Annotated in this window: 43 protein-coding genes and 4 pseudogenes (1 of these 47 only partly in view); 23 read left to right on the forward strand and 24 right to left on the reverse strand. The window is 60.1% G+C overall.

Going from position 1 to position 51587, the window contains the following annotated elements:
- The 11 genes from GN234_RS29700 to GN234_RS29750 form a co-directional block, all read right to left on the reverse strand.
- Positions 1-1501 carry the 5' portion of a TonB-dependent receptor plug domain-containing protein gene (locus tag GN234_RS29700; RefSeq protein ID WP_176689499.1) on the reverse strand. 983 nt of this gene lie to the left of the window's left edge, so the window shows 1501 of its 2484 coding nt (coding positions 1-1501); its start codon is at positions 1499-1501; its stop codon lies beyond the left edge, outside the window.
- 36 nt (positions 1502-1537) lie between these two features.
- Complete coding sequence (locus tag GN234_RS29705; RefSeq protein WP_116832793.1) at positions 1538-2035, reverse strand: RidA family protein; 498 nt, start codon at positions 2033-2035, stop codon at positions 1538-1540.
- Between the two features lie 24 nt (positions 2036-2059).
- The gene (locus GN234_RS29710; RefSeq protein ID WP_176689500.1) at positions 2060-3634 is read right to left on the reverse strand and encodes a flavin monoamine oxidase family protein; all 1575 of its coding nucleotides are present in this window, start codon (positions 3632-3634) and stop codon (positions 2060-2062) included.
- Positions 3635-3668: 34 nt separating this feature from the next.
- Positions 3669-5798: a TonB-dependent receptor gene (locus GN234_RS29715; protein ID WP_109753355.1), complete on the reverse strand. Its 2130-nt coding sequence runs from the start codon at positions 5796-5798 to the stop codon at positions 3669-3671.
- Positions 5799-6256: 458 nt separating this feature from the next.
- Entirely contained in the window at positions 6257-7216 is a 960-nt protein-coding gene (locus GN234_RS29720; protein WP_176689501.1) for a D-isomer specific 2-hydroxyacid dehydrogenase family protein, read from the reverse strand.
- The gene (locus GN234_RS29725) at positions 7213-8400 is read right to left on the reverse strand and encodes an acyl-CoA dehydrogenase family protein (protein WP_176689502.1); all 1188 of its coding nucleotides are present in this window, start codon (positions 8398-8400) and stop codon (positions 7213-7215) included. The genes GN234_RS29720 and GN234_RS29725 overlap by 4 nt, the downstream gene beginning before the upstream one ends.
- 58 nt (positions 8401-8458) lie before the next feature.
- Positions 8459-9451 carry an ABC transporter substrate-binding protein gene (locus GN234_RS29730; protein WP_176689503.1) on the reverse strand — a complete coding sequence of 331 codons (993 nt, stop codon included), beginning with the start codon at positions 9449-9451 and terminating at the stop codon, positions 8459-8461.
- Positions 9448-10800 carry an LLM class flavin-dependent oxidoreductase gene (locus GN234_RS29735; protein ID WP_176689504.1) on the reverse strand — a complete coding sequence of 451 codons (1353 nt, stop codon included), beginning with the start codon at positions 10798-10800 and terminating at the stop codon, positions 9448-9450. Before GN234_RS29735 ends, GN234_RS29730 begins: the two co-directional genes overlap by 4 nt.
- A 12-nt stretch (positions 10801-10812) precedes the next feature.
- A complete protein-coding gene (locus tag GN234_RS29740) occupies positions 10813-11766 on the reverse strand; it encodes an ABC transporter substrate-binding protein (RefSeq protein ID WP_109753349.1) in 954 nt (317 codons plus the stop codon).
- A 99-nt stretch (positions 11767-11865) separates the two neighbouring features.
- Positions 11866-13449, reverse strand: coding sequence for a rhodanese-related sulfurtransferase (locus tag GN234_RS29745; protein WP_176689505.1), 1584 nt, complete (start codon positions 13447-13449; stop codon positions 11866-11868).
- Positions 13446-14054 carry a cysteine dioxygenase family protein gene (locus GN234_RS29750; protein ID WP_116832785.1) on the reverse strand — a complete coding sequence of 203 codons (609 nt, stop codon included), beginning with the start codon at positions 14052-14054 and terminating at the stop codon, positions 13446-13448. The genes GN234_RS29745 and GN234_RS29750 overlap by 4 nt, the downstream gene beginning before the upstream one ends.
- Positions 14055-14295: 241 nt before the next feature.
- Here GN234_RS29750 and GN234_RS29755 point away from each other — a divergent pair, with 241 nt between their 5' ends.
- A complete protein-coding gene (locus GN234_RS29755; protein WP_162893845.1) occupies positions 14296-15201 on the forward strand; it encodes a LysR family transcriptional regulator in 906 nt (301 codons plus the stop codon).
- A gap of 126 nt (positions 15202-15327) precedes the next feature.
- A pseudogene (locus GN234_RS29760) lies at positions 15328-16124 on the forward strand (class II aldolase/adducin family protein).
- Positions 16125-16359: 235 nt separating this feature from the next.
- Here GN234_RS29760 and GN234_RS29765 read toward each other — a convergent pair.
- Positions 16360-17449 (reverse strand): annotated as a pseudogene (locus tag GN234_RS29765) (LLM class flavin-dependent oxidoreductase).
- Between the two features lie 385 nt (positions 17450-17834).
- On the opposite strand from GN234_RS29765, the gene GN234_RS29770 reads away from it, so the two are divergent.
- The 6 genes from GN234_RS29770 (at position 17835) to GN234_RS29795 (ending at position 22670) form a co-directional block, all read left to right on the forward strand.
- On the forward strand, positions 17835-18719 hold the full coding sequence (locus GN234_RS29770) for an ABC transporter permease (protein WP_176689506.1): 885 nt from the start codon (positions 17835-17837) through the stop codon (positions 18717-18719).
- Position 18720: 1 nt separating this feature from the next.
- Positions 18721-19533, forward strand: a complete 813-nt coding sequence (locus GN234_RS29775) for an ABC transporter ATP-binding protein (protein WP_176689507.1) — start codon at positions 18721-18723, stop codon at positions 19531-19533.
- 22 nt (positions 19534-19555) lie between these two features.
- Positions 19556-20581, forward strand: a complete 1026-nt coding sequence (locus GN234_RS29780; RefSeq protein ID WP_176689653.1) for an ABC transporter substrate-binding protein — start codon at positions 19556-19558, stop codon at positions 20579-20581.
- Positions 20582-20629: 48 nt separating this feature from the next.
- Positions 20630-21442, forward strand: a complete 813-nt coding sequence (locus GN234_RS29785; RefSeq protein WP_176689508.1) for an energy transducer TonB — start codon at positions 20630-20632, stop codon at positions 21440-21442.
- 99 nt (positions 21443-21541) lie between these two features.
- A complete protein-coding gene (locus tag GN234_RS29790; protein WP_176689509.1) occupies positions 21542-22267 on the forward strand; it encodes a MotA/TolQ/ExbB proton channel family protein in 726 nt (241 codons plus the stop codon).
- 1 nt (position 22268) lies between these two features.
- Positions 22269-22670, forward strand: coding sequence for an ExbD/TolR family protein (locus GN234_RS29795; RefSeq protein ID WP_046061820.1), 402 nt, complete (start codon positions 22269-22271; stop codon positions 22668-22670).
- Positions 22671-22952: 282 nt separating this feature from the next.
- Here the strand turns inward: GN234_RS29795 and GN234_RS29800 are convergent, their stop codons facing one another.
- The 6 genes from GN234_RS29800 to GN234_RS29825 form a co-directional block, all read right to left on the reverse strand.
- The gene (locus GN234_RS29800; protein ID WP_176689510.1) at positions 22953-23972 is read right to left on the reverse strand and encodes a Gfo/Idh/MocA family protein; all 1020 of its coding nucleotides are present in this window, start codon (positions 23970-23972) and stop codon (positions 22953-22955) included.
- Between the two features lie 6 nt (positions 23973-23978).
- A complete protein-coding gene (locus GN234_RS29805) occupies positions 23979-24908 on the reverse strand; it encodes a shikimate dehydrogenase family protein (RefSeq protein WP_233459500.1) in 930 nt (309 codons plus the stop codon).
- Between the two features lie 73 nt (positions 24909-24981).
- Complete coding sequence (locus tag GN234_RS29810) at positions 24982-26415, reverse strand: MFS transporter (protein WP_176689511.1); 1434 nt, start codon at positions 26413-26415, stop codon at positions 24982-24984.
- A 412-nt stretch (positions 26416-26827) separates the two neighbouring features.
- On the reverse strand, positions 26828-28408 hold the full coding sequence (locus GN234_RS29815) for an aldehyde dehydrogenase (NADP(+)) (RefSeq protein WP_176689512.1): 1581 nt from the start codon (positions 28406-28408) through the stop codon (positions 26828-26830).
- 60 nt (positions 28409-28468) lie between these two features.
- Positions 28469-30016 (reverse strand): UxaA family hydrolase, encoded by a 1548-nt coding sequence (locus tag GN234_RS29820; protein ID WP_176689513.1) that lies wholly within the window; start codon positions 30014-30016, stop codon positions 28469-28471.
- Between the two features lie 123 nt (positions 30017-30139).
- On the reverse strand, positions 30140-31126 hold the full coding sequence (locus GN234_RS29825; RefSeq protein WP_176689514.1) for a LysR family transcriptional regulator: 987 nt from the start codon (positions 31124-31126) through the stop codon (positions 30140-30142).
- A 120-nt stretch (positions 31127-31246) separates the two neighbouring features.
- On the opposite strand from GN234_RS29825, the gene GN234_RS29830 reads away from it, so the two are divergent.
- The 7 genes from GN234_RS29830 (at position 31247) to GN234_RS29860 (ending at position 38396) form a co-directional block, all read left to right on the forward strand.
- Positions 31247-32425: a fumarylacetoacetate hydrolase family protein gene (locus tag GN234_RS29830; RefSeq protein WP_176689515.1), complete on the forward strand. Its 1179-nt coding sequence runs from the start codon at positions 31247-31249 to the stop codon at positions 32423-32425.
- Positions 32426-32703: 278 nt separating this feature from the next.
- Positions 32704-33510: an IclR family transcriptional regulator gene (locus GN234_RS29835; protein WP_109753329.1), complete on the forward strand. Its 807-nt coding sequence runs from the start codon at positions 32704-32706 to the stop codon at positions 33508-33510.
- The gene (locus GN234_RS29840; protein ID WP_176689516.1) at positions 33507-34307 is read left to right on the forward strand and encodes a 2-keto-4-pentenoate hydratase; all 801 of its coding nucleotides are present in this window, start codon (positions 33507-33509) and stop codon (positions 34305-34307) included. The genes GN234_RS29835 and GN234_RS29840 overlap by 4 nt, the downstream gene beginning before the upstream one ends.
- A 3-nt stretch (positions 34308-34310) precedes the next feature.
- Positions 34311-35204, forward strand: coding sequence for a fumarylacetoacetate hydrolase family protein (locus GN234_RS29845; protein WP_109753327.1), 894 nt, complete (start codon positions 34311-34313; stop codon positions 35202-35204).
- 21 nt (positions 35205-35225) lie between these two features.
- Positions 35226-35921, forward strand: a complete 696-nt coding sequence (locus GN234_RS29850; protein ID WP_176689517.1) for a DUF4286 family protein — start codon at positions 35226-35228, stop codon at positions 35919-35921.
- 286 nt (positions 35922-36207) lie between these two features.
- Positions 36208-37488 carry an OprD family porin gene (locus tag GN234_RS29855; RefSeq protein WP_176689518.1) on the forward strand — a complete coding sequence of 427 codons (1281 nt, stop codon included), beginning with the start codon at positions 36208-36210 and terminating at the stop codon, positions 37486-37488.
- A 278-nt stretch (positions 37489-37766) separates the two neighbouring features.
- Positions 37767-38396, forward strand: coding sequence for a LysE family translocator (locus GN234_RS29860; RefSeq protein WP_176689519.1), 630 nt, complete (start codon positions 37767-37769; stop codon positions 38394-38396).
- A gap of 65 nt (positions 38397-38461) precedes the next feature.
- On the opposite strand, the gene GN234_RS29865 is transcribed toward GN234_RS29860, so the two are convergent.
- A complete protein-coding gene (locus GN234_RS29865; RefSeq protein WP_176689520.1) occupies positions 38462-38653 on the reverse strand; it encodes a hypothetical protein in 192 nt (63 codons plus the stop codon).
- Positions 38654-38686: 33 nt separating this feature from the next.
- A complete protein-coding gene (locus GN234_RS29870; protein ID WP_116832778.1) occupies positions 38687-39463 on the reverse strand; it encodes an IclR family transcriptional regulator in 777 nt (258 codons plus the stop codon).
- Positions 39464-39629: 166 nt separating this feature from the next.
- Here GN234_RS29870 and GN234_RS29875 point away from each other — a divergent pair, with 166 nt between their 5' ends.
- The 4 genes from GN234_RS29875 to GN234_RS29890 are packed head-to-tail and all read left to right on the forward strand — an operon-like array spanning position 39630 to position 43134.
- Complete coding sequence (locus tag GN234_RS29875) at positions 39630-40388, forward strand: ABC transporter substrate-binding protein (RefSeq protein WP_176689521.1); 759 nt, start codon at positions 39630-39632, stop codon at positions 40386-40388.
- A 60-nt stretch (positions 40389-40448) separates the two neighbouring features.
- Positions 40449-41105 carry an amino acid ABC transporter permease gene (locus GN234_RS29880; RefSeq protein WP_176689522.1) on the forward strand — a complete coding sequence of 219 codons (657 nt, stop codon included), beginning with the start codon at positions 40449-40451 and terminating at the stop codon, positions 41103-41105.
- A complete protein-coding gene (locus GN234_RS29885; protein WP_116832775.1) occupies positions 41102-41848 on the forward strand; it encodes an amino acid ABC transporter ATP-binding protein in 747 nt (248 codons plus the stop codon). Before GN234_RS29880 ends, GN234_RS29885 begins: the two co-directional genes overlap by 4 nt.
- Entirely contained in the window at positions 41845-43134 is a 1290-nt protein-coding gene (locus GN234_RS29890) for an NAD(P)/FAD-dependent oxidoreductase (protein WP_176689523.1), read from the forward strand. Before GN234_RS29885 ends, GN234_RS29890 begins: the two co-directional genes overlap by 4 nt.
- Here GN234_RS29890 and GN234_RS29895 read toward each other — a convergent pair.
- The 4 genes from GN234_RS29895 to gcvA all read right to left on the reverse strand — a co-directional run bounded on the left by GN234_RS29895 (position 43100) and on the right by gcvA (position 46371).
- Positions 43100-43531 (reverse strand): ester cyclase, encoded by a 432-nt coding sequence (locus tag GN234_RS29895; RefSeq protein WP_176689524.1) that lies wholly within the window; start codon positions 43529-43531, stop codon positions 43100-43102. The genes GN234_RS29890 and GN234_RS29895 overlap by 35 nt on opposite strands.
- Positions 43532-43763: 232 nt before the next feature.
- Positions 43764-44525 (reverse strand): SDR family oxidoreductase, encoded by a 762-nt coding sequence (locus GN234_RS29900; RefSeq protein ID WP_176689525.1) that lies wholly within the window; start codon positions 44523-44525, stop codon positions 43764-43766.
- A gap of 37 nt (positions 44526-44562) precedes the next feature.
- On the reverse strand, positions 44563-45390 hold the full coding sequence (locus tag GN234_RS29905) for a DMT family transporter (RefSeq protein WP_116832772.1): 828 nt from the start codon (positions 45388-45390) through the stop codon (positions 44563-44565).
- Between the two features lie 75 nt (positions 45391-45465).
- Positions 45466-46371, reverse strand: a complete 906-nt coding sequence (gene gcvA, locus GN234_RS29910) for a transcriptional regulator GcvA (RefSeq protein ID WP_109753390.1) — start codon at positions 46369-46371, stop codon at positions 45466-45468.
- 276 nt (positions 46372-46647) lie between these two features.
- On the opposite strand from gcvA, the gene GN234_RS29915 reads away from it, so the two are divergent.
- The 4 genes and pseudogenes from GN234_RS29915 to GN234_RS30500 form a co-directional block, all read left to right on the forward strand.
- Complete coding sequence (locus GN234_RS29915; protein ID WP_176689526.1) at positions 46648-47019, forward strand: GGDEF domain-containing protein; 372 nt, start codon at positions 46648-46650, stop codon at positions 47017-47019.
- On the forward strand, positions 47009-48106 hold the full coding sequence (locus tag GN234_RS29920; RefSeq protein ID WP_176689527.1) for an ABC transporter substrate-binding protein: 1098 nt from the start codon (positions 47009-47011) through the stop codon (positions 48104-48106). The genes GN234_RS29915 and GN234_RS29920 overlap by 11 nt, the downstream gene beginning before the upstream one ends.
- 1403 nt (positions 48107-49509) lie before the next feature.
- Positions 49510-50403 (forward strand): annotated as a pseudogene (locus GN234_RS30495) (sensor histidine kinase); the annotation flags it as partial.
- Positions 50404-50709: 306 nt separating this feature from the next.
- Positions 50710-50997 (forward strand): annotated as a pseudogene (locus GN234_RS30500) (response regulator transcription factor); the annotation flags it as partial.
- Between the last annotated feature and the right edge of the window lie 590 nt (positions 50998-51587).

Raw genomic sequence — 51587 nt, forward strand, 5'->3', positions numbered from 1 at the left:
CGTAGCGTGCGGCAACGCCGAGGTACCACTGCTCGACGGGGTAAAAGCCCAGGTCGATGTAGCTGGCAACGCTGTTGCGGCTGACTTTCTGCGCGTCTTCGGGGGTAATGCCGTTGGTGACCTGGGCTCCGGGATCGGGGCGTTCGCCGGCCCGTGGATGGCCGACCGGGAACACATAGCCGCCATCGATGTAGGAGGCCTCGGAGCCGGCGCGGGTTTCGTAGCTTTCACGTCGGTGCTCGAAACCGAAGGCCACGTCCAGGGGTTTTGCCAGGCCGATTTCGTAGCTGTTTTTCAGGTCGAGGTTGCTGGTCAACTGATCGGCGATGTAGATGCCGGAGGTGAACTTGTTCGGCGTGTTTTCCCCCAGTGACGGGTTCTGGTTGTTGTAGGTGCGTTGCTTGGCGTAGTTGCGCCCGTACGTGCTGCTCAGGTCCCATGCCCAGCCGCCGAAGTCCTCGCCCTTGGCGCCGAACGCTGACTGGAAGTCGGTTTCGTTGACCAGCCAATAAGGGCTGTAGCCGTCAGGGTAGCCGTTGGGTCCGGTGGTAATGGTGTTACGGCCATTGGGCAGGCGGAAATTCTGCCCGTCGTTGTTCTCCCGGGTGGCCAATGTGGAGAACGAGTAGAGCGTGACGGCGTCGTTCAGCGGCAGGTCGAGGTTGTAGCCGACATCGGCCAGTTGGCTGCGCGGCAGCCCGTAGCCTTTGTACGTGTGATGGCTGGCATCGGCCTCACGCGGGTCGGGCGAGCCGTCGGCCTGCGGGTAGTAATGGGAGGTGTAGCCGTTGCTGCCGGCCTTGTTGTCACGCTCTTGATAGCGGGTGTCGAACGAGACATTCAGCACCCCGGCTTCACCGATCTGGAAACCATAATTGAGCGCCTCCTGGGCAGTCCCGCGTTTACCGTCGTAGCCCTGGCCCAGGGTGGTGTCGGAGCTGCCTCCCGTGGTCTGCTTGAGGATGATATTGATCACCCCGGAAATGGCGTCCGAGCCGTACTGCGCCGCCGCGCCGTCGCGCAACACCTCGATGTGATCGATGGACGCCACCGGGATCAGGTCGAGGTCGCTGGGGGCTGCGCCGCTATTGATGCCGTTGATGTTCAACGTGGCGCTGGTGTGCCGGCGCTTGCCGTTGACCAGCACCAGCACATGGGACGCGGTCAGCCCGCGCAGGGTGGCCGAGCGCACCACGCCGCTGGCATCCCAGCCGGCGCGGTCGGGCAGGTTGAAGGACGGGATGAACTTGCTCAGCGCCTCCAGCAGGCTCGGCTTGCCCACGGCGCGCAATTGTTCACCCGTCACCACATCGATGGGCGTCGGGCTGGTGGTTACCGTGCGCTCGGTGGCGCCACGGTTACCGGTGACCACCACGGTGTCGAGGGTTGGCGAGCCGTTTTCGGCGGCCTCAAGGTTGAATGAAGCGAGGCCGCAGGCAATCGACAGCGGCAGCAGTAACGGACGATAGGGCGTGGCACGGCGCGTTTGGCAGTTGAACATAAGCGTGAAGCTCCTGAATGTCGGCTGAGGTCCGTGTCACTTCTTGCGAGCGGCGACGGCTTCGATTTCCACCAGGCCGCCGGGTAGCGGCAAGGCGACCACCTGGACGGCGGTGCGCGCGGGTTTGTTTGGCTGTTCGACGCTGCCGAAGAACGGCGTATAGCCTTCCTGCAGCCCGGCGAAATCGAGCTTGCCGCCCTTGGCTGGGTCGCCCACCAGGAACACCCGCAGTTGCACCACATCCCCCAGGTCCAGGCCCTGGCTTTGCAGTACGCCCTTGAGTTTGTTGAGGATCGAGGTGGTCTGGGTCGCGGTATCGCCGTAGGCGGCAAAAGAGTCTTTCGGCGCTTGCGGGTCGTGCAGGTCAGCGAGCAGGCCGCTGACGAACAGCAAGTCAGTTTGTGCGGGCACCGACACCGCCAGGGAGATTGGAAAATTGGAGTTGGGCAGGGCGATGCGTTTGATCTCGTCGGCGTGGCTGGTGAAGGCGGTGGCAGTCATGAGAAGTCCTGTGAGCAAGGTCATGGTTTTCATCGGTCAGTCCTTTATCGAAATGAATCAGGCGGCAACGCCCGGTTGCTGGCGCTCGGCATGGCGGCCGATCAGAGAGACGATGCGCCGCGCTGAATCAGCGGCGGTGTTCTGCCAGATACCGACACCGCCATGGGCGAGGGCGTCGCTGGCCAGGTAGGTGCGGCCTTGGGGTTGGTTGAGGATCTGGTAGGCCTGCTCGCCGACTTCGTCGTTGACGATCCACGGGCCTTTGCTGAACGGCACCTTGGACCAGTTGATGGCCACCGGTTTCTGCAGCTTGGCGCTGTGGCCGGGATGCAGCAGTTCGACGGCTTGCCGGGAAGAGGCGAACTGTTCGGCGAGGGACTTCCTGGCGAAGGACTGGGCGGCTTCGCTGGTGTTGTAGGCCGCGACCAGGATGCCCTGGTCACTGTTCAGGCGATCGCTGGGATACCACAGCCCCTTGACCTCATGATCCAGGTAAGACAGCCCGCCGAAGATGTTGAAGTCGGTCTCCCAGAATCGCGGCGACTGCCAGGCCACTTTGTTCGCCTGGTCGCTTTGCGCGCTGAGGATTGCTTGCTTGAAGGGCGTGCTGAAGTTGCTCGGTAGCCTGGCCAGCAGCGGCAGGGGCACGGTGACGATGGCGTAGTCGGCGCTCAGGGTCTGAGTCTTGCCGGTCTGGCGATCCCGATAGGTGATGCGGCTGCCAAGCTCTGCGGTCTGGATGTCACTGACTTCGGCATGGAACCGAATCGCGTCCTTGAGCTTCTCGTAAAACGCGAAAGGGATCCGATCCATACCGCCGACCGGCTGGAACATGGTCGAGGAAAACTCGGGGATTTCATCGAACACCAATGCCCCCCAGAGCTTGGGATTGAGCAGTGTCTGCAACTCCAGCGGTGTGCGGGTAAGGCCGGTTTGATCGCCTGCACCGGGGATGCGGGTATAGCCCGAGCGCACCGACCCCTTGTATTTGAAGTCGGTGTTGAGGTCGCCATAGACCTTCAGGAAGTTCAGCAGCGCCTGACGGTCGTCGGCACTCAGGTCCTGGTCCAGGGCCTTGCGGCTGACGGTGCGCGCCAGCAGTTCGGACAATTGTCCTCGAGTGTCGTTGACTGCCTGGCGCAGCTGGAACGCCGGCTGTCGGGCGTCCGGCAAGGCCAGCGCATTACGGCTGCTGTTGACCAGCACTTGCAGTTCGACGCCCAGTTCGCGGCAGTAGCCGAGGATCGTCTGGTGATGGCTGGGGATGCGCGCCGGGCCGGCGTTGAAAAACTGCCCGTCATCGAACTCCACGGTCTGGCTGATGCCGTCGTCGAAATCGACCTTGGTGCCACGCCGCAAGGTCCAGTTGCGTCCGCCAACCCGTTCACGGGCTTCGAGAATCGTCACGGTGAAGCCGGCCTTGCGCAGTTCGTAGGCGCTGACCAGGCCGGAAATGCCGGCGCCGACCACCACCACGTGTTTGCCCTTGCCACTGTTGCCCAGCTGTAGCGGGGTGAAACTCGCCGCCACGGCCTGAGGTTTCAGGCCTAGCGCACCGAGGGCGCCGAGGGCGGCGGAATAACCACCGACGGCGGCAATGCGGGAAATCATTTGCCTGCGAGTGAAAGCCATGAAGTGCTCCTTGGCATGGTTGCCGATCAGGGGGTCAGAGGTCGTAGCGCACAGTCAGCAAGAGGGTTCGCGGATCGTTGATCGAGTAGTAGCGGGCGCCACTGGAGGGCACGTAGCCGACTGCCTGCGGGTATGCGCGGTCGAGCAGGTTTTTCACTGACAGCGTGGTGGTCCAGTGGCCGTCGCCGGAGATGTAGCGGGTGTTGGCGTTCCAGAAGGTCTGCTGGGGAATTTCCTGGACGTCGTCGTTCAACGCGTTGGCGTAGGATTTGGTCTGGAACTGCGCATCGGTGCCGGCCAGCCAGGTGCCGGGCAATCCGGCCGGGATGGTGTAGTTGAGACCGACACTGGTGTTCCAGCGCGGCGAGTACACCAGTTGCTTGCCATTGGCATCGACCCCGGCGCCGCTGGCGTTTTCGAAATCGTCGTACTGGCTTTGCAGGTAGCCGAGATTGAAGGTCAGTTGCAGGTCGTTGGTCAGCGCGCTGAGGGTTTCCAGTTCGACGCCGTAGGTGTGCGCCTGGCCGACGTTGGTCCGCAGGCTGACCCCCAGCGCCGGGTCGTAGGCGTTGGTCTGCAGGTCCTTGTAGTCGTTGTAGAACAGCGCAAGGTTGGCGCGCAGGCGGCGGTTGAAGAAGTCGCCTTTGAAGCCGGTTTCCCAAGTGGTCACGTCTTCAGGGGAGAACGCCTGCTCGGCGGCAGCCTGGGTTGGCGCGCGGTTGTCGTAGCCGCCGGCCTTGAAGCCTTTGGCGACATAGGCGTACTGGTTGAGGTGAGGTGTCCAGGCGTATTCGAAGCCGAGTTTCGGGCTGGTGGACTGCCAGGATTTGCTCGAGTCGGCGGTGAAGTTGGTGCCGGTGATCTGGCGGTCGGTGGTGACGGCGTAGTTGGTGTAGTCGAAGTTCTTGTGTTCGCGAGTGAAGCGTAGCCCCGCGATCAGCGACAGTTGCTGCGTGACTTTGTAACTGCCCTGACCATACAACGCATAGCTTTCGGTATTGGTCGTGCTGTATTGACCCTGGCCGATCACCCGGTTGCGCGCGATCGAGTAGGTCAGGCTGTCGCGCTCGGCATCGAACTTTTCCCGATACAGGTACAGGCCGGTGCTGAAACTGAAATCGTCGTAATCGCCGTTGAGCTGGAACTCTTGGGTGGCGTAGTCCTGCTTGTAGGTGATCAGGCTGTTCTGAATCAGGGCGGCCTGGCCCGAGTTGTCATAGTCCACCGGTTGGTTGAACGCGGAATAGGCGGTGACCGATTTGAAGTTCAGATGGTCGTCGATGGCGTAGATCGCCCGCAGCACCGAGCTGCCCTGGTCGAGACGGTTTTTCGGATTGAGGCTGCTGTAGCTCTTGAACTTGTCGAAGTGCCCGTCGGCATCGAATGGGGTGTAGCTGGTCGTATCGCCACGGTCGAAGGTTCCGGCCAGGGTCAGTTGCACGTCCCAGGGCGAATCAATGGGATTGAAGCGCAGCTTGCCGCGGTAGGACTGCAGGTCGACATTGTTCACATCCTTACCGCGGGTGGGATTGGACACGGTGCCGTCGCGGCTCAGGCGAATCGCCGAGAAGCTGCCGAACAAGGTGTTGTCCACCAGTGGGCCACTGATCAGCAGGCGAGCGTTCTGGGCGTTGTAGTTGCCGGCGCCGAGTTCGAAGAACCCCCGGGTTTCCTGGGTCGGGTCACGGGTGATCACGCGGATCGCGCCGGCGCTGCTGTTGCGCCCGTAAAGCGTACCCTGGGGGCCGCGCAGGACCTCGACGCGTTCGACATCGTTGAAGTCGAGCATCGAGGAAATCGCCCGTGGGATGTACAGGTCATCGGCGTAGACCGCCACGGCGGCTTCCTGGATCGGGTCGGTTTCGCCGATACCACGAATCCCGTAGGTCTGCGCGCTGTAGGAGATCGACTGGCGGCTGAGGGTCAGGTTGGGCACTTGCCCGGAGAGATCGCGGATGCTCTTGATCTGCTTGTCTTCCAAGGCGTTTTCGTCGAACGCGGAGATCGCCAGCGGGGCTTTTTGCAAGTCCTCGCTGCGGTGTTCTGCTGTAACGGTGACAACGGGGAGGGCACCATCCTTGGTGTTTTCTTCGGCGTGCGCTGACAACCCGAGCAAGGTCAGCGATACGGCCAGCGTCAGACGGTTTTTGGTGATGTCGTGCATGGTGAGCCCCAGGTGCGTAGGTGTGGCGTTGGTGTTTCATTTTTTTTTGGGCAAAGCGTTGCCGCAGTCATGGCTTGAAAGTCATGGCGGAGGTGGCTTGGGCCGGTTCAGGTTTTGGGTGTGGCAATTGACCGTGGAGTGGTGTCGGCCGGAAAAACGTGCAGTTCCGAAAGCCTCCACCTGGTCAGGGGTCGGTGATGGTTGTAACAGTATTTGTATAATAAGGCGCTGTAAAAGTCCGATTTGTTATAAGTTAATTATAAAAAATTGACATCAATATTGTTATTAAGATGCGTAATTCTGATGTTGTGCCGATGCGAATGTACCCAAATCCTGTGGGAGCGAGCCTGCTCGCGATGGCGTTGGCACATTCAGCATTGATACAAACTGAACGACCGCTATCGCGAGCAGGCTCGCTCCCACATGGGATGTACGTCTCCCGCCAGGATTGCCCGGGGTCAGTACCCGCGCTGTACATTCGCCAGGTTCTCTGGCGCCAGTCCGGCCAGGAAACGCTCGAGGTTGGCCAGGAAGCTGTCAGCGATTTCGTAGCGAATGTTGCTGGAGATCGCTGAAGTGTGGGGTGACAGACGTACCCCGGGATGGGTGTAGAACGGGTGGCCGTCGGGCAGTGGCTCGGGCTCGGTGACATCCAGAGAAGCCAGGCCAATGAGTCCGCTGTCCAGGGCTGCAAGCAACGCCTCCTGGTCAAGCAAACCGCCACGGGCGATGTTGATCAGGTGCAGGCCCGGCTTGGCGCTGGCGAGCACCGTGCTATCGACGATATGTCGTGTTGCCTCGGTCAGTGGCGCGGCCAGCACGAGGTGATCGGCTCGGGAAAACAGCTCATGGATATCCCGCGCGGCCTCGACTCCCTCGATTTCGAAGGGAGTCTGGCTCTGACGCAGCGCCAGCACGTTGATGCCCAGGGCGTGGGCCTTGGTCGCCAGGCTACGGCCAATCGCACCAAAACCCAGGATCCCCAACGTACTGCCCTTGAGAGGCGTCAGGGCGGTGAAATTCCATTGCGCATCGTGCACCCAGATGTCCGGCAGTCGCTTGGCTGCCGCGAAGATCGCTGCCAGGGCGAATTCGGCGATGTTTTCGGCGGCACTGCCCCTGGACGTACTCACCACAGGGCCGTCGAACAGCCACCTGGGGTAGAAGTCGATCCCCGAAGACACCACCTGGACCCATTTCAAACCGTAAGGCCAACCCGGCGGCGGCGTGTCCGGCGCCAGGTAGCCGCGCACATTGATGGGTCGTGCCAGCAACACGCTGGCGGTGGCCGGGAGGTCACTGGGGACGCCGGCCGGTACCTCGAGGACCTCGGTGCCAGGATGTGTGAGCGCGAGGCGCTGGCGAATCACCTGGTTGAAGTCTTCATCCAATTGGCTGGCGATCACGAGGGTGCTCATGGGAGGTCCTTTTTCTGACGTTGAGCGAACACCGCTTTGCCGACGCCCTGCAGCACGGCATCGTTTTGCGGGGTGTGGATGCGACTGCACAGTACGTCGCGGTAATGCCGTTGCAGCGGATTGTGCCGCGACAGACCCGGGTTGCCGGAGGCTTCGATGGCGAGCTCGACCGCACGGATCGCGTTGCCTGTCACCAGGTACTTCAATTGCGCGGCGTGGTGGGCGGGGGTGCGCCCTTCGGCGGCAGCATCGAGCAGGCTGCGGTTGGCGAACAGCAAGGTGTCGATGTGCCCGACGGTTTCCTGGAAGCGCGGCAGGGTCGACAGCGTGGCACCGAGGTTGGACGGCTTGCGCTGTTCCAGCCAGCTCACGAACCAGTCACGGGCGGCTTGCGCGACGCCGTCGTAGACCGCCGCGAGCAACACCGCCATCCACAGGAAGCCGTCGCTATCGAGTTCGGGCTGCGGCGCGCTCCAGGGGCTGACGCTGACCGCGTGATCCAGCGGCACCAGCACGTTGTCGAACAGCACTTCGTGACTGCAGGTGGCGCGCATACCCAAGTGGTCCCAGTCCTCGATGATGCTGATGCCTGGGGTATCCCGGTGGACCAGCCAAGCGCCCACCAGTGGATCTTCATCGGTGCTGCGGGCCCAGACGTTGAACCATGTCAGGCCATGGCTGCCGGTGGAGTAGATCTTGCGGCCGCTGATTCGCCAGCCTTCCGAGGTGCGCCTGGCGACAGTCGCTGGCAGCCCGCCACGGGCCGGCGTGCCCAGGTCAGGTTCGACGCGCAAGGCGTTGATCAACGCACCGTCGCGCACGGCATCCTGGGCGACGCGCAAGCGCAATGCTTCGGGCCAGGTCCGGCTGTCCTGCAGGCGTGAGTGCTGGAGATATTGCATCACCAGGATCAAGGCCGTGGAGGGTTCGCCCTTGGCGACCGCAGCGATGACCTTGCGCGCCTGCACCAGGCTGGCGCCGTCACCGCCGAGCGCCTTCGGTACCGTCAGGGCCAGCAGGCCGTGCTCGTGCAGCAGCTTGAAGTTGTCCTGGGGGAAGTCGCCGCTCTCGTCATAGACGTGGGCGGTCGCGGCCAATTGTTGACTGAGGCGTTCGAGCACTGTGTCGAAGTCGGCGACATTAACCGATTGCAACAAGGGTGGACGTAGGGAAGAAAGACTCATGGCGGGTTCACTCGATCAAAAAGGTAAGAGCCAGCTATAACTGCCGTGGCGAGAGGGCTCACAGTGGCAGCAGGCGGAAGTTGCGGTCCCACAGCGGACTCACGTCGAGCCGTTCGTTCAACACGCCGGCAGCGAAGAACAGATCGGCGACTTCCTGTTGCGAGGCGATGGCCTGGTCGTTCACTTCGATGATTTTCGTGGGCTGGCTACGGTTGTTGTACATGTCGAGGAACACTGCTTTGTCGACGCCCAGCAGTTGCGCCGACTTGGTCGCCCAAGGCTCGGGATTAGTGTTGATCCACTCCCAGGTGCGTGCCTGGCGCTGGATGTAGTCCTGGATCGCCTGCTTGCGTAGCGGGTCTTCCAGGGCTGCGGGTCGTGCGGCGATCAGGTAGTTGCCGGACAGGTAGCCCAAGGCTGTCTTGAGTACCCGGGCGCCACTGCGGAACTTCGCCAGTTGGATGAACACGCCATAGATCACCCAGGCATCCAGCTGGCCACTCTGGAATGCGCTGAAACCGTCCTGGGGCGTGAGCGCCACCGCGGTGATGTCGTTCATGGTCAGGCCTTGTTCCTTCAGGGCCTTGATCAGGAAATAGTGGGAGGTGGTCGAGCGCACATAGCCGACCCGCTTGCCGCGCAACTGTCCGATCGATTCGATAGGCGAATCCTTGGGGATGAGGAATACCTGGTTGTTCACGTCACTTTGCAAGACGGCGATCAGGCGGGGTTGGCGATGGCTCTGGATGGAAAAGATGGGCGGGATTTCGCTCATGCCACCGACATCCAGACTACCGGAGGCCAGCGCTTCGACGATCAGGTTGCCGCCGGCGAACTCGGAATATGCGACTTTGTAGGGTGTGTTGCCGGTGCCGGCGTCTTCGACGAAGTAAGAGTCCTGTCCACGGTAGGTGGCGACCTCCAGGGTCAGGTCCGCAAGGCTCTTGCCTTGCGCGAAAACTCGCGGGGCGAGACTCAGCGAGGACAGCCCCAGCGCGCCCAGGGCGAAGGAACTGGCCGTGAGGAACTCGCGACGATTGATCTGTTTCATGCCACGGCCTCGCGGGTTGCATCATTCGCTCGGGCCGTCGGTGCATAGCGATTGGTGGGCACCGGTAAGCCCAGGTTGTCCCGCAGGGTATTGCCGCTGTATTCGCAGCGAAACAAACCGCGTTGCTGCAGGATCGGCACGACCAGTTCAGTGAAATATTGCAGGCCGTCCGGCAGCAGGGAATTGATGATGAAGCCGTCGGCTGCGCCCTTCTCGAACCAGGCTTGAATGGCGTCGGCCACCTGTTCGGGGGTGCCGACAAAATCGCGCCGTGGCTGGGAGAAGCGCAGGGCGACTTCGCGCAAGGTCAGGCCTTCGTCGCGGGCCAGCTGTTTGATCCGCTCCGAGCCGCCTTTCTGGCTGTTGGCACCCAGGTCGCCCAGGTCGGGAAACGGGGCGTCCAACGGGTATTGGCTGAAATCATGGTCATTGAAAGGGCGGCCGAGGGCGACGATTGCGTCTTCGATGCTCACCAGTGACACCGCTTGCTGGTAGCGGTCTTCGACTTCGGCTTCATCGCGACCCACGATCGGACGGATTCCGGGCAGGATCGACAGTTGTGCCGCATCGCGACCAAAGCCGTTGGCGCGGCGTTTGAGGTCCTGGTAATAGGCGCGCGCTTCTTCGAAATTTTCGGCACCGACGAAAATCGCATCGGAATTCTCGGCGGCGAAGTTACGCCCGTCCTCGGAAGTACCGGCCTGGAAAATCACTGGCTGGCCTTGCCGGGAGCGGGCGATGTTGAGCGGGCCCTTCACCGAGAAAAATTCGCCCTTGTGCTCCAGCGCGTGCAGCTTGCCGGGGGCGAAGAACTCGCCGGTTTTTTTGTCGTAGGTGAAAGCGTCGTCTTCCCAGGAATCCCACAGCCCCTTGACCACCGCCACGTGTTCCTTGGCGATCCGGTAGCGCACGGCATGGGGCGGGTGCTCGCTCTTGCCGAAATTATCCGCGGTACCGCTGAGCCACGACGTCACCACGTTCCAGCCGGCGCGCCCGCCGCTGATATGGTCCAGCGAGGCGAACTGGCGCGCCACCTGGTAGGGCTCCGTGTAGCTGACGGTGACGGTGGCCACCAGGCCGATGTTGGATGTCAGCGCCGCCAGGGCCGAGAGGATGGTCAGCGGCTCGAAGCGGTTGAGGTAGTGCGGACTGGATTTTTCATGGATGTGCAGGCTGTCGGCGATGAACACGAAATCGAACTTGGCGCCTTCGGCCAGGAGTGTCTGTTGCTTGTAGAAACCGAAGTCGGTACTGGCGTTGGGTTGTGCCTGCGGATGGCGCCATTCGCCCCAGCCGTGGCCGACGCCGTGGACCATTGCTCCGAGTTTGAGTGGGCGTTGTTTGCTCATGGTTCTGCTCCTTTAGCGCGAAGCCTGGGTGAGGGGGGCACGCAGGGTGTTGAAGCTCTTGTCGAAGCCCTGGGAGACATCGATGTGTCGAGTCAGCAGGCCTTCCTCCTGATAAATGTCAGCGGTTGTCTGCAGGCCACTGACTACCGCGTCGTCAATGACCACCGGCTGCATGTGGGTCGCGTTGGCTACCGTCAGGTGCACCTCCAGGGGCAAGCCAGTGATTTTGGCCTGCGCAGCGGCATACTCGTTGGGGTGGTCGTTGCTCCAGCGATAGGCCCGGTCGACCCGGGCGACAAAGTCGTCCAATTGCTGGCGTTTATCGGCGATGGCCTGGCTGGTGGCGGCGAGATAGAGATGATTGCTCAGCAGGTTGCTGCCGCTGACCAGGACCTTGGCCTGGCTTTGCGCGGTGACGACGGTGGTGAAGGGGTCCCAGGTCGACCAGGCGTCTGCGGTGCCGTTATCCAGCACCAGCCGGGATTCGCTGGGCAGCAGGAAAACGAACTCCACGTCTGCGGTACTCAGGCCTGCGCTGCGCAGGGCCTTGATAGCCAAGTAGTGCCCGATGGAGCCTCGTGTGGTGACGATGCGCTTGCCCTTGAGATCGGCGACAGCCTTGATAGGGGAGTCCTTGGGAACAAGAATGGCAGTCGTGTTGCGTCCTTCGGCGTGGATGATGCTGACGACCTTGAGCGACGCTCCGGCGCCCAGGGCGAACACGTAGGGAGCATCGCCCAGGGCGCCGATATCCACGGCACCGGCATTCAGCGCCTCGCCCAGTGGCGCGGCGGCGGGGAACTCGGAAAACTGGATATCGTAAGGCACGTCCTTGAGCTCGCCGGAGACTTCCAGCAGGGCCTTGATGGTGGACTTCTGATTGGCAACTCGCAGCGGTTGCAAGTCGGTGGCGTGGACCGAGCCAAAGGCAAGGGTGATTAACAGCAGGGGCAGGGTCAGGCGCATCGCGGGGCTCCAGGCTAAAAGTGTTGCGTTCAGTCGCCTCCGCCTGGAGAAGGGGTCGGCTGGTGTAGAAGGGGCGATCATCGCGCCCCCCCTGTGCATTCAGATGACGTAAAAACCATGAGTGCCGTCGCGGGCCAGTTGGTCGACGAGGCCATACTCCCAATCCAGGTACGCCTGCATGGCTTCCCGTGGGCTGTCGGTGCCCTCGTAAGGCCGACGGTAACGGTCGATGCGCGGCGAGGCGAGGCGGGTTTCGCCATGTTCCAGCGGCAATTGCGCAGCAATCCAGGCAGCGGTGCCGTCGCGCAGCAGGAAAACGGCTTTGCCGGTAATGGCCTCGACCTCGGCGACCGCCAGTCGTGCCAACTGGCTGCTGCCGCAGGTCAGGACGTAGCGTTGAGCGGGCGAAACCTTGCTCAAGGCTTCGCTCAGTTGCGCGCGCAATACCCACCAGGCACCCGGGATGTGGCGCTTGACGTAGTTGGCGCTGCTGGTGAAATCCAGCACCACCGTGTCACCCTCGGCCAGCCACTGGGCAAGGGTGTCAGGGCTGATCTCCTCGGCCTGTGGCGGCACAGGAACGGGAGCTTTCCACGAGCCCTGTTCACTGAAGTGCGCGGGTTGCAAATCATCCAGTACGTACACGTCCCAACCCAATTGCGCGAGCCAGGAGCCGGTCATATTGGCCCGTACGCCGTCGTCATCGACCAGTACCAGGCGCGCGCCGCGAACACTGGCGAAGTGATCGGTTTCCTGCACCAGTTGCCCGCCGGGGGTGGAGCGGGAAGCGGGCAGGTGACCGGCCTCGAATTCCTCCGGGGTGCGTACGTCGAACAGGTAGGTGCTGCGTGTCGGCTCCTGTTGCCAGCGGTGCAAGTCGGCAAGGGTGGCACGACCCACCAGCGCCTTGTCGGCAACGCGGCGAGCATCGCCGGCGGCAATATCTCGATGTTCCTCGCCACTGTCGGCGAATCGACGCGACTGGCCGTGCTCCAGCGTTTGGCCGGCCAGGGTCCAGCCGATGGTGCCGTTGCGCAGGGCGGACACCGGGTTGGCGATGCCCGCATTGATCAGTGACTGGGTGCCGATGATGCTGCGGGTGCGCCCGGCGCAGTTGACGATGATTCGGGTTGACGGATCCGGAGCCAGCGCCCGGGCACGCAACACCAGTTCCGCCCCCGGTACACTGATGCCGCCGGGAATGCTCATGGTCTGGTATTCGTCGAAGCGCCGGGCATCGAGCACCACCACGTCGGCCTCGTTGTCGAGCAGCGCCTTGACCTCTTCCGCCGCCAGCGACGGTGTATGGCGCTGGCTTTCCACCAGTTCACCAAAGGCCTTGCTCGGCACATTGACGTCGATGAACAGCTCGCCGCCGGCCTTGCGCCAGCCTTCCAGGCCGCCTTCGAGCATGCTCACATTGACGTAACCCAGGCCTTGCAGGCGTTGGCGCGCAATGTCGGCCAGGCCTTCACCATTGTCATAGACCGTCACCGGGGTATCGCGCCTCGGGATGCGCGAGTAGACCTCGAGTTCCAGCTTCGACAGGGTAATGTTGGCTGCGAACAATGGATGGCCCTGGGCGAAGGGGGCCTCTTCGCGCACATCGATGAGGGCCAGCTCTTCACGGTTCAGCAACGCCTGGCGAATCTGCGAGTAGGAGCGGGTACGTACGGTGCTCATAGGGCTTGGCTCTCTTTGGACAGGTCCCAGATATTGGGGAGGAAGGCGTTGGAATAACCGGAGATGAACAATTTCTCGCTGCCGTCGGGCTGGTACACCGCGCGGCGTACGGCGCCGATGTTGGCGCCATAGACATGGATGCTGATGGAGACCTGGTCGTCGAAGGCGTTGCTGACCTGATGGATGTCGCCGATCCGGGGAGAGACGGCTTCGACCTGGCCGGGCAGCAGATGAATCGGCGAACCCTCGGGTGCCAGGCTGCCATCGGGATGGCGAGCAAAGCCTTGTGAATGCTCTGCACCGCGCAACATGCCGATCAGGCCCCAGACCCGATGGTCATGGATCGGCGTGCGTTGCCCTGGTCCCCAGACAAAACTGACGACACTGAAACGCTGCCGCGAATCGGCGTGCAGCAGGTATTGCTGATAGCGCTCTGGGTCTGGCTTGGCGAACGCTTCGGGCAGCCAGTCGTCATGGCTGACCAGTTGTGCAAGCAACTTGCCGCCGCGATGCAGCAGATCACCCTCGCGGGGATTGCCGTCGATCAGCTCTGCCAGGGCGCCTATGAATGCTCTGAGTCTCTCCGGGTGTCGGGCCTGGGTCATGGCGGATTCCATCGTCGTGGTGAAAATTCGATATCAGGATTTAAGCATAATGATTTTTCTTAATATGCTATTTTTTTATGATTAGGTTATAGCTGAAAAGAATTTAGAATCCGTTTGACTAGTGTTAGATGTTATCGATAGGTAGGCCGGGCTATCCAGATTGGCGCAATGGCACTATGCTTTTTCGCAGGGCTTTATGCTTTTCAAACATCTTATTGACTGTTCTCTATGTGCGGGCCAAATGAAAATTGACGATATTGACGCCTTTGTCGAAGTGATTCGTTGCCAGTCCATCAGCCATGCCGCCGAGACGTTGCAACTGACGCAACCGGCGATCACGCGGCGCGTGCAGAACTTCGAGCAGGCCTTGGGGGTGGAGTTGTTCGACCGTAATACCAAGCCGCTCAAGCCGACATTGATCGGTACGCGGGTCTATGAGCAATGTCGTTTGATCCTGCGGGAGATGGATGCGCTGCGCGAACTGGTCGCCACCGACGCGCCGCCTACCGGGTTGTTGCGCCTGGGCGTTCCGCAAACGATCGGTGATGTGGTGTTGCTCGATGCCCTCAAGCATTTGCGCGTCGAGTATCCCGAACTGCGCGCCCAGGTGGCCACGGGCTGGGGCAGTCAGTTGGTCGGCAAGATCGAGCGCGGCGAGTTGGATGCGGCGGCTGCATTATTTCCCGCTGGCAAGATTTTTCCCGACAACATTGTTGGCGAGTCGATCGGCAAGATGGAGTTGGTCGTGGTCTGTGCCAAGGCGCAACTGCCCAAGCGCCCCTGCAAGTTGGCTGATGTCTACCAGAATGGCTGGGTACTCAATCCCGACGGCTGCGGTTTTCGCGCCGGGCTGCAGCGGACCTTGTCGGACCAGGGCTTGGCCCTGCGGGTCAACCTGGAGACCTTCGGCACTGAATTGCAATTGGGCCTGGTCGCCGATGGCCTGGGCCTTGGCCTGGTGCCGCGTCCGTTGCTGGAGCGCAGCGCCCACCGTGATCAGCTGGCCGCGATGCCCCTCAAGGACTTCAAGCCAGTGATGGACCTGTGGTTGATCTATCCGCACTTCCTCGGCAACCTGCAAGGGCCAGTGGATGCCTTTGGCAAGCTGGTGGCCGGATCGTTGCAGAAGATCAAGAGTGCTGCGTAAGGAATACGGACGGCGATCTATAATAAAAAAAAATAATGATTAGCTTAGATTAAAATGTGCTTTTTATTATTTTTTACCTTCCCCTAGGCTTGCTGGAGATCCCTAGTCCATCCAGGAAGTCTTGTCATGAGCAGCGTCAGCCCGCTATCCAGCGCCTCGAAAAATGTCCGCCAACGCGTCACTCCCGAAGAGTGGGAAGTGCGCGTGAAGCTGGCCGCAGCCTACCGGCTGGCGGCCTTGTTCAAGTGGACCGATCACATCTACACGCATTTTTCCGCGCGAGTGCCCGGGCCTGAAGAGCATTTCCTGATCAACGCGTTCGGGTTGTTGTTCGATGAAATTACCGCTTCCAACCTGGTCAAGGTCGACGTCGACGGCACCCTCGTCGACGACCCGACAGGACTTGGCATCAACCACGCCGGCTATGTGATCCATAGCGCGATCCATGGTGCGCGGCCTGATCTGCAAGCCGTTCTGCACACCCACACCCGCGATGGCATCGCGGTGTCCGCCCAGCGGGACGGTTTACTGCCGATCTCCCAGCATTCCATCGCCTTTTCCGGGCGGGTGGCCTACCACGGATATGAAGGCATTGCGCTGGACCTCGACGAGCGTGAACGACTGGTGGCGGACCTGGGGGACAAGAGCGTGCTGATCCTGCGCAACCATGGGCTACTGACCGCGGGCGTCAGCGTCGAACATGCGTTCCAGCAACTGCAAGGCCTGGAGCGCGCCTGCAACATCCAGATCGCGGCGCAGGCCGCTGGCAACGCCGAGCTGGTCTTCCCGCCGGCCGACGTCGTAGCCAAGGTCGAGACCCAGGCCGAGGCGCTCAAGAGAGAGGCGATGGACCGGGGGTTGCGCGGCATTGGAATGCGCTGATCCGGCAGTTGGAAAGGACCGATCTGGACTACAAGAACTGAGCCTATGGGCGAATGTGCTGGAAGTTGCAACCGGCACATTCCTATTGTGGGGAGCTTTTTGTGGGAGCGAGCCTGCTCGCGATGGCAGCAGACCAGTCAACATCAATACCGACTGATCCGACGCCATCGCGAGCAGGCTCGCTCCCACAGAATATCGATGTGTGAATGTAGATCCGGCGGCAGCCGGAAACATTGTGGGAGCAAGCTCGCTCCCCGCAATGCCTGTATGGCGCTTTCAGGCCACCTTTTCCGCCGCCTGGCGCTCGCGTTCGGCAACCAATTGCCGGGTCAGGGGGGATCAGGCGCTTGCCGTAATCGATGGCGTCCTCCAGTGGGTCGAAGCCGCGGATCAGGAAGGTGGTGATGCCCAGGTCGTAGTAGTCGAGCAGCGCTTCTGCCACTTGTTCCGGGGTGCCCACCAAAGAGGTCGAGTTACCCTGTGCGCCGAGCAGGCCGGCAATGCCGGTCCACAGCCGCTTGTCCAGGCGCGAGCCTTGGGCTGCCGCTGCCAGCAGGCGTCGCGAGCCTTCGTTCGGTGGTTCCCGGCGCACGAATCCATTCTGTTTGGCCAATGCGCTTGCCTGTTGCAGGATGCGCTCGGCGCGCTCCCAGGCTTGCTCTTCGGTGTCTGCCAGAATCGGTCGCAACGACAGGCTGAAGCGGATGCTACGACCGTGCCTGGCGGCTTCGGCACGCACCTGGTGTACCACCTCGCGCACTTGCTCGTAGGTTTCTCCCCACAATGCATAGACGTCCGCATGCTTGCCCGCCACCGCGATGGCGGCCGCTGACGACCCGCCGAAGTACAGCGGGATATGCGGTTGCTGCGGCGATTTCACGTCCGAGTGTGCGCCTTCGAATTGGTAATACTTGCCTTGATAGTCGAAAGGCTTTTCGCGGGTCCATTCCTGGCGCAGCACGTCGAGGTATTCATCCGTGCGGGCATAGCGCTCGTCCTTGCCGATGTAGCTACCGTCGGCACGCAGCTCGCGATCATCGCCACCGGTGATGATGTGGACGGCGGTGCGCCCGCCATTGAATACGTCCAGCGTATTGAACTGGCGAGCGGCCAGGGTCGGTGCAACGAACCCCGGTCGATGGGCGATGAGGAACTTCAGGTTTTTCGTCACGCTGGCGGCGTGTGAGGCGATCAGTGTGCTGTCCGGGCTATTGGAATGAAACGCGACCAACGCCCGGTCGAAACCGGCCTCCTCGTGGGCCCGGGCCACTTTCTCCACGTACTCGGGTTGCAGGACTGGGCCACTGCGTGGATGGATCTCCGAGGCGTGGTGGCCGCCGATGAAACCGATAAATTCAACACTCATGGTGGATTCCTTTTCATTTTCACTGAATTGGCGTGATTGAGCCTCCACCGGGCGAGGGGTCGGTCCGTGACAGCAAAGTAGGCGTAGAGGGGCAGGCCTGTGAAATGCCGATTTGTTCTATAGTAATTATCAAATATTTTAATCAATTATTTATCTTGTTATCAGATATTTGCATTTTATAGCGAATGGTCGGTGTGCCCTCCATCGACGCTGCCCGTAGCGAATTATTATGCAAATAATTCATTTGGAGTTTGCTACATCTGATTTTTAAACATATTAGGTTATTCCTAAAAAGAATTTCACTGGGTTTTTTTATGCGAATAGCATGAGTCCGAAGCTGATGCATGGCGCCTCTGGCCATGTTCTATATGAGGAAGGAAGCCTGATGAGCGACAAGATTTTCGAGACACGGGGCACCAGCAGCTCTTTTTTCGTCGAGAAGACCGTGCGTCTCAACGCAGCGCGGCAAGGTGCGTGGAGACTGGCTCCCGACTGGTTGCGTCATTGGCGCACGCCAGAGGCGTTGTTGCGCTTGATCAGTCCGATTGTGCTCCTGCTGCTGTGGGAGCTGGCGTCGCGCTGGGGCCTGATCCCGCCGCGGGTCATTGCCGCGCCGTCGCAGATCGGCGGAACGCTATGGGCCATGATCGTCTCGGGTGAGCTTGGCAGGCATCTGCTGGTTTCGCTGCAACGGGCGCTCGTGGGGTTGAGCATCGGCGTAACGATCGGTGTGATCGCGGCGCTGATCAGCGGCCTGTCGAAACGCGGCGAGGTGGTCCTCGATTCGCCGATGCAGATGCTGCGCACCATCCCTTCGCTGGCCCTCGTGCCGCTGTTCATCCTCTGGTTCGGCATTGGCGAGTTCACCAAGATCGCGCTGATCGTCATCGGCACCACTTTCCCGGTGTACCTGAATCTGTTTGCCGGCATTCGCAATATCGACCCCAAGCTGATCGAGGCCGCCAACACCTTGGGCCTGAGCCGTCGAGAGCTGATCTGGCACGTGATCCTGCCCGGTTCCTTGCCCTCGTTTTTCGTCGGCCTGCGCTACTCCCTGGGAATTTCCTGGCTGGCCCTGGTTTTCGTCGAGCAAATCAACACCACCGCCGGCATCGGCTACCTGGCCAGTGATGCGCGAGATTTCATGCGCACCGACGTGATCGTGATTTGCCTGCTGATCTACAGCGTCCTCGGCCTGTTGATCGACGGATTGATCCGCACGCTGGAGCGATTTGCCCTGGCCTGGCGCCCAACTTTTGTGAGGAACTGATATGTCGAGCATTGATCTCGTGGAGGCATCCAAACCCACGGATGCCGTAGCGCCTGTGCAACTGCGCAATGTGGTGCGTCAATTTGGCCAACAGCGGGTCATCGATGGCCTGGACCTGGACATCGCCCCGGGGGAGTTCGTCGCGCTGCTCGGCGCCAGCGGTTCGGGCAAGACCACCTTGCTGCGCAGCCTGGCAGGACTCGACAGCATCGACAGCGGTCAACTGCGAGTGCCCAGGGCGCGGGCGGCAGTGTTCCAGGAACCCCGGCTGATGCCCTGGAAACGGGCCTGGAAGAACGTGATTCTTGGCCTGCGCGTTCCCAATGCCAAGGCTCGTGCGGTAGAAGCCCTGACCGAGGTGGGCCTGGCTCATCGGTTGGAGGCCTATCCGGCGACGCTGTCTGGCGGCGAAGCCCAACGGGTGGCGCTGGCCCGCGGCCTGGTGCGCGAGCCAAAGTTGTTGCTGCTCGACGAGCCGTTCGCCGCGCTCGATGCGCTGACCCGGATCCGCATGCATCGGCTGATCATCGACTTATGGCGCAAACACACACCTGCTGTGTTGCTGGTGACCCACGATGTGGACGAAGCGATCCTGCTGGCCGATCGGGTCATCGTGCTGGCCAACGGCAAGATCGCTGAACAATTGACGATCGATCTGCCCAGGGCACGGGACACCGGCCAGGAAGGCTTCCAGAACATCCGTGCGCGCTTGCTGAAACTGTTGGGTGTTGAAACGCTGGAACCCGCGGCCCAGGCAAATGGCGCTGCACGTCAGGCTACGGCCAGCAGCGTCCGGCGTTTTGCCCATGGATGATCTGTCGATGAAGGCGTTCGCCATGCCCAGGCGCACCTGGAAGACCACGGCCGTGCTATTGGTCGGTGCCGCATTCGTGCTTGCAGGGTGCAAAGATAACAGCGACAGCCAATCACCTACGGCCAAGGCTCCCGACTTGTCCAGCGTGACGCTGGTGCTGGGCGATCAGGCCAAGGGTTTGCGCACGGTGGTGGAAGCGTCGAACGCATTGGAAGGGATCGAGTACAAGGTGCAGTGGGCGAACTTCCAGGGCGCCGCGCCGTTGTTCGAAGCCCTGCGGGCCGGCGCTGTCGACCTGGCGCCGGCGGGTGACACGCCGGTGCTTGCGGCGGCAACGGGAGGCACGCCGTTACGGATTGTCGCGGTGCGGCGCGGCCAGTCACGAGGCATCGCGATTCTGGTCCCGCCGGATTCAACGATCCGCAGTGTCGCCGATCTGAAAGGCCGCAACGTCGTGGTTTCGTCGGCCCGAGGCAGCATTTCCCAGTACCTGCTGATCCGCGCACTGGCCAACGCCGGGGTCGATGAGAAAGACGTCAATGTGGGGTTTGTCCTGCCGACCGATGCGTTGCCAGCGTTCAACGCCGGAAAAATCGAAGCCTGGGCGACGTTTGGTGTGTACCAGGCTTTCGCTGAGCAGAAGGGCGCCCGGGTATTGCTCAGCGGCGAGGGCATCAACTCGGGGCTGACGTTTATCACGGCCTCAGATGAAGTCCTGAATGACCCGCTCAAGCGCAAGGCGTTGAGTGATGTCCTCGGACGTTTTGCCAAGGCTTTCGAATGGGCGCAGGACAATCGCGATGAGTACGCCCGGGTCTTTGCCAAGGTTAACGACATTCCCCTTGAAGTCTCGCAGACCTTGCGCAGTTGGGGCGACGAGTCGCTGGTTCCGGTCGAGGCGCAAGACGTCCAGGCCCTGCAACAGGTCGACGATTTGTTCGTGGCAAAGAAAATTTTTCCCCATCGAGTCGACGTTAAGGCGCTGACGGATCAGCAGGTGTTTTCCCCGACGCCTTTGACGCTGTCGCAATCGGAATCGGCGCGTTAGCCCAGGAACTGGTGCGTGTTCAATTTGGACATTTATAGGAGTCAAGCAATGGGCAATGTTCAGAGCGCCACCCGTGCCCTGGAGGTATTCCGACGCTCGCTGCCGAGTGGCGAGCTGTTGGATCTTGGCCGGGTGTTCCGCGAACCTTTGGCGCTGTCGCGGTTGCACACCACGCCCAAACGCGTATCGAGTCGTCGCGAAGGGCTCTTACTGGGGGTATTCGTCCTGGTGCTGCATGGAGCGGTGATTGTCTGGGTCAACCAGGCGCCTGCTCCGGTATTGCCCGTGGTACCGCCGGAGATTCCGCCGATGACCATCGAGTTTTCCCAGCCCGCGCCGCCGGTGGTGGAGCCTCCACCACCCGCACCGATTCCGCAACCTGTGGTCGAGCCTCCGCCGCCGGTCGAGGATGAATTGGCCATCAAGCCACCGCCGCCTAAACCGATTCCCAAACCCAAACCGCTGGTCAAGCCGGTGCCAAAACCCGTAGCCAAGCCGGTGGAGCAGCCACCGGTAGCTCCGGCACCGCCGCAACCGGTCGTGGCCCCGGCGCCGCCCGTACCGCCCGCACCGAAACCGGTGACGCCACCTTCGGCCAGCGCCGGTTACCTGAAAAATCCGGCGCCGGAATATCCGTCGCTGGCAATGCGTCGCGGCTGGGAAGGCACGGTGCTGTTGCGGGTGCATGTCCTGGCCAGCGGCAAACCCGGTGAGGTCCAGCTCCAGAAAAGCAGCGGCCGCGATCAACTCGACGACGCTGCGCTGGCGGCGGTCAAGCGCTGGAGTTTTGTTCCGGCCAAGCAGGGGGACGTCGCCGTGGACGGGTGGGTCAGCGTGCCCATTGACTTCAAGATCAAGTAACTCAACGCAACCGACAGACCGCGGGCCACCTGACAAAAGGCGCATCGCTACAACCGATACCGCTACAACTGACTTAGCGCCTTATTGGAGAGCCTGACCATGAACCTGATTGCATCGCCTTTTGAATCCATCGAACACGCCGTCATCTGGCCGTTGATCCTTTTTTCCGTCACGACCTGGGGCCTTGCCTTGCTCAAGGGCGTGCAATTCACTCGTCTCAAGACCCAGGACCGCAAATTCCATAAGCGCTTCTGGACCGCCTCCAGTCTCGATTCCGCCGCCGAACTGGCCCAAAGCCAACCGGGTGCGGCAGCCCGAGTGGCACTGGCCGGCTATGCTGCGATCCAGGTGCCGGAAGGCCTGCAAGCCACCGACCTGAGCCAGTCGATCAATCACCAGGACCGGCTCGAGCGCGCCTTGCGCCAGCAGATCGTGCGGGAACGCCGGTCATTGGAAAGCGGCCTGGCAATCCTGGCGAGCATTGGCAGCACGTCGCCCTTTATCGGCTTGTTCGGCACCGTCTGGGGCATCATGTCGGCCCTCAAGGGTATCAGTGCGGCGGGCTCGGCCAGCCTGGAAACCGTCGCCGGCCCGATCGGTGCCGCGCTGGTCGCCACCGGCGTCGGTATCGCCGTCGCGGTGCCGGCGGTGCTGGTCTACAACTACTTCCTGCGTCGCCTGAAGCTGACCGCCGCCGACCTCGACGACTTTGCCCATGACTTCTACAGCCTGGCCCAGAAGAATGCGTTCCGCGTGTTGCTGCACCCGGTATTGAACAAGCCTGGTGCGACCGTCGCCGGACAGAAAGTGAAGGAGGCGTCCTGACATGGCCTTCTCCACACAAGACAGCGACGAAGTGCTCAGTGAGATCAACGTCACGCCACTGGTGGATGTCATGTTGGTGCTGCTCGTGGTGTTCATCGTCACCGCGCCGCTGCTGACCAACGCCATTCCCATCAACCTGCCAAAGACCGAGTCAGTGGCGCCAGTGGAACAGAAAGACCCGCTGGTGGTGAGCATCGACGACAAGGGCAAGGTGTTCATCAACAAGGATGAGATCCAGGCGGATCTGCTGGAGTCGAACCTGCAAGCCGCCAAGGCGAAGAACCCTGATGTACGGGTGCAACTGCAGGCGGACAACGGCGTGAATTATGGCGAGGTGGCCCGGGCCATGGCGTCCATCGAGCGGGCGGGGATCAGCAAGCTGTCGGTGATTACCGCGAAGTAGAGGTGTGGTGCGAACCATTTCCGGGGCTGCGTTTTGTAGCGATCACTACACCAGCATCAAGGCAGCCATCAGGATGCCGATTCCTGTCCAGGCAGGCGAGGGCATGCGGTCCTCTCACCTAGTATTGGCTAGGTGATGTGGAGGGAGTCCAACGTTCTTCGACATCATCTCGACGTGGAGAACGGAAAAATATGCGCCCCAATCACCTCCATCTGGCCTGGTGACCGGGGCAAGTCGCGACTGTGAGCTCCGTAGGTGCTCGGAGCTGCTCGGCGGCTCGAATCATCCAGGCGTCGGCGTAAGCGTCAAAAGCGTACCTCCTTGCCGAGCTGAAGCGTAGGCCGCGTCCATGACCTGCATGATGGCCTCGGCGTCGCGTAACGATGCAATGGGCTTGGCCCCGTTACGGCACTCAGCAAGCACTTGCTTGACGAACAGTGGGTAATAGACGTCTGTGTCCAGTTGCAGTCGGCGGCTTCGAGTACCGGCGGCAAGGTTCTGTCGATCCCTTATTTCGATTCGGTCAGGACCGGATTTGGCGTACATGTGATCGGATGAAAGGGTGAAGGAGAACTCTCGTTGTTCATCAAAGGTACTGGGGAAACTGTATCCCGTTTCCACAACACCGATCACGCCATCCTCAGTCTGCAGGGTCAATAACGAATAGTCTTCGACGTTACCCCGATGCGTGAGTGAATTCATGACGGCTGAGACTCGCGAGACTTCCTTGCCGGTCAGCAGTCTGAAGAGATCTATGAAATGCGTCGCCACGTTGATCGTCGATCCGCCTCCTGAAAAAGCAGGATCGATGACCCAGCCTGAGCCTGCCGTTTCATAACGAGAGGGCGGACCTACGATGAAACGGAAAGACATGTAGTTGAAGTCCGTGGCCAAGTGTCCCTCGGCATCTTGCAGGGCACTGAGCAGTTCACTCATGCGGAAGATCAGCGGTACAGCACAGTAGAGATTGGCTTGCTCGGCCAGCTCACGTAGCCGTGTGACTTGTGCCATGTTGATGCCGCAGGGCTTTTCCAGGGCAAAGGGGATGTTTCGTGCGATCACGGCCTCTGCCAGTGACGGCATTTGCGAGTGCCTGCCGAACACGAAAGCAAAATCGACCTCCTCGCGCTCAAGCAATTCGTAGGATGAGCTATACAAAGCGCATTTGAATCGCTCGGCAATCGCCTCACCCTTCACGTGCTCCGAATCCGACACGGCCACCACTTGGACCCCATGGGTCTCAAGCGCATTCAGATACAGCGGGACGTGCCAATGGCTGACTTCCAGTAACGCAACTTTCATATGTACTTACTCCTGGCGCGGTGCTGTTACGTTATCGGGGTGGTAATCGAACCCAAGGAAGCGCAGTGCAAGCAACGCCTGACCTTTGTGCATGGGGCCACCGTCCTGGGTAGGACAACCTCGTTTACGCGCAGCAGTGCAAAGCGGTGTCGAGTCCGGCGAGTTGATGATATCGACGACGAGGGTGCCGGGCTCGAGCCGGTCGGGGTCCACAGGCATAGGATCATTCTTGCTCATGCCAAGCGGCGTGGCATTGATCACGATTTCATGGCCCTGTGGGTCGGGAGGGCCGGAATGCGTGATGCAACCTGTTTCGGCAGCAACGGCTTTCGCCAGCTCCTCGGCTCGCTGTTCGTCGACATCGGAAATAGTCAGCGATCGAGCGCCCGCCGACGCGACGGCAAATGCGATCGCTCTGCCTGCGCCTCCAGCGCCGACCAAAAGAACGTTTTTGTCCGCGGGATAGTAGCCTTCCCATTGCATGCCAAGGACACAGCCGAGGCCATCGAATACGGCGCCGACCCAGCGTCCGTCGGTCTCGCAACGAATGACATTGATTGCACCGACTTGCCGCGCAGTCGGATGAAGTTCGTCGACAACCGCCAGCATCCTTTGTTTGTGAGGCATGGTGATCAGGATGCCGGCGAGATTGTTCAGCGCTCTGGCACCCGCCACGAACGAGGACAGGTCATCGGCCTTGACCTCCAAAGGAATACAAACCGCGTCTGCCTGCTGTTCTATAAAGAGTCGATTGAATAATTGTGGAGACTTGGCGGCCGCCAGCGGATGGCCGACCAATCCATAAAGCCGAGTTGTTCCTGTGATATGTGAGGCCATGGTTGCCTGATATTCGATGTTGACGGGAAGAGGCGCCCTGATTGCCTTTGGGGGCATGAACAGCGTGGATGGCTCTGCATAGGCAAATGCCAACCGCATGATGCTGCTCTGCCCGTCGGGCCTGTGTGGGGCGCGAAAACCTGAGGGTCGCACCAGTGTAATTCGAAGGTGGTTACGAGCGCAGTTGGCTAGCCAGGTCGTTTGGGACGGCTGTCCGGGCTGTGCCCTGCATCGCTTCGGCTCGTAGACGATCGTATTCTTCTTTGGCGATAGGCACCGCGTTGCGCTTGCCGAGATCTTCAAGGCGAATCCGGTACGTTTCACGCGTAGTGAACGCCGCGATCGCAGCGACCACACAGATACCTAATGTAAGGGAACCGATTTTCAGAGGGATATTCTCGGAGCCGGGCGGCGCGACAGTGACGAAGATTGCCGGGAGAAACGCAGTCATCGCGGTTCCGATATTCTGTCCGATGGCCATGCCGGTCACACGCACCCGCGTGCGGAACAGTTCGGGAAAGAGGCTTGGGAAGACGCCGTTGAAACCCTGGTAGGCGACGCCCCACATGAGTACAGAGAGAATCAGCGAAAGCCACAGGTTGTGGATGCTGATCGCGTACAGGTACGCGTACGAAAGCAGTCCCGCGCAGAGCACGCCAACAATGACTGGGGGCCTGCGGCCGATCTTGTCTGAGAGGTTGCCGACGAAGGGGATCAGGATCACCGCGCACATGTTACCCAGCAGAGGAATCCACAAATAGATGCCTGCAGGGAAGCCGATTCCATAGGCAGGTTGAACTGCGTAAGTGGCGCCGAATACCGAAGCGACAATGGCGATCACTGCGGCAAGTGCCATGCAGATCACACGCAAGAGGTCACCCCAGCTCTGCCGGATGACTTCGACGACTGGCAGGACCGTCTCTACGTCTTGCTTTTTCTGTTCGGAAAATGCCGGTGTCTCATCGACCTGGCGACGAATGATATAGCCCATGATGACGACAACGACGCTAAGCAGGAACGGAATCCGCCAGCCCCAGGAAGCGAACTGATCCGCAGGCATGAAGTGAGCCAGAGGCAGGAAAACGGCTGCCGCGAGGAGCTGTCCGGCCTGGACCCCTTGGAGAGTAAAACTCGCGAAGTAACCACGGCGACCGGACGGAGCGTGTTCGAGAATCATGGAACTGGCGCAGGAGATCTCCCCGGCCACCGCAAAACCCTGAATCAGACGCATCGTCACCAGCAGCAGCGGCGCCCAGATCCCGATCTGCTGGTACGTTGGCAGAAGTCCGATGCACATCGTCGAGAAGCCCATCAGGAACATGCAGTAGACCAGAACCGTTTTACGGCCATGACGATCGCCTAAATGCCCCAGGACGACGGCGCCTATCGGCCGGGCGATGTAACCCACACCAAAGCTGGCCAGGGAGGCGATGATGCCGACCGCTGGGTTATCAGATGGGAAAAAGAGCTGTGGGAACAGCAACGCCGCTGCGGTCGCATAGATAAAGAAGTCGTAATACTCCAATGCCGAGCCGATCCAACCGCTGGCGGCGGCTTTCTTTGACTGGCCTTTGGAATGAGCGTCGATCGGTATGCTCTGATTCATGACGTGTCTCCGGTTTTCCAATTGTTTTTATTGTAACAACGTTCCATTAGTAATTCTGTTACTGGAAACGCCGCATTGTCAAGGAAGTCTTTCCTTGGTGATCAAGGCGTGACGCTGGTATTCGTGAGGTGCTGAATGCATACGCCAGGCACCGTCGCCGAGCCGAGCGCGCACGCTAAAGCCCGCTCATGCAATTGAGCGAATAGGGTGTAAGCGGATGAACAGGCTCCCTAGCGCCAGCTGCCAGCACTGTTGCTTCCTACCGAGGGCAATGACTCCAACGACAGGTTTTAACGTTGTGATGCGTGGCTCTCTGCAAAATTGGACGTGTCAGCGGTGCAGGATGACCCCAAGGCGCACGAGCCCCGTGCGCCTTGGGAGAACACCTGCGCCGCCTTGCACGTTTGCCAACCTACAAGCTATCTCGCGAGGGATAACCGTCGACAAGCCTCGAAATGTTCAACGGATTCGCGTTCTTGAGCGCATCGGGAAGCAATGCATCCGGGTAGTTTTGGAAGCAGACGGGTCTCAGAAAGCGGTCGATGGACAAGGTGCCAACCGAGGTGCCACGACTATCGGAAGTCGCAGGGTAAGGGCCGCCGTGCACCATTGAATCGCAGACCTCGACACCCGTTGGGTAGCCGTTGATGAGGATGCGGCCAACCTTCATCTCCAACAGAGCAGTCAACTCTGCGAATTGCGTCAGGTCTTCTGGCTCGCCAATCAGGGTCGCGGTCAATTGTCCGTGAAGGGCATTGATGGCAGCGTTGAGTTGCGCCTGGTCAGTGACCTCGATGAAGATGGACGTGGGGCCGAAGACTTCTTCTTGAAGAACCTTGTCGCCGTTAAGCAGTAACTCTACGTCGGCCTTGAACAACTGTGGCTGGGCCTGGTGACCCTGTTGATTGCTGCCGGCCAGGTGCACGATGCCGGGGTGCGCGTGCAGGTTCTGCAAGCCAGCCGCATAGCTACGCAGCGTGCCTGCGTTGAGCATTGTCTGTGCCGGTTGGTCGCTTATCAACGCTGCCACTCTATTCTGAAAAGCACTGAAAGCATCCGAGCGAATGCCAACCACCAGCCCGGGATTGGTGCAAAACTGCCCACAACCTTGAACCACCGAGGCGACAAGATCGTGAGCGATACTGTCGGCTCGACGCGAGAGGGCCTGAGGCAGGATCACGACCGGGTTGATGCTCGACATCTCGGCGAAGACGGGAATGGGCTCGGGGCGAGCGGCGGCCATGTCGCACAATGCTCGGCCGCCCTTGAGCGAACCGGTGAAACCAACGCCCTTGATGAGCGGATGTTTGACCAAGGCTTCGCCTACGCCACTGCCGTAAATCATGTTGAAGACACCGGCGGGCATGCCGCTGCGCTCGGCCGCCCGGATAATCGCGTTGGCGACCTGTTCTGCAGTCACCATGTGGCCGCTGTGGGCTTTGAATACCACCGGACAACCCGCCGCGAGCGCCGAGGCGGTATCACCGCCGGCCGTGGAGAAGGCCAACGGAAAATTACTGGCGCCAAACACCGCAACCGGACCGATGGCGGTGCGGTACTGGCGAAGGTCAGGGCGCGGTAACGGCTTGCGAAGTGGTAACGCCTGGTCGATGCGAGCGCCATAGAAGTCACCACGGCGCAGTACGTTTGCAAACAGGCGCATCTGACCGCTGGTACGCGCGCGTTCGCCCTGGATGCGAGCTACAGGCAATGCTGTTTCACGGCAAACCAGGGCAATAAACTCATCGTCCAAAGCCTCCAGCTCTTGGGCAATGGCATCGAGAAATTCAGCCCGTTTGCTCGCGCTCAGGCAGCGGTAGCTGGAAAAGGCGTTGTTGGCTGCATGAGCCGCGTCCTCGACTTCTTGCAAGGTCGCCTGGTGGAAGGCATAGGGCAAGGTCTCCCCCGTGCTGGCATCGACACTCTTGACGATGATACTGCCGGCGGCGCTGCGCTGACCGCCGATAAAATTCTGGCCGGTGATGAGGGGCATCGTTGTCTCCAGGTTGAATGTGCAAGAGATAGCTGGGCAAGGCATTCCCAGGACTGAAAATCAGGTGACGGCGCCGATCTGCCAAGGCACGAACTCATTTTGTCCGTATCCGTGCTGTTCGCTCATGCTGCGCTCGCCCGAGGCAATGCGCAGCATGGTTTCAAAGATCGCGGCACCGCACTCTTCGATGGTCAGAGTGTCTTCGGCTATTTCGCCGCAGTTGATGTCCATGTCTTCTCGCTGACGAGCCCACAAGGCGCTATTAGTCGCCAGCTTGATTGATGGGGCAGGGGCGCAGCCATAGGCCGATCCGCGACCGGTGGTAAACGCAATCAGGTTGGCGCCACCGGCGACCTGACCGGTTGCCGAGACCGGGTCATAGCCAGGGGTGTCCATGAAAACCAGCCCGTTGGCAGTGACGGCCTGGGCATATTCGTAGACATCCATCAGATTGCTCGAGCCGGCCTTCGCCACAGCGCCCAGGGACTTTTCCAGAATGGTGGTCAAGCCACCGGCCTTGTTGCCGGCAGAGGGGTTATTGTTCAACTCGGCCCCCATGCGCTCGCAGTAGCGTTCCCACCAGTGAATTCGAGCGATGAGTTTTTCGCCGACTTCACGGCTGACAGCCCGCCGCGTCAGCAAGTGTTCGGCCCCGTAGATTTCTGGGGTTTCGGAAAGAATCGCGGTACCGCCGCAGGCGACCAGGCGATCCACCGCATTGCCCAGTGCGGGGTTGGCGGTAATACCGGAATAGCCATCCGAGCCACCGCACTGAAGCCCGACGGTCAGATGGCGAGCGCTGACCGGTTCACGCTGGATCTGATTGGCCTCGCCAAGCAATTGCTTCACGTGGTCAATGCCACTGGCGATGGCCTTGGACGTACCGCCACTGTCCTGGATGTTGAACGTACGCAGGGTATTACTACGGGTCAGTCCTTGCGTCGTGAGTAATGAGTCGATTTGGTTCGTCTCGCAGCCCAACCCGATGACCAGCACGGCCGCAAAGTTGGCGTGGGTCGCATACCCGGCCAATGTCCGGCGCAACATGCTCAAACCGTCGCCCGCGGGATCAACGGCGCAGCCGGCGGAATGCGTGAGAGCAACAACACCGTCGACGTTTGGATACGCTTGCAGTGCAGCCGGATTGATGTCCCGACGAAAATGGTCTGCGATGGCCCGGGCGACTGTGGCAGAGCAATTCACTGACGTGAGAATGCCGATGTAGTTGCGTGTCGCGACGCGTCCATCCGGGCGCACGATACCCATGAACGACGGGGCTTCACTCGGTTTGGCGTTGGGTTTCGCATCGACGCTGAAGGCATAGTCTCGAGTGAATTCCCCCATGGCCAGATTGTGCACATGGATATGCTCGCCTGCTTCTATGTCGACAACCGCAAAACCAATGATTTGCCCATAGCGCCTCACCGGTTGACCGGCTTCGATACGCCGGGAGGCTACTTTATGACCCGGTACAATCGCTTGCCGGACAGTCACGCCTTCTTGCTCAAGAAATTCGCCAGCAAGCAGCGGTCGGCGTGCGATAAGCACATCGTCCAGCGGGTTCAAGCGCAGCACAGCTGCTGCGCCGGTTTTCATGATCAGTTCCATCGCATCCTCACGGGCTGCTGGGTAGTGCGCGGTCGCTGGTAGCGCCGCACTTTTGTGCCGGCACTATAGGATTCATGGAAATGGCTGCCTAATGAGAGCTTTCGATTGCTCGATAACTTTGCCTCATCGGCTTTGTCTGGGATGGCTGCGGTGTTTCTTCTCTGTCGCTGTCTGCCGCTGTCTGGCGAATTCCAATAAGGTCGCAATAAACGTCCGCGTCGGCTCTGACAGGGGTTCATCCTTGCGAGTGATAACCCCGTAATCCTGAGATTCAACTTTGAAGGGGGTGTCGAGGATTTGCAGTTGGCCATTTTGCAGGTGCGACTGGACCATGGACTCGGGGAGCATGGCGAGCATTGGTCCAGACTGCAGCAACTGCAGGAAGGTTTGCATGGAAATTGTCTCCACCGTGTTGGTGGGCGGAACGATCTTGAACTTCGTGAAAGCACGCTCCATGCGTTGTCGGATCGGCGTATTGAAGGGATACATGACCCATGGCCATTCGCTGAGTGCTTCAGTGGGCACCACTTCAAGTTGGCACAGCGGATGTGCGCTGTTCGCGACGAGACAAAAGGGTTCAGGCCCCAGCGGCGTAAATTCGAAAGGCTGACAATCCTCATCCGTGAAGCGGGCGATGATCAAATCGAGTTTTTTTTGTTCGAGCATTTCCAGCAGATGGTTGCTGGTTTGTTCGATCACCTCGATAGAAAGCAGAGGGCGCTCCCGCTTTATGCTGGCGATGGCTTCAGGCAACACCACTGATGTCGCGGCGAAAATGGTGCCGATTTTCAAATGACCATGCCCGCCTCTTCGCAGCTTGTTGACTTGGTCGACGAACGATTCGGTGTCTTCCAGGGTAATACGCGCATAACGAGCCACGAACTCCCCTAGTTCAGTCAGCACCAGGTTGCGCGTCTGGCGCTCGAACAGTGGGAAACCCAAGAGTACTTCCAGATCGCGAAGCAATTTACTGATGGCCGGTTGCGTAACATTCATGTGTTCTGCGGTCGTGTGCATATTGCGGGTCTTGGCCAAGCTATTGACCAGTACCAAATGTTTGATCTTCAGCCATCGGGTGACACTGCCAAAAGTAATTTGATCGTTTTCCATTGGATAAGGCCTTGTCTGTCGATAACGAAACAGCATTGATTAGTGAGATTCTTTCATTGGGATTCGCACGGGCGGTCCATTAGCTTTGCGGCTCTGATGGCTGACTGATCTGGAAGCTCTATGGCGAACTTGAAACTGACGCGCGAAAACACCCTGCCAGTGGATGGCTTGGCCGGAACACTGATCGGCCGTGCCTGGATCCCGGGTGCGATTGCAGGACCCTCGCCGGTAGTGCTGCGCGAGGACGGTGTGTTTGATCTTTCTGAAACCTTTTCGACAATAAGCGAACTGCTGGAACACACCTCGCCGTTGTTGGCAGTTCGTCAGGCGTCTGGCAGGTACATAGGGACTGTCGAGGCGTTGCTTGGAAACACCGGCAGCCATGCCGATCCCGGCAAGGCATCGCTGTTGCCCCCAGCAGATCTGCAAGTCATCAAGGCGGCCGGGGTAACGTTCGCCTCTAGCATGATCGAGCGGGTCATCGAGGAGCAGGCCCGAGGCGATGCCGCCAAAGCGGAAAGTGTTCGCCGCTTGGTGCAAGAGGCAATCGGCGATAACTTGCGGGCAATCAAGCCAGGCTCGCCAGACGCGATGCGCCTCAAGGCGGTGCTGATCAAGCAGGGTATGTGGTCGCAATACCTGGAGGTCGGTATCGGCCCGGATGCGGAGATTTTCACTAAGGCACCGGTTCTGGCCGCAGTGGGCAGCGGCAGTGAAATCGGAATTCATCACAAGTCTGAATGGAACAACCCGGAACCGGAAATCGTGCTGGCGGTGAACAGTCGAGGCCAAGTGCATGGCGTCACCTTGGGCAATGACGTCAACTTGCGTGATTTCGAAGGCCGCAGTGCACTGCTGTTGAGCAAGGCCAAGGACAACAATGCGTCCTGTGCGATCGGCCCATTTATTCGTCTGTTCGATGAAGCGTTTACGCTCGATGACGTGCGCAATTGCGTCGTGGATCTTCGGGTTCAGGGCGACGACGGCTTCATCCTTAAAGGCAGCAGCTCCATGGCGCTGATCAGCCGTGACCCGTTGGATCTCGTGGCCCAGACGATCGGCGGCGATCACCAATACCCTGATGGCTTCATGCTGTTTCTCGGGACATTGTTTGCGCCTACCCAGGATCGTGAGGAGCCGGGAAGCGGCTTTACGCATAAGCAGGGTGATGAGGTCAGCATCGGGAGCCCGTTGCTGGGTACATTGCGCAACGCAGTCACCTACAGCCATGAGGCTGCGCCCTGGACTTTCGGCTTGCGAGCAATGATGCACAATCTTGCTGCCCGCGGACTGCTGTAGGTAAGGCGGGAGGGGGAGATGCATTGGGTGTTCTTCCGCAAAAGATTGGACATACGCAGGCTCATTTCTATTGATGAAAAGAGCCGAACCCGTTTCATATCGGTCGGGCGTCCCTGCTTCCTGGAGATGCCTGCGGGTCCCACCCTGTCTCGATAAGGTCAGCCAGATACAAGCGGGTTTGACTTATCGGATGGCGCCTGCATATTATTGGAACGTCGTTCCAGTACGAACAATGTTGCTCACATTCACCTCATTGTCAAAGATAAGTCGAGAAAAATATGAGAGTCGTTAAAGGTGCTGTTGACCGCTGCCTGGAGGCTATCGAGCTGCTGGCACGTGAAGCTCGCTGGATGCGGATGTCCGATATCGCCGCTGAGTTGGGCTTGGAAAAGGGGCCCGCTCATCGAGTGCTTGCTCAGTTGGTCGAGCAAGGATGGGCAGAGCAGGATGAAGCCACCTCGCAGTACCGCTTGACGCTGAAGCTGGCGCTGTTGGGGCAGCGCTATTTGCATGGAATTGGTTTGCCTGAGTTGGTCCAGCCGATCCTTGAGCAAGTGGCTGTTCAGTGCCAGGAGTTGGTACGGCTGACGGTGGTCAACGAGGGCACCTTGTCCTGGCTGTCTTCGGCCCAAGGCGCCGCGCCGGGGCTCATGTATTCGCCGGCCATGGATAAACCGATCAATCTCTACGCCACCGCCAATGGCAAAGCCTGGTTGGCATCAATGCCCGATGAACTGGCCATTGAGCATGCGTTGCGTAGCGGATTGGGGAAAGCTGACGCCGGGATGGGGCAGGGACCGAAAGCGATCAACAGCATCGAAGGCTTGTTGGCCGAACTGGCGCTGACCCGCAAGCGCGGGTATGGCTTGGTCATCGAAGAAGCCGAAGCGGGTGTCTGGGCGATTGCCGTACCGGTCAAGCTGGTTCCGTCTGGTGCTGTGGTCGGTACGATGAGTATCGCCGGCCCGGTCTTGCGCATGCAGCCTGAACGTTATGACGAATTGCATGCTCTGCTGGAAGATGCAGCCAACAAGCTGGGTACGGTTTGGCCGCGCCAGAGCAACGTGCATTCGGAGAGCGTATGAGCCAGCTCGCACCTGCATGGACCGAGGCGGGGGCAGGGCTGGAAGTCGCGGCTGCCGCTTTGGTTCGTGCACGGCTGGAGGGTGTCCGGCTGGGATCCTTGCCAGGCCCGAACCCGCCAAGCAGCCTCGCACAAGGTTTTGCCATTCAGCAGCACGTGGGGCCATTGGCTGGAAAAACCGTCGGGGGATGGAAGTGTGCATTACCCCCGGCTGGCAAGTGGATCGTAGCCCCGATCTACAGCGACAGCATTGTAAAAGGCGAGCGTTACCGACTGGCCGCCGACGCCGATAAGGCGCGCATCGAGCCTGAACTGGCGTGCGTCCTGGCCCATGATTTGCCGGCTCGTGCCGAGCCTTATACAGCTGGAGAGATTGCTGCTGCGATCAGTGACGTGCACTTGGCACTGGAAGTGATCGACTGCCGTTACACCGATCCACACTCATTGCCGTTCGAGCAACTGCTCGCCGATGGTCTATTCAATCACGGCCTGGTACTCGGGGCGCCAATCACGCTGTCGAACCCCGCCAGCATGCCCTCTGCGCTGGATATCACCCTGAGTGATGCAACGGCTGAGCTTGTGAATATCAAGGGCCGCCATCCGGACGGGGATCCGCTGTTGCCGATCGTATGGCTGGCCAATTTTCTGTCTACACAAGGGATAGGGCTGCAAGCAGGGCAGGTGGTTATCACCGGGTCCTATGCAGGTGTTCTCGATGTGCCCGTCAATCAGCCACTGCATGTTCGGTTCGGCGAAGCAGGCTCATTGTCTGTCCATTTCTCAACGCTGGAGGAGTAACAAATGCGCTTAGTTCGTTTTGGTTTACCGGGGCAGGAACAGCCGGGAGTTTTGGATTCGCAAGGGATCGTTCGAGACCTTTCGGGCATTGTCGATGACATCGATGCGTCGGCCCTGAGCCCCACAGTGCTTGAAAAACTGCGTGCTGTTGACGTTGAAAAGCTGCCGGTGGTGGCGCCTGGCACACGTCTTGGTCCATGCGTAGGCAACGTACCGAACCTGATTTGCATCGGTCTGAACTACTCCGATCACGCAGCTGAAACGGATACGCCTATCCCGAGCCAACCGGTGGTATTCAACAAGCACACCGCATCCATCAGCGGACCCAACGACCCGGTGATTTTACCGACGGGTGCCCAGAAGCTTGATTGGGAAGTCGAGCTGGCCATCGTCATCGGTACGCCCGCCTGGCAGATCGATGAGTCGCGGGCTTTGGAACACATCGCCGGTTATTGCCTGGCCAATGATGTTTCCGAGCGGGCTTATCAGCTTGAGTACGAAGGCCAGTGGACCAAGGGGAAAAGCGGCTTTTCTTTCGCACCTCTGGGACCTTGGTTGGTCACCCGTGACGAAATTGCCGATCCGCAGGCACTTGACCTCTGGCTCGATGTGAATGGCAAACGTCTCCAGACCGGCAATACCCGTACGATGATTTTCAGCGTTGCACATATTGTCGCGTACCTCAGTCGCTTCATGCCGCTAATGCCGGGTGACGTCATCATTACCGGTACGCCACCCGGTGTAGGGCTCGGGCAGAAACCACCGGTATTTCTCAAGGCGGGTGACACCATGCGTGTCGGCGGCCAAGGGCTGGGTGAGCAATTTCAGACCGTGGTTCCTTACGTTGCTGAAATGGGCGCTGCGTGGGTCGCCGGTCGCCATCCCAACGTTGACTGACTATCGCTAGAGGAAAACGCTATGAGCTTTGCAGGAACAGGAGTAGTCGCGATCTGGCACGATCTTTTGCCCGAAGCGCGGGACGAGTTCTATGAGTGGCATAACCGTGAACACATGCCTGAGCGGGCCGGGATTCCGGGTTTTTTGCGGGGGCGTCGATACATCGCTTTGGATGCAGGGCCTACCTACTTCAACCTCTATGAGGCGGATACGGTGCAGGTGCTGGGCGGGCAGGATTATCTATCGCGTCTCAACAGTCCGACGGCGTGGACCCAACAGTCGGTGAAGTCCTATCGCAACGTCGCGCGATCCATTTGCGAGGTCACTTACACCAGCGGTGTGGGGCAGGGCGCGTATTTGTTAACGGTCCGTTTCGATGTTGTCGAAGGGCAACATAAATCGGTATCAGACGCATTGCGCCAACGCGTACTTCCTCCCCTCGCAGATAAACAGGGAATTACCGGCGTGCACTTGTGTGTGGCTGATGAAGCCGTGAGCAAGGTTGAAACCGCAGAGAAAAAGGCCCGCGCCGAGGGGACGCAAATACCGGCCTGGATCGTCATGATCGAAGGTTGTGCGCCTGACTATGTCCGTGTCGCCGGCGAGTCTTTTGTAGCGGAGCTGCAACGGCTGTTGGAGGGGCAATCGATGGGGCCGGAAACCACGCTTTATCAATTGGAATACACACGTTGCAAAACGCCGGGGAGTGCAGGTTGATCGCCGAGCGCTCGAGTACGTTTTAACTTTCAGTCGTAATTCTCAGGCAGTTTCCCACGAGCGTGTCATTACAGGCATTGAGTTCGGCTCGCGTCTGCGCACGCTCGGATTTTGTTTGAGGTGAATATCAACCCATTATCAAGTTACTCAATAAAGGGCTAATACAAGACAGATAGTGTTCCCAGCAGTGGCTCGGAAGTTAGTTCTTCGAGCGGCCTGTGCATAGGTTGAATGAAGAGCTAAAAATCGCAACAAAAACAATAATAATTCATTGTGAGAAATTATCATGCGCTACCCTGTTATTTCCCGCAGCGTGCCTGCACATCACTCTCTGATCCGTCTGACTCTTGCGGTCTGCGCGGGTTCGTCAGCGGCTGTTCAAGCCGATCAGAATAGCGGTTTTGTCGATGGCGCCAAGGCCACCCTCAATTTGCGCAATGCTTACATCAATCGTAACTTCACCAACCCGAACGCTGCCCAAGGTAAAGCCGAGGAATGGACCCAGAACTTCATTCTCGACGCCAAGTCCGGTTTCACCCAGGGCGTGGTCGGTTTTGGTGTGGATGTGCTGGGCACGTACTCGGTCAAGCTCGACGGCGGCCGTGGCACTGCGGGCACACAATTGCTGCCCGTGCATGATGACGGTCGTCCGGCCGACGATTTCGGTCGCCTCGGCGTCGCCCTCAAGGCCAAAGTGTCGAAGACCGAACTGAAGGTCGGTGAATGGATGCCAGTGCTGCCAATCCTGCGCTCCGACGATGGCCGCTCCCTGCCGCAAACCTTCCGCGGTGGCCAGGTGACCTCCACCGAGATCAACGGCCTGACGCTGTACGGCGGTCAATTCCGCGCCAACAGCCCGCGCAACGACGCGAGCATGGAAGACATGTCCATGAACGGCCGCGGCGCCTTCACCTCCGACCGCTTCAACTTCGGCGGCGGCGAATATGCCTTCAACGACAAGCGCACTCAGGTTGGCGTCTGGTATGCGGAACTGTCCGACATCTACCAGCAGCAGTATTTCAACCTGACCCACAGCCAACCCATCGGTGACTGGACCCTGGGCGCCAACCTCGGCTACTTCATCGGCAAGGAAGACGGCAGCGCGCTGGCCGGCGACCTGGACAACAAGACCGCGTTCGCCATGCTCTCGGCCAAATACGGTGGCAACACCTTCTACGTCGGCCTGCAGAAAGTCGGCGGCGATGATGCCTGGATGCGCGTGAATGGCACCAGTGGCGGCACCCTGGCCAACGACAGCTACAACTCCAGCTACGACAACGCCAAGGAAAAATCCTGGCAACTGCGCCATGACTTCAACTTTGCTGCCGTCGGCGTGCCGGGCCTGACATTAATGAACCGATATATCAGCGGTGATAATGTCCATACAGGTTCGATTACCGATGGCAAAGAATGGGGCCGAGAATCGGAACTGGCCTATGTGGTGCAGTCCGGCGCGCTGAAAAATCTCAGCGTTAGATGGCGAAATTCGAGTATTCGCAGGGATTTCAGTACCAATGAGTTTGATGAGAACCGAATCTTTATTAATTACCCCATCTCGCTGCTATAAAGCGTTTTTCGATCGCACTTCTTGATCGGTAGGCGGCGTTCAGTACGCCGCCGCTGTTCTAAAAATCTCCGGTTTTCATGAGCGCTGGTTCTAATAATCTCTGGGCCAGCGCCAAGGCCTCTTCTTCAGTAGCTGTCGGGCTGTTGCCGGCGTTCGCGTTCGCAGGTTTCGGTGCCACAGGTCCTTGGCCGACGGGCTACACAGAACGTTTGACCAAACTTCAAGTGGCTAATTAGAGTGGGTAGCCGTACGAGCGGCCTACTGCCATGGAAACCCAAATGAGCGACTTACCCCTGCTGCTAGCCTTCATCGCTGCTGCGTCAGTGCTCACTGTTACCCCCGGCGTGGACACTGCCATGGTTCTTCGCGCTACAGCGACCGGTGGTCGACGCTCGGCGTTGATGGCCTCTATCGGTATTGCGCTCGGGTGCCTGGTGTGGGGAGCGGCGGTGTCACTGGGGCTCGGCGCCCTGTTGCAAGCTTCGGAGTGGGCTTACCTAGTGCTGAAAATTGTCGGCGCAGCTTATCTCGTTTGGTTGGGTATCAAACTGCTGCTGCGACCTAGGACAACTCTGCAAGGGCAGGGGAACGAGAACATGGCTGTCACTGCACGTGACGCCTTTATCCGCGGTTTATTGACTAACCTGCTGAACCCCAAAATAGGCGTCTTCTACGTCACTTTTCTCCCCCAGTTCGTCCCGAGTGGTTCGAGCGTTGCCAGCTATTCATTCTTCCTTGCAGCGTTACACGTGCTGTTGACGCTGGCCTGGTTCGGCATTCTGGTAGCGGCTACGGTGCCGTTGAGCCGTTTCCTGAAGCGGCCGGCGGCCCTGAAGGCACTTGATCGGCTCACGGGCGGTGTTTTTGTCGCATTTGGGCTCAAACTCGCTGTTTCCAATCCTGCTTGAGCCGAATGCCGCATTGCCAATAGCCAGTTCACGCATGCGGATTCAAAGAGCCGGCAGTTTCTGCGTCAGCGGTTGGGCCTTTGGCGTGCGGTGCGAACCAGCATCGGGCCGAACACCGCCAGCAGGCCCAGCAGAATGAGCGGGAAGTACATCAGCGACTCCAGGCCAAAGCGCCCCACGATAATTGTGATCGCGGCGTGCCCCATGAGCATCCCTGAAAAGCCGATGCCGTTAACGATGCCGATCACGACCCGCATGCCCGCATTCAGGCTGTCGCAAAAGTAGATCGGCTACAGGGTTCGTATTGACGAGCGAATCGCCCGCGCGCATTCGATAACCGCGGGCGCCAGCTTGCGTTCGGCTTCCTCCATGGTCCAGCGACTGCTGGGCACGACCACATGCACTGCCGCCACCGGCAAACCCTGGCTGCCTATGATTGGCGCGGCAATGGACATGTCGCCCAGGAACAGCTCTTCCTTGTTTATGGCGTAACCCCTGCGCCGCGTGATCTCGATCTGCTCGATGATGTCGTCGATCTCGGTCAGTGTGTACTGGGTGTGTCGTTTGCGATCGCTGGCTTGCAGGGTGGCAGCGAGTTCGTCGTCTGGCTGGGCACTGAGAAAGGCCCGTCCGGAACCGGTGCAGTACATCGGTATGCGGCTGCCGATGGGCATGTGGATTGGGATGAATTTCGGTGCTACGAAGCGAGCGACGTAGACCATGTCCAGCCCGTCGGGCTCGGTCAGATTGGTCGTTTCCCCGGTAGCCTGCGCGAGCTCGGCAAGGAACGGGTTGGCCACGTCGACCAGCGTGTCGGCGGCCAGGTAGTTGTAGCCGATTTCCATGACCTTCGGGGTCAGTTGAAAACGTTTGGTCTGCGGATGCTTGCGCACATAACCCAGCTCTTCGAGGGTGTGGATCATGCGTTGTGCGGAGCTTTTGTTGATCTCTGCCGCTTGCGCGATATCCGCCAGATTCATCGTGCGCCTGGATGCGTTGAAAGCCCGCAACACCGCCAGGCCTTTCTCCAGTGACTGATTGAACAGGGGATGAGGGGCGTCGCTCATATGAAATCCTTGTTTTTCTGCTTTTTGAATATCGATATTCGATACTTATAAATCTCTTTACGATTTTAGTAAATCGTTTATAGTCATTTTAAGCCCTCCTGCCATTCACTTGGGGCAACTCTTACCGGACTTAAGACAAATAAAAGCGTCCAATGGGAGATACGCCATGCTTACTCGCTTTCGTGCACTCACGTTCGTTGTTGCCCTGGCTACCGGCATCGTTTCAGCCAATGTCGTCGCCGAGCCCGTCTACAAGGTTGGCGCAACCGCGACGGGCATTCCCTTCACCTTTCTCGACGTCAAGAGCCAGAGCATCCAGGGCATGATGGTTGACGCCGCGCAGGCGGTGGCCAAGGCTGGTGGTTTCGAGGTGGAGATCCAGCAGACCACTTTCGCTTCACTCATTCCGTCACTGACTTCAAACAAGATCGACCTGATTTCCGCGGCCATGCTCCGCACGCCGGCGCGGGAAAAGGTGGTGCAGTATTCCGATCCGGTCTTCAGCTATGGCGAGGGGTTGATCGTCAAGGTCGACGACCAGACCCAGTACACCCGCATGGAGGACTTTGCCGGTGAGGTCGTCGGCGCCCAGGTCGGTACCGTGTTCATCGATGAGCTGAACAAGCGTGGCGTCTTCAAGGAAGTCCGTGGCTATGATTCGATCCCGGACCTGATGCGAGACCTGGCGCTTGGTCGTATCAAGGCAGGTTTCGCCGATCGTCCGGTCGTCGCCTACCAATTGGCTCAAGGCACGCAGAACAAGGTGCATCTGGTCCAGAGCTATCAGCCTGTGGTGATCGGGGATGTCTGTCTGATCATGCGCAAAGGTGACAGTGCGACACTGGAGCAGGTCAACAAGGGCATCGCTGCGATCAAGGCTGATGGTTCGCTCGATCAGATCATCAGCAAGTGGAAACTCAACTGATGGTTGCGTCGGCCGCCCGCAACGGCGGGCGGGTCCACTCATTGTTTCGTGGGTAGCCTTATGTTTTTCCAGAATGCCTTGGACTTTCTTCCTATCTTGCTCAAAGGGGCGGCGGTCACTCTGCAGGTGACGGCCGGGTCGTTTGTCCTCAGTTCGCTGATCGGGCTGGTCCTGGCCCTGATGATGGTCTCCAAAGTCCGCGCGATCGCCTTGTTTGCCATCAGCGTGGTGAACGTCATTCGTGGTCTGCCGATCATTGTGCAGCTGTTTTACATCTACTTCGTCCTGCCGGAATTCGGCATCCAGCTGACGGCAATGCAGGCCGGCATCATTGGCCTGGGGATCGCTTATTCGGCGTATCAGGCCGAGAACTTTCGGGCCGGTATCCAGGCGATCCAGCAAGGACAGATCGAGGCGGCCGAATCCTTGGGTATGCGGGGCGCGATGGTGATGCGGCGAGTGGTGCTGCCCCAGGCATTTCGCATTGCCTTGCCGCCTTACGGCAATACGCTGGTCATGATGCTCAAGGACTCGTCGCTGGTCTCTACCATCACCGTGGCCGAGATGACGCGTGCAGGGCAACTGATTGCCTCCTCGACCTTCGAGAACATGACGGTCTATACCCTGGTGGCGTTGCTCTACCTTGCCATGAGCCTACCACTGTCCTATGCGCTGCGTCGTCTGGAAGCACGCTTCAGCACCCGGAGAACGTCATGATCGAGATCAAGGGCATTCACAAGCGTTATGGCAACGTCCCTGTTCTTGAAGGCATCGATCTGCAGGTCAAGAGTGGTGAAGTGGTGTGTCTGATCGGCCCTTCGGGTTCGGGCAAATCCACGTTGCTGCGCTGCATCAACGGTCTGGAAAGTTATGACCAGGGCGACGTCCTGATCAGCAACGAACGGGTCGACCGCAATGCCAGGTCGATCCACGATATTCGCAGCCGGGTGGCGATGGTCTTCCAGCGCTTCAATCTGTTTCCGCACCGCACGGCGCTGGAAAATGTCATGGAAGGGCCTATCTACGTGAAGAAGGAGAACCCCCAGGCCGCCCGCAGGAACGCCGAGGCGCTGATGGAAAAGGTGGGCTTGTCCCACCGAATGAATGCCTACCCGGACGAACTGTCCGGTGGCCAGCAGCAACGGGTCGCCATTGCCAGGGCGTTGGCGATGAACCCGCAGGCCATCCTCTTCGACGAGCCGACCTCCGCGCTCGATCCGGAGCTGGTCGGTGAAGTGTTGGCGGTGATGCGCAATCTCGCCAATGAAGGCATGACCATGATCGTGGTCACCCACGAGATGGCCTTCGCTCGAGACGTGGCCGACAAGGTCTGTTTTCTTCACAGCGGCAAGATCGTCGAGTCAGGCCCGGCGGGGGAGGTGCTGAGTACCCCGACACATCCGCGCACCCAGGACTTTCTGCGCCGGCTGCTCAATCACAGTGCAGAGGTGCAGGCATGAATGCCCCTTTCGCGCCTCAACTGCCAGCCTCTCTCTGGGCCGCGACTGCGATACCGGCGGTGGAAACGCCGGCGCTGGCTGAAGACAAAAACGTGGATGTCGCCATCGTGGGCGCCGGCTACACCGGTTTGGTCACGGCTTTGCGACTGGCCGAAGCAGGTATCAATGTCTGTGTGCTGGATGCCGGGGAGCCAGGCTGGGGGGCGTCGGGGCGCAACGGCGGACAGGTGATCCCCGGGCTGAAATTCGACCCCGATCAATTGCACAGCAAGTTCGGTACGGCTCGCGCCGAAGCGATGCTCGACGTGGCCGGTTCCGCCGCTGACGAAGTGTTTTCGTTGGTTCGCCAGTACGGGATCGAGTGTGATGCGACCCAGAAAGGCTGGATCCAGCCCGCCTGTTCGGCCACTGCGATGAAGGCGATCGAACAACGCGCCGCACAATGGCAACGCCGCGGGGTCCAGGTGGAGCTGCTGGACCGGGCTGCGGTCAGCCAACGTATTGGTACCGAAAACTATCTGGGGGGCTGGGTTGATCCACGGGCCGGCAGCTTGCACCCGCTGAGTTATGCCCGTGGCCTGGCGAAGGCTGCAATGGGGCGGGGCGCGATGATCCATGGCCACAGTCGTGTCACGGGGTTGCAGCGACAGCAATCGGGGTGGACGTTGTCCACTGCGCAAGGATCCCGGGTCAATGCGCAGCGGGTGCTATTGGCCACCGATGGCTATACCGACGACCTGTGGCCCGGATTGCGCCAGACCGTCGTCGCGGCCAACAGCTTCATCATCGCGACCCGTCCGCTCCCACCGGCGATACGCAAGACCATCCTGCCCGGTGGCGAGGTTTGTTCGGACTCACGACGCTTGCTGCTTTATTTCAAGCAGGATGCACAGGGGCGTCTGCTTCTGGGAGGGCGAGGGCCCTTCTCGGAGCCTTCCCGGCAGCGTGACTGGGCGCACCTGGAGCGTTCGCTGGGGGCGCTGTTTCCGCAAGTGGCGGATGTGCCTGTCGAGTACCGCTGGAGTGGTCGGGTCGCCCTGACGCAGAGCTTTCTGCCCCATGTGCATGATCCCGCACCGGGGCTGTCAGTCCTGCTCGGCTACAACGGTCGCGGCATTGCCTTGTCCACGGCGTTAGGCAAGCATCTGGCGGCGAAGCTGTCGGGGGCGACACAGGACTTCCCGTTTCCGGTCATGCCACTGCGCCAGATTCCCTTCCATGCCTTGCAGCGGCTTTATCTGGCTGCCGGCATCAGCTATTACCGGGTGTTGGATGCGCTGTTTTGAGCGCTGCTTGAAATTGGAGTTGAGCTTCGATCGCTTCCTTGTCGATGACTGACCAGACCTCGCGGATCCTGCCGTCCTCGACCGCGTAGAAGACGTTTTCCGCGAAGGAGATCCGCGCCCCATTGACGGCAAGGCCCAGGAACTCTCCAGTCGGCGTGCAATTGAATGCCAGGCGAGCCGCCAATTTGGGTGGCTCTATCACCAGGAACTCGATTTCAAAGCGCAAGTCAGGGATATCCCGGTAGTTCGCTTCCAGCATGCTTCGATAGCCGTGCAGTCCTAACCGTCTCGCGTTATGAACCACATCCGGATGCACGAAATGCCCCAGGCTTTCCCAGTCCTGTGCATTCAGGCAGGCGATGTAGTCGCTATAGAGGGTTGCAAGGTTCGAGGTCATGGGACTGTACTCCGCTATATGCCTGTTTCCGCCTTCTGCGATCCCTGGCCTTGTTGCCAAGTGTCATGAAGGTGATGTGCTGGTTATCGATGGGGGGGAGCCCCCGACGATAAAGGTCGAGCCATGCGCCGTTTGACCCTGTAGCAGTCATTGATATCCAGCGCGTTTGAAACTCCCACCCAGCTTAACCCCCATTTCAGGGGGAGCCGGCAAACTGATCCAGCCCACCGGCTCATTTGCCCCCGGTCACGTCGAGGAATGTCCCGGTAACGAATGATGCCTGCGCGCTGGCCAGCCACAGAATGGCCTGGGCCACTTCCTCCGGCTGGCCACCCCGGCCCATGGGGATTGTGTCCTTGATACGGTCGACCCGCCCCGGTTCACCGCCGCTGGCATGCATTTCGGTGTAGATGTGACCGGGGCGAATACCGTTGACGCGTATCCCTTCGCGGGCCACCTCTTTGGCCAGACCGATGGTGAACGTCTCCAGGGCTCCCTTGGACGCCGCGTAGTCGATATATTCGTTGGGACTGCCGAGGCGCGCCGACGCCGAAGAGACATTGATCACCACCCCGCCCGGACCGTTGTGCCGGTAGGACATGCGTTTCACCGCCTGTTGGGCACAGAGCATCGGACCGATGGAGTTGACCGCGAAGATGCGCTGCATGCGTTCGAAGCCGATGTCTTCCAGGCGCGACTGCACGGCCAGTACCCCGGCGTTATTGACCAGTACGTCGATACGGCCAAATGAGCGGTCGATGGCCGCGAACAGATCGGCGACCTGTCCGGGGTCCGCACTGTCGGCCCGCATGACCAGCGCCCGACGGCCCAACGCCTCCACATCCGCCGCCACCGCCAGCGCCGAGGACTCATGGGCAACGTAGCTGATCGCGACGTCATAGCCTTGGGCTGCGGCGAGCCGTGCGGTGGCGGCGCCCACACCGCGACCGCCACCAGTGACCAGAATCAACGGTGCCTGGGAGACGTTATTCATCGAGGGTACCTCCTGTAACGGTGAGAAAGCGGGTGTATCAGCCAATCAAGAGAGTGCCGCTGACGATCACTGCGCACGCCACGACTCGGCGAGTGGTGAGTGTCTCGCCGAGGAACGCGTAGCCAATCAACGCGGCGAACAGCACGCTGGTTTCGCGCAATGCCGATACCGCGCCCAAGGGGGCTTCGTTCATGGCGTAGATGACGATTCCATAGGCCAGCAAGGAGACCAATCCACCGACCACGGCGGTCAATGTGCCGGGCCGGAAAGAGAATAAGCTGCGGGCGTCGCGCAGGCCGATGTACACCGCCGGCATCAGCACGCCCCACAAGGCGCACATCCACACCGTATAGGCCAGTGGCGCGCCGGAGAGTCTGGTGCCAATGCCGTCGGTGACGCTGTAGGCGGCGATGAAGCAGCCGGTTCCCAGGGCATAGGGCAGGCTGGGCACCGACAGGTTGCGTCCCCTGAAGGCCAACGAAATGATTGCGCCTGATACCAGCGCGATACCCAGTAGCGCACCGGGAGCAATGCTTTCCCCGGCAAAGGCCGCGGCGCCCAGGGTGATCAAGACGGGTGACGATCCACGCGAAACCGGATAGGTCTGTCCCAGGTCGCCGACCCGGTAGCTGCGCACCAGGAACAGGTTGTAGCCGACATGCAGCAACGCCGAAAGCAATCCATAGCTCCAACTGGCAACTGCCGGTGGCTCCATGAACACCGCGGCGACGATACTGGCGATTGCGATGGCGATGCACATGATCGTCATCGACCACAGTCGATCGGTGCCGCCACGCAGTAGCGCATTCCAGCTGGCATGCAGGAGCGCGGCGAAAAGAACCAGCAAGGTGATATGGATAGGCATGCGCCATTTTATGCAGCCCGGCTGCCCGGACTACAGCGAAGTCTCCTCATCGTTTCATGAGTGAATCCTCATGCATCATCCATAAGCTCGTTGGACTTTCAGCGCCTCGCTGGTCAACCATTGGCGAAAGCTGACGATGTGCGGCTGCGATTCGCTGCCTTTCGGGCAGACGAAGTAGTAGGCAAGGGGGGAGGGGAACGACACATCGAAGAGCCTCACCAGGCGACCGTCGCTGATTTCGGTTTCAACATGCCCGCTGCGTACCAGGGCGACACCCTGGCCGAGCAGGGCAGCCTCGACCGTCATGTTGGTGTCCCCAAACCGGACGCTTTCCTTGAGCGGCAAAAACTCCAGCCCGACTTTTTCAAACCAGGCCTCCCATTTCGGCACCAGCTCGGCGCCATCACGGGTCAGCAGTGGGTAATGCAGCAGTTCGGCAGGGCTGCGCGGTGTCCCGAATCGCTGCAGCAGATCGGGACTTGCCACCGGAAACACCTGCTCGCCGAACAGAAACTCTGAATACAGGCCTGGGTAACTGCCCTTGCCGAGCCGGATCGCGACATCGGCCTGGGCGCTGGAGAAATGGATGATCTTGTCCGTGGTGTCCAGCGAGACCAGTAGCTCGGGATGTTGCCGGGATAGGCTCGGCAAGCGTGGCAGCAGCCATTTCAGCGCGAAGGAGTACGTGGTGCTGACTTCGAGTCGGACCCTGCCTTTCTGCTCTCGAAGATCGGCCAGGGTCGCCTCCAGGCTCATGAAGAATTCCCGCACGATGGGCGCCAGCGTAGCCCCCGCTGCGGTGAGGCTCAACGACTTGCCACGTTCGAACAACTGCAATCCCCAGAGCTCTTCGAGATGCTTGAGCTGGTGACTGACCGCGCTTTGAGTGACATGCAGCTCATTCGCGGCAGAGGTAAAGGTCGCGTGCCGGGTGGCGACTTCAAAGGCACGCAGTGTGGCGGTTGGCGGCAGATCTCTCATGTACGGGGCGTCTCGGCGAGTCATCAGAAATGCGTAACATGAGCGCTAACTCATGATAGAACATGATAGCCGCAATGGCCTTTTCGGTCGTTCAGTTGACTGAAATCCTCCATGGCCGCGCGCGAAGCGGGCACGTTGAGACTATGCTGATGGCCACAGCAGGTAGTGCATTGGTTTCAATCGTCAGCCACCAAGGAAAGGAGTCCGTATGTCTTCATTTCTTTATGCCCGGTTCTACTATCGCAATGGCCGTATGAGCAGACCCGTAACCTGAATATGCCCTTCATTGCTCTGGACAACCTCCAGATGGTCGATGCCTTCACTTGGAAATGGCAAATGGCACGGAATGCGACGCACCAAACGCTCTGCATTGAGCTCGGAAATGAGGCAGGCGCGCAGGTGCCACTGAGAATTTCCCAGCGGATCGAATACGACTCACTGACCGAGCTGCCTCATGACGCCTTGCCCGGCGACCGTTTCACTCCGTCGATTTTCCTGTCCAGTCGCCCCGACGAACAATGGGCGGTGATGTTTCTTGGGCTCGATCGTTTCCACCGTATCAACAATGTCCTTGGCTACCCGATGAGCAAAGACGTCGATGAGCCGAGCGTCAATCCCAAGCGTGATGGAGAACCGCATGAACACTAAACCGATCCGCAAAATCCTGTGGCGCTTCGCCGGCTGCGTGACCGGGTTGGCGATGGTTGCCGCCCATCCAGCCCAAGCTGCCGACGGTATCGCCAGCGGCCCTACCGCAAGCTATAGCATTGCCTTCAGCAACTCCTACGCGGGCAGCGATTTCCGCAAGGTGATGGTGCGTAACTGGCAGGAGATTGCGGCCCAGGCGCAAAAGGATGGCTTGATCCGGGAGGCCCCGGTGGTCAGCGCGAATAACTCGGCGTCGGAACAAGCGGCCCATATCCAGGAGATGATCGTCAAGGGCGTGAACGCCATCGTCGTCCTGGCCGCGTCCGACACGGCCCTCAACGGGGTGATCCGCGATGCTTGCAACGCCGGCATCGTGGTGGTCGTCATGGCCAGCCTGGTCACTGAAAGCTGTGTCTATACCGTGGACTACAACTGGTCTGCCATGGGCCGCGTGGAAGTGGACTATATCGCCGAACGCCTCAAGGGGAACGGAACGCTGCTAGAGATCCGTGGTATTGCCGGCGATGCCACCGATAAAAACATCAGCGACGGCATTCGCAAGGCTGCCAGCGACTATCCGGGCCTGAAGTTCGCCAAGACCGTGTACGGGAACTGGACGGCTTCCGTGGCACGCAAGGAGGTGGCGCTGGCGCTGCCGTCGCTGCCCACCATCGATGCGGTCGCTACTCAAGGGGGCGACGGTTATGGCGCGGCCATGGCGTTCAAGGCGGCGGGACGCCCTTTACCGATCATCGTGATGGGGAACCGTCAGGACGAACTCGCCCTGTGGAAACAGGAGCGCGATGCCAATGGCTATGAGACCGTCTCCGTTTCCGCCTCACCGAGCGTCTCCCAGGTGGGCTTCTGGGTGGCCCAGCAGATCCTGGCGGGCAAGCAAGTGCCGAAGTTCGTCGAGGTGCCGCTGGTACGTATCGATGGGAAAGACCTGGACGCCTGGCTCGCAACGATGCCGGTGGGCGGCGCCGCCAATCCGTTCTACAGCCAGGCTTCTGTGGCGGCGATGATCGACGCGGCCATCAACAAAACCGCGCCGCCGGCGCCTTTGCCGGAGGTTACGAAGCAGTAGTGGCGGGGCGGGGAGCGAGGAGGCGAGGCGCGATGTTGACATTCAAGCCAGTCAGGGACAGGCCCATTGCCGTCAAAATTGGCCTGGCGGTCGCCGCACTGGTGTTCCTGATGCTGGCGGTATCGCTCGTGAACCTCTACGGCCTGCGCGGCATGGTACGTGCGGTGGATTCTTCCAGCCATTCCGCGGAAATTCTGGCGTCGGTCAACGGGGCCACCGGGCGGGTGGAAAACTTCATCGCCACCCGCGACCAGGAAAGCCTGATCCAGGCCGAAGGCATGGTGGCGACGGCTATCGTCGGCCTCACCGCCATTCCGGTGGCAGAGGCGCAATCGCTCAAGGGCAGTCTGGAAAGGCTCGCCGCGGCGATCGCCGCCTTGCGGGCCGCGACTCTGACCATGGATGGCGAAACGGAGAACATGACAGCCAATTACGGTCGGATGCGCGAGGCGACGATTCTCGTCGAACAGGGTATCGCCAATGGACTGAAGGGGCTTGATGCCCGCACCGCTGAGCACGAGGCGCGGGTGAGCAACATGGAAAGCGCCCATCGCATCCTGGATATCCTGCGCAACGGCGAACGGATCATCACCACTAATGTGGCCAAGATGCTGGCGACTGGTGATGGGGCGGCCGCCACCGCGGCGCGCAATGCTGGCGCGGCACTCCCGCCCGTGGTCGAGCAATTGCGCGAGGTGATGGGGGCGCCGCAGGAGGGAGAGAACCTGGAGCAGTTGGCGGCGGCAGCCGCTGCTGCCAGCGTGGCCGTGGAGCACCTTGGCGAGGCGCCCAAGCTCCAGGGAGGCGAGGCTTTGCGGCATCTCGCCGCCGTCGAGGATGTGGTCGAACGCCTCGACGCAATGTTGGATGAAGTGGATAGGCACGTTGCCCATGACGCAAGCGACATTCAAGCCGCCACCGGTTTGCTGCACAATGCAGCCGCGTTGTCCAAGCGTTTCGCCGAGCGCGTTGCCACCCTGGAGGCGCAGACCTTGTCGTTTCGCCTGTCACCGTCGGCCGAGATTGCCGGCTCTGTCGGCGACATACTGGGCGAGCTCACCCGTCTCTCTCGCGTGCTTCCTTCGGCCGTGGGGCTGCAAACGGAGGCTACGCCGCAGACTGTCAGCGATCAGATTGCCGGCTACCGGGCGGCATTCGCCAGGTTCCATCAGGCGAGCATCGCCTTGAGCGACGCACGCGACCAGGTTCGCAACGAGGCACGCAGCGCCGGCCTGTTGGTTGCGAGCTTCGCTGGTCAAGCCCGCTCCGACGCCTTGGTCCACAATGATCGTGGCATGCTTGCGACGATAGTCGCCGGTACCGTCGCCATCCTGCTAGCCGGCGCCATTGCCTGGAGCACGTCGCGCTTTGTCGCGCAGCCCATCGTAGCCTTGGCGTCGGTCATGCGTCGGCTTGCGGCCGGCGACCTGAATGCCGAGATCGCCAGCGTCGGACGCGGCGACGAGATTGGGATCATGACCCGTGCGGTACGGGTGTTCCAGGAGAATGCCCTGCGCATCCGGGTGCTGGAAGCCGAGGCCGAAGCCGAGCGACAGCAAGTCCAGGCCTCTTTGGAAAGAATGGTCGCCGAACGGACCGACACGCTGCACCATCAGACCGAGGTGCTGGAGGCGCAGGCCGTCGAGCTTATTCAGGCGCGCAACCAGGCCGATACGGCTAACCAGGCAAAGAGCGATTTCGTTGCCACGGTCAGCCACGAACTGCGCACCCCCCTGACCCTCATTCTTGCACCCCTGGAGCAGCTCTCGGCGGCGACCACACCACCGGCAGACTGGCATGTGCAAATCGACCGCGCCCAACGCAACGCACTGCGCTTGATGAACCGGGTGAACGACATCCTCGATTTCTCCAAGGCCGAAGCGGGCAAGTTTGAGTTGTGTCCAACGCCAATGGACTTGAGCAGGGTGGTGGGTGTGCTGGCCGAGGATGCCGCCATGGTGGCCGAGGGCAAAGGCTGCACCTTGACCTGCAGCATCGATCCCGCGCTTGGCACGGTGTTCCTGGACCCCCGACACTTCGAGAAGATTCTCCTCAACCTGGTGAGCAATGCCATCAAGTTCACCCCCGCTGGCGGCACTGTGCACCTGGCCGTCACTGCGCTTGATGGCGAGCGATTTGAACTCGCGGTGCAAGACTCCGGGATTGGCATTGCCCCAGACAAACTGCCGCTGTTGTTCCAGCGTTTTTCCCAGATCGATAATTCCGCCACGCGCCACTACAGCGGCACAGGCATCGGTCTCGCCCTGGTCAAGGATCTGGTCAAACTGATGGGGGGCGAAGTCGGCGTCAACAGCGAGCTCGGACGGGGTTCGTGCTTCTTTGTTCGACTTCCGCTGGGGGCTGAGCAAGACACCGTGTCGACCGAAGCCAGCGCTATGCACGAGCGATCGTCTGCGAACGCAACGAGCACGACCGAGCAGCGCCACCTGCGTTTCGATGACGGCCGCCATGGCAGTGGCAACGACCGAGCTTCGATGGACAGCGCAGACGGGCAGCCCCCGGAACACGCCGCGCAATCCAGAGTGCTGGTGGTAGACGACAGCCCGGAAATGCTGAGCTACCTGCGCGAACTTTTGCACAACGACTACATCGTCGCCACCGCAGTTGATGGAGAGCAGGCCTGGGCACTCCTGCAGCGTCGCCCCATCGATGTCGTCCTCTCGGATGTGATGATGCCGCGGCTCGACGGCTTTGGCCTGACAGCCAGAATCAAAGCCAGCGCCGGTTTCGCCCATTTACCCGTGATCTTGTTGACCGCCCGAGGTGGCAGCGAGGCCTGTGTTTCCGGGCTGGAGAGTGGCGCCGATGACTATATCGCCAAACCCTTCTCGCCGCTGGAACTCAAGGCCCGCGTTCGCGCGGCGCTACGCATGAGCCAGGTGCAAACCGAGCTGCATGCAAAATCCCGTCAGGCGGGCATGGCCGAAATCGCCACGACTGTGCTGCACAACGTCGGCAACGTTCTCAACAGCGTGAACGTATCGGCAGAACTGGTCAGCAGCCAGATGCGCACCTCCAAAGCCCAGGGGTTGGGCAAGGTGGCTCAACTGATGAACGAACACATCCATGACCTGGCCGATTTTCTCACCACAGACCACAAAGGAAAGATGCTGCCCGGCTATCTGCTCAAGCTGGCGGAGGTGGTGAGCGCAGAGCAACTGAGCATCATCGAAGAACTCGAGCAACTCACCAAGGGCATTGACCACATCAAAACCATTGTTGCTGCCCAGCAGTCCTATGCCGTTGCTGTCAGTATTGTCGAGACAGTGCCGGTCCCGGAGTTAATCGACGATGCCTTGCGCATGAGTGCTGGATTACTGGCGCGCCAGGAGGTGACGGTGGTCAAGGACATTGCCGACTTGCCCCTGCTGGCGCTGGACCGGCATCGGATGCTGCTGATTCTGGTGAACCTGATCAACAATGCCAAGCAGGCGTTGGACGGCGTGATCGATCGCAGCCC

It is taken from the genome of Pseudomonas bijieensis, assembly GCF_013347965.1.
Taxonomy (GTDB): Bacteria; Pseudomonadota; Gammaproteobacteria; order Pseudomonadales; family Pseudomonadaceae; genus Aquipseudomonas; species Aquipseudomonas bijieensis.

Excerpts from the sequence above, each read along its gene's own strand:
- GN234_RS29750 (WP_116832785.1), bottom strand. The coding sequence starts at position 14,054 with ATGACCCAGGCCCGACACCCGGAGAGACTCAGAGCATTCATAGGCGCC.
- GN234_RS29725 (WP_176689502.1), bottom strand. The coding sequence starts at position 8,400 with ATGAGTCTTTCTTCCCTACGTCCACCCTTGTTGCAATCGGTTAATGTC.
- GN234_RS29830 (WP_176689515.1), top strand. The coding sequence starts at position 31,247 with ATGGCGAACTTGAAACTGACGCGCGAAAACACCCTGCCAGTGGATGGC.
- GN234_RS29875 (WP_176689521.1), top strand. The coding sequence starts at position 39,630 with ATGCTTACTCGCTTTCGTGCACTCACGTTCGTTGTTGCCCTGGCTACC.
- GN234_RS29865 (WP_176689520.1), bottom strand. The coding sequence starts at position 38,653 with ATGCGGGTCGTGATCGGCATCGTTAACGGCATCGGCTTTTCAGGGATG.
- GN234_RS29780 (WP_176689653.1), top strand. The coding sequence starts at position 19,556 with ATGCCCAGGCGCACCTGGAAGACCACGGCCGTGCTATTGGTCGGTGCC.
- GN234_RS29805 (WP_233459500.1), bottom strand. The coding sequence starts at position 24,908 with ATGCGGTTGGCATTTGCCTATGCAGAGCCATCCACGCTGTTCATGCCC.
- GN234_RS29905 (WP_116832772.1), bottom strand. The coding sequence starts at position 45,390 with ATGCCTATCCATATCACCTTGCTGGTTCTTTTCGCCGCGCTCCTGCAT.
- GN234_RS29890 (WP_176689523.1), top strand. The coding sequence starts at position 41,845 with ATGAATGCCCCTTTCGCGCCTCAACTGCCAGCCTCTCTCTGGGCCGCG.
- GN234_RS29855 (WP_176689518.1), top strand. The coding sequence starts at position 36,208 with ATGCGCTACCCTGTTATTTCCCGCAGCGTGCCTGCACATCACTCTCTG.
- gcvA (WP_109753390.1), bottom strand. The coding sequence starts at position 46,371 with ATGAGAGATCTGCCGCCAACCGCCACACTGCGTGCCTTTGAAGTCGCC.
- GN234_RS29730 (WP_176689503.1), bottom strand. The coding sequence starts at position 9,451 with ATGAAACAGATCAATCGTCGCGAGTTCCTCACGGCCAGTTCCTTCGCC.
- GN234_RS29920 (WP_176689527.1), top strand. The coding sequence starts at position 47,009 with ATGAACACTAAACCGATCCGCAAAATCCTGTGGCGCTTCGCCGGCTGC.
- GN234_RS29900 (WP_176689525.1), bottom strand. The coding sequence starts at position 44,525 with ATGAATAACGTCTCCCAGGCACCGTTGATTCTGGTCACTGGTGGCGGT.
- GN234_RS29835 (WP_109753329.1), top strand. The coding sequence starts at position 32,704 with ATGAGAGTCGTTAAAGGTGCTGTTGACCGCTGCCTGGAGGCTATCGAG.
- GN234_RS29770 (WP_176689506.1), top strand. The coding sequence starts at position 17,835 with ATGAGCGACAAGATTTTCGAGACACGGGGCACCAGCAGCTCTTTTTTC.
- GN234_RS29870 (WP_116832778.1), bottom strand. The coding sequence starts at position 39,463 with ATGAGCGACGCCCCTCATCCCCTGTTCAATCAGTCACTGGAGAAAGGC.
- GN234_RS29810 (WP_176689511.1), bottom strand. The coding sequence starts at position 26,415 with ATGAATCAGAGCATACCGATCGACGCTCATTCCAAAGGCCAGTCAAAG.
- GN234_RS29720 (WP_176689501.1), bottom strand. The coding sequence starts at position 7,216 with ATGAGCACCCTCGTGATCGCCAGCCAATTGGATGAAGACTTCAACCAG.
- GN234_RS29850 (WP_176689517.1), top strand. The coding sequence starts at position 35,226 with ATGAGCTTTGCAGGAACAGGAGTAGTCGCGATCTGGCACGATCTTTTG.
- GN234_RS29840 (WP_176689516.1), top strand. The coding sequence starts at position 33,507 with ATGAGCCAGCTCGCACCTGCATGGACCGAGGCGGGGGCAGGGCTGGAA.
- GN234_RS29915 (WP_176689526.1), top strand. The coding sequence starts at position 46,648 with ATGCCCTTCATTGCTCTGGACAACCTCCAGATGGTCGATGCCTTCACT.
- GN234_RS29745 (WP_176689505.1), bottom strand. The coding sequence starts at position 13,449 with ATGAGCACCGTACGTACCCGCTCCTACTCGCAGATTCGCCAGGCGTTG.
- GN234_RS29815 (WP_176689512.1), bottom strand. The coding sequence starts at position 28,408 with ATGCCCCTCATCACCGGCCAGAATTTTATCGGCGGTCAGCGCAGCGCC.
- GN234_RS29790 (WP_176689509.1), top strand. The coding sequence starts at position 21,542 with ATGAACCTGATTGCATCGCCTTTTGAATCCATCGAACACGCCGTCATC.
- GN234_RS29895 (WP_176689524.1), bottom strand. The coding sequence starts at position 43,531 with ATGACCTCGAACCTTGCAACCCTCTATAGCGACTACATCGCCTGCCTG.
- GN234_RS29845 (WP_109753327.1), top strand. The coding sequence starts at position 34,311 with ATGCGCTTAGTTCGTTTTGGTTTACCGGGGCAGGAACAGCCGGGAGTT.
- GN234_RS29795 (WP_046061820.1), top strand. The coding sequence starts at position 22,269 with ATGGCCTTCTCCACACAAGACAGCGACGAAGTGCTCAGTGAGATCAAC.
- GN234_RS29735 (WP_176689504.1), bottom strand. The coding sequence starts at position 10,800 with ATGAGCAAACAACGCCCACTCAAACTCGGAGCAATGGTCCACGGCGTC.
- GN234_RS29880 (WP_176689522.1), top strand. The coding sequence starts at position 40,449 with ATGTTTTTCCAGAATGCCTTGGACTTTCTTCCTATCTTGCTCAAAGGG.
- GN234_RS29775 (WP_176689507.1), top strand. The coding sequence starts at position 18,721 with ATGTCGAGCATTGATCTCGTGGAGGCATCCAAACCCACGGATGCCGTA.
- GN234_RS29715 (WP_109753355.1), bottom strand. The coding sequence starts at position 5,798 with ATGCACGACATCACCAAAAACCGTCTGACGCTGGCCGTATCGCTGACC.
- GN234_RS29820 (WP_176689513.1), bottom strand. The coding sequence starts at position 30,016 with ATGGAACTGATCATGAAAACCGGCGCAGCAGCTGTGCTGCGCTTGAAC.
- GN234_RS29800 (WP_176689510.1), bottom strand. The coding sequence starts at position 23,972 with ATGAAAGTTGCGTTACTGGAAGTCAGCCATTGGCACGTCCCGCTGTAT.
- GN234_RS29740 (WP_109753349.1), bottom strand. The coding sequence starts at position 11,766 with ATGCGCCTGACCCTGCCCCTGCTGTTAATCACCCTTGCCTTTGGCTCG.
- GN234_RS29755 (WP_162893845.1), top strand. The coding sequence starts at position 14,296 with ATGAAAATTGACGATATTGACGCCTTTGTCGAAGTGATTCGTTGCCAG.
- GN234_RS29825 (WP_176689514.1), bottom strand. The coding sequence starts at position 31,126 with ATGGAAAACGATCAAATTACTTTTGGCAGTGTCACCCGATGGCTGAAG.
- GN234_RS29860 (WP_176689519.1), top strand. The coding sequence starts at position 37,767 with ATGAGCGACTTACCCCTGCTGCTAGCCTTCATCGCTGCTGCGTCAGTG.
- GN234_RS29705 (WP_116832793.1), bottom strand. The coding sequence starts at position 2,035 with ATGAAAACCATGACCTTGCTCACAGGACTTCTCATGACTGCCACCGCC.
- GN234_RS29885 (WP_116832775.1), top strand. The coding sequence starts at position 41,102 with ATGATCGAGATCAAGGGCATTCACAAGCGTTATGGCAACGTCCCTGTT.
- GN234_RS29785 (WP_176689508.1), top strand. The coding sequence starts at position 20,630 with ATGGGCAATGTTCAGAGCGCCACCCGTGCCCTGGAGGTATTCCGACGC.
- GN234_RS29710 (WP_176689500.1), bottom strand. The coding sequence starts at position 3,634 with ATGGCTTTCACTCGCAGGCAAATGATTTCCCGCATTGCCGCCGTCGGT.